The following is a 57,671-nucleotide window of genomic DNA, read 5'->3' as shown; positions in this document are numbered from 1 at the left end:
AGGGCAGGTCTGCCAAATCCCGCCAGGGCTTGTTGGGGAGTTAGGACACCTGTGGCCATCAGCAGTGCCATACTCAGCAGGCCAGTGAGTTCAGGGGCTAGGGCACCGCTGATGAAAAGCACCACCGCCAGCAACAACACCGCCAGGGTGATGAGGGCTTGGGGGTTTTGAATAGCGGTGCTCAGCACAGCCATAGTTAGTTGTTTGCAGAATGCAGAGGGGCCGATTCTGCTCTGCGACCCCAGAATTGGTCCTTCAGCCAGTGTTTGAGTCCTTGCAGCCCGGCACCTGAGGCAGCGGAGAGATAAATCACCTTCGGGTCGATGCTGCGGATTGTCTCAAGGGCACTGCTGTCACAGCGGTCAATTTGATTGGCTACCACCTGCCGGATTGATTCTGCGCCAAGGGAATTAAGCAACTGATGCACTGTGTCTAGTTGGGCTTGCCAGTCTGTGTCTGATAAGTCCACCACCACTAGGAGGAGATCGGCTTCAAGAGTTTCCTCCAAAGTGGCCCGAAAGGCTTCCACTAATGGCGCTGGCAGTTCACGGATGAAGCCCACAGTGTCTGTGATTAGAAGCTCAAGGGGTTTTCCACCTGTCTGAGGAATCAAGAATCGTCGGGTGGTTGGATCCAAGGTTGCAAACAGTTTGTTCTCTGCCAGCACTTTGCTGTGCTCGTTTCGACTGCAGAGAGCATTGAGTAGGGATGATTTCCCCGCATTGGTATAACCCACGAGTGCCACCCTTGGCAGACCTTCCCGGCGGTTGCGAAGTCGGGCGCGATGGTTTTGCAGTTGCCTTACCTCACATAACAAGTGTTCGATGCGTCTTGTAATGGCACGCCGGTCTTTCTCGAGCTGGGTCTCGCCGGGTCCGCGTGTGCCGATGCCACCTCCCTGACGGGATAGGCTGCGACCTCGCCCCATCAGCCTTGGCATGCGATAGCGAAGTTGGGCTAGTTCCACTTGAAGGCGGCCTGCTGCACTAGAGGCGCGCTGGGCAAAGATGTCTAGGATTAATTCACTGCGATCCATGACAGGGCAGTCGAGATATCGCTCCAGATTCCTGACTTGAACAGGACTTAGCTCACGGTCTGTGATCACTAGAGAAGCGTTATGTCGCCTAACTTCCAAGGCGGCCTCTTGTAGTTTCCCCTTGCCCCAGAGGGTCTGAGGGTTAGCAGCACCCTGCTTTTGTCGCACAACTGCTACAGGATGCCCCCCTGCACTGCGCACCAACCCCTCGAGCTCAGCAAGGTCGCGTTCGCTGCGGCTTTGCTCTGGTCCAGTAAGGGTAAGTAGTAGGACCCGTTCCTTACCGTCCTTTGATGGTCGGGGGTTTACTTCTGGCTTGGGGGTTGATCCTTGGCTGTATTGGCAGAGCTCGCTTAGTCCGTTGGCTTCGATCAAGCTCCATCCCGAGATCTCCTTGGGATCTGGTTGCCAGAGGGCAGCAATCCTGTGACCTCCTCGATCTGCTGTGGGGGCAAAACGTAGCCAGGAGTTCGGTGCTAGATCGAGTGCCACGATTGCATCATGTTGGTCTGGCCTGAGGTTGTTTCGCTGAAGCGTCAGAGAGCAGCTGATTAAGCGCCATCCGGCGGTCTTGCGACGGGGTGATTCAGGAAGATGGGCGAGAAGTTGGCCGGATCCATCGAGAGGACCGACCCAAAGAAGGCGGCACAATCCACGGCTATCCAGCACTAAATGGAGTGGTTGGCATAGCTCAAGCGCCTGTTCTGCTAGGCGTTCCAGGGTCAGCTGATCGGCGCCTTCCCTTTCGGGATGCCGGCGGTGGCTGAGGCGTTCTAATTGTCTTTGTTGTGAAGGGCGTAGTCCTTTGGTGCGACCAGCTAGGTGGGCTTGTTTCAATGTCCGAGCAGCCAGGCCCCGCCTGAGCGCAGGCCTAGAGACAATCCAGGTAGTTTTGTTAGATAGGCACCCCGACGAATTTGGAAAGCCAGAGGGCCTGCGAGTGTGAAACCCATGCCGGTGAGGGAGGCTTCTCCTACTCCCAGGCTGAGCATTTCGCCAAAATCCTTAAATTCAAAAGGCTGGAGAGGACTGCTGGTTCGTAGTGCGATCACGTTTCGAGCGGCGATCTCCCCTTGTTGAAGTGCCACCTGGGCTGTGGACGGCCAGGAGTGGTCTTTGTTGTAAGTGGCATCGCCAATGCCAAGCACATCACTGAGTCCGATCACTTGTAGGCACGAATCGATAGGCAGTCTTGCTTCGGTAAGGACAAAGTCGGGGCTGAGTGCTGGTATGACCGGTCTTGTGCCGGCTGTCCAAACAAGACCACTGTGCGTTATTGCTGAACTTATGGCAGGTTCCTTTTGTTTGCTTAGGAGTTCAACCTGATCTGTCGAGATTGCTCGAACTTGCGTGAGTAAATGAACGTGAACACCACGTTCGTTGAGTGCTCGCTCGGCTTGTTCTTGGTTGAAGGCTTTCGCACTGGGCAGAACCCTTTCGCCAAGCTCAATGAGGTGGAGTTCAGCAGCACCGTCAAGGAGATCTGCCAGCTTGCATGCCAGTTCCACGCCAGTTGGACCCGCTCCAACAATCACAAGGGCCTGACGAGGATTTTTACGTAATTGAAGTTCTTTAATTCGTTGTCGCAGCACTTCAACGTCGCTTAGACGGTGAAACATCAGGGCGTGTTTACGGACCCCTGGAATGGCGAAATCTGTTGGAGTTGAGCCAGTGCTGAGTACCAGTTGTGCGTAGTTGAGCTTGAGCCCTGAGCTGGTGGTGACCGTTTTTGCTTTGGTGTCGATGCTTTCAACCCTGTCTTCGAGAAGGGCAATACCGCGTTGACTGAGTAGAGAGTGATACGGAGGTGCGACTTCCCAAGCCTGAAGCTCTCCACTCAAGAGTTCGTAAAGTAAGGGGAGAAAGACGAACCGCTGGCGCGGTTCAATCAGCACGATGGGGGGGCGAGGTTGGCAGTGGCTGAGAGCGAGCGCGGTCGTTAGCCCTGCAAATCCGCCTCCGACAACAACCACGGCATTGGCGTTTGACGGGTTGGGGATCATGGGCGACAAGCCTGGGATGATTCTCGAACCTTAAACACTCTGTTGTGGAGGGCGACATTGGAGAATGGGGAGATGACTGATGGCTCCATTGAGACGGTTACCACTGCCACGTCTACTGCGGCAGGCCAATCTTCGAGTGTGCAGGTTGCCTCGATTCTCGAGATGCCTCTGGAGGATGCTCGGATACACCTTGCCAATCTTTCTCCCCAGAACCGTCTTGACTGGGCACTGAAGCAGTTTGGTCAAGGCTTTGTTCTGACAACGAGCTTTGGCATTCAATCAGCTGTTCTGTTGCACATGCTCCATGATCTTCATGGTGGTTCGGTGGTCCCTGTGGTCTGGGTGGATACGGGCTATCTACCAGCTGAGACCTATTTCTATGCCGATCAGCTCACGCGTCAGCTTGGGCTGGATTTAAAGGTGGTTCAAAGCTCAATGTCTCCCGCTCGGATGGAGGCTATCTATGGCCGGCTCTGGGAGACAGGCTCGGTGAAGGATCTGGAGACATATCACCGTATTCGCAAGGTGGAGCCCCTCGAGCAGGCTCTGGATGATCTCCATGTGCATTGCTGGGCAAGTGGAGTGCGCAGTGATCAGACCGACTATCGGCGCTCAATGGCTTTTTTGGACCTGATTCGTGATCGCCTTTCATTGAGGCCTTTACTCGACTGGACTCCCAAGGAGGTTTTCTATTACATGCAGGAGAATCAGTTGCCGCAGCATCCTCTTTTTGAAAAGGGTTACTCCACGGTCGGCGATTTGCATTCCAGTGCTCCCGATGGGGGGGAGGCGTCTGGACGGGAGACACGCTTTGGAGGTCTTAAGCAGGAATGCGGCCTGCACCTCCCAGGTGTGTTGGGCGAAGGCATCTAAAGGTGGAGGTTGTTAGGCATTGCTTGTTGATTGGCAACAGTCGCTGGCATTGGGCCGAGTATCAGGCTGATGCATGGCAGTTTTGCCATAGCGTTCCCAATCCGCTCAAGCTTCAAACGCTTGAGGCCCCTCTTGTGGCATGGGCTGCTGTTGGTCCGATCCCTGCGGGAGTTGTCTTGGATCCGAACCGGCGCTTGGGGTTGGGGGATGTGCCCTTAACCCGAATGCCTTTAGGGCTTGGCATTGATCGAGCTTTGGCGGCCTGGGGTGCGTTGAGAAGAGCGCACACCATCGGGATGTCTTCTTCAGGCCTGCTTGTGGCCGATGCCGGCACCGTGTTGAGCTTGACGCGAGTGACGGCCGCTGGTGATTTCGCTGGTGGACAGTTGGTGCCGGGTTTACGTCTGCAGCTACGTGCCATGGCGCAGGGGACCCAAGGTCTGATTGATCCAGGCATTGGGTCGGTTAGTGCTGAACCATTTCCTTTTGCCACGGCCGAGGCCATGCGTCGGGGCAGCCTCCAGGCACTGCTTGGCACTCTTCTAGAGGCTCAGCGTGAGGCGGCCCTACCGCTTTGGTTATGTGGAGGTGATGCCTCGGTTCTTAAGGAAGCACTCAGTCAGAGGGGGCTCGATGTGGTTCATCATCCGAATCTTGTCTTGGAGGGGATGGTTGACGTGCACGATCGGATTAGTCGAGCCCCAAGTCTTTGAGGATTTGATCGGCCATGGTTGCGGCTTTCACCTTTAGATAAATCAGTTCCAGATTGCCCTTTGGATCTACGACAAAGCTATGGCGCATCATGCCCATGTATTCGCGCCCCATGAATTTTTTGAGCCCATAGCTTTCGTAGGAGCTGGCCACTGGGCAGGGTTCCGTGTCGCTAAGAAGGGTGAAAGGAATCTGATACTTGTTGATGAATTTGGTGTGGGATGTAGCACCGTCTTTGCTGATACCAAGCACCTTGATGTCATTGGCCTCGAAGCGTTCCCATTGGTCTCGGAAATTGCAGGCTTCCTTCGTGCAGCCAGGGGTGTCGTCCTTCGGATAGAAATAGATCACAACCCTTTGACCTCTTAGTGATGCCAGCTGAACGAGGTTGCCGTCCTGATTGGGGAGATTGAAATCTGGTGCTGGATCACCAATCTGCAGGGTCATTGATGCCGCTTCAACTCAATAGCCGAAGCGTACTGGCGTTGTGGTTATTTCCGATGCAGGCTCCCTTGATGCCTATCAGTACGGAGGAGGAACAATGGGCTGGGCGATTGCCTACGCGGAGATCAAGGCAGTTCAGACAGTCTCGTGGCTATGTACGTCATGCCCTCGCTGACCTGTGGCAAGTGTCTGCACTTGAGATTCCATTGCAGGCCCCTCCAGGCAAACCTCCAGAGCTGGCAAATGGTTGGGGATACATCAGCTTCAGTCACTGTCAAGATGCACTGCTGGTGGGTTGGTCGCCGCAACGGGTCGGGGTGGATTTGGAGCGTAGTGACCGTCCTATTTCTGCTGAGTTGCTTGCACGTCGTTATTTCTGTGCTGACGATCAGGCAGCGCTCTGCCATTTGAGGGGTGCGGCTTTGCGGGATGCCGTGCTTGAGCAATGGCTAATTAAAGAAGCAGCGATTAAATGGCAGCGGGGCAGCCTGGCGGCGGATCTGATTCATTGGCGTTGTGGGGTCGACTCTGCGTTTGCTGTTCATGAGGTATTGGGGCATCAGGTCGATGTGCATCGAATGCATCACAACATTTGGAGCATGGCGGTGGTGAGTGATTTAAGTGCGATGTCTAATTCCCCAATGCTCTGCTTAGTTTGAGGGTCATTGTTGAGACGCTCATGCTCGGCATGCTGAGCTCACAGAAAGCCCCATCGCTTGTAGCCGCAGTCCTTTTGGCAGTGATGGGTTTGTTGGGGATGCATCAGGAGCAGGCGCTCATGGTTTCTGGAACTTGGTTGAGCGGGGAAGATGTGACGTCTCGCTTGGCGGAACGGGAGGCCACTCTCAACCTGCGCAGCGAGGCCGAAGCGTTGTTGTTGTCTTTCACCCGAGCTCAGATGACACGTTTCTATTGGGGTGAGTTTGCCTCGTCGTTGGATGAGCTGGGCCTGACTGTCGGAGAACCTCTCATCGCACATGTGCAACGATCAAAAAACCTCACCATGTTGTGGCTGGCTCCACAACATGGTGAGGAAGCCTATTTAGCCATTGTTCGTCGTGACAGCAGCGGCACTAGGCTCGAGAGGCTTCATTGCAGAGGCAATGTTTCCAGGTTGAAGAAACCCTTTTTGGGTAGTTGCCCAGATGGATGGAGTGCATTTTTGCCTTTAAAAAATATTTGAATATTGCGACATCAACTTGATTGGGCTTCTTGATTATTGGGGCACGAGGAGATTCGCGATCTTTCAGCCTTGGTGCAAGACCAGTTTGATTACGGCCTGAAGTGCTGCCAAAAGTGTGATTTTGGAACAGGGCAATCAGATGTGTTGGCGAATCTATCTTTTGCAGCTAGTTTAGTTTGGATACCTATTCTCAATCGTCCGTGTTCAATCGTCTTGCTGCCGGTTTGCTTGCCGGTGCCTCTTTGTCGGTCCTAGCCATCCCCGCGCAGGCAGGTACCAATTCACCCGTTCGCTGGAACTCCGGTGGTGCTGTTTGGACCACTACGTCTAGTGAGTTCTCAACATTCTTAGAAGATGGTGATATCACCGATCGTGCCCTTGACTCAGGGATTAGCGGCTCAGGTTGGTCTGCTGATGAAATTCAGCAGGGCATGACCAAAACCTATGACGTCGACGTGATCGACGTGACTCGCTTCCTCTATTCCGATGATGGGGTTGTCTTCCTTAAGAATCAGACGAAGAGCTACTTCCCTTACTGGAAGATGACCGCTACGGCTGTGCAGGGCCTTCGTGCAGCGATCATTGCTGATTCTGTTGATGGCAGCATCTCTTCGCAGGGCATTATGGCAAACCTGCCTGTTGCTTTCCGTCTTGCCGACACCTGTGGCACCTATGACGGCAGCCAGAATGTTTGTGCAGATGGCAAGTGCCAGGGCGACGCTCAGTGCACCTCCCTGTTGTCTTGGTACGTATTTCTTCCTGCTTGTGTGCAGGCCAATCAGCTTGCTCCTAGATGGATTTATGGCGGCAAGACAACAGGTCAGACGTCTTCTAACAACTTGTCGTCCTACAGCTCGTCCCCCATTCGTGGTCTTTGGTGATCCGTTTTTGATCACAACTCTCAAGCCCCGGCATCGCCGGGGCTTTTTTTATTGCTGTGTTGGTCTTCCCGATGGCTTGGCAGTGTTAGTGGAGTCTGCGGCTGCCGATGATGCGTTGATGGATCAGGCGTTGGGGTAGTTGTTGTCCTCGCGTGCGCTTGAGCATGAGCTTCAGGTTTTCCAGAACCTCTAACGATGCATTGTTCGCTACTAGGTCTCGGTAGGGTCGCCCTTCGCTGAGCCAGCGATGCTCAAGGCCCTCATCCACCTGCAACGTAAGGGGTTCTTCCCATCTCTCCCAGGTCAGATGCCAGCCGAGCTCCTTCAGGTTTTGTGCAAGGAGGGTATCGAGGCGCTGGCTTTCAAGCCAGATCTTTTCGCGAGCGATTAGTGGTGCTAGCAGGTTTCTCTCCACGGGATTGGCTTCTTTGCTCTCTAGTAATTGCAGTAGGGCCTCGGCCGGCCCGATGTCTGCATGGCTGATCAGGAGCCTTAGACCGGTTTCATCGGTGCATCGCTGGCTGATGAGGCTCCAAAGTTTCTTTTGTTCTGTGCCTGCAATGTCTTGGCTGGAGAGACGTCCCCCAATCCATTCGAACTGATGTTGTGCTGGTAATTCTTTGAGTGCATCGCTGCTTCCATCGATCAGTTCAGGGCGGATGATTGGGTCGAGCAGATCGAGCTGAGCGATGAGGCGCTCCTGATCCTGCGCTGTTGCGCAGAGGATTGTGACGCCGCCTTCAGGCACTGCTTGAAGCGGATCGAGTGCCCAGAGCAAGGAGCGTCCGCTCATCATCAGAACTCGATGGTTGCGTTGGCAAGTCACTCCAGACCAGAGGCGTTCGCGCAGGTGGTTTAGGCGTTCTCCATCTTGGCTGAGCTGGCGTTGCACCCATCTCTCTAGCTCAGGGGTTTCTGGACCACTGCTAACGAGCAATGGGTTCTCCTGGGCTGATTCGCTTGCTGCGGCCAGCTGTGCTGCTCTTCGTTCCAGCATGAGTAGGCGCCTGTGCCCTTCCCAGCCTTTTCGGCTCGGTTGCCAGAAGACTTCTCCTTGCAGGGAGGTGGGTAGGTATTGCTGTGAAACCCAGTGTTCCGCAAAAGCATGGGGATAGCGGTAGCCGACACCATCTCCAAATGCTGCTCCGTCACGATGGGCATCGCGGAGATGGCTGGGGACGTCCTGACGCTGGGCCTCCCGAACCGTGCGTAGGGCTTCGAAGAAACCCAGCACACTGTTGCTTTTTTCGGCGCAGGCCAAGTAAAGGGTGGCTTGTGCCAGGGGGTAGAGACCCTCCGGTAGGCCGATTCGCTCGAAGGCTGCAGCACAGGCTTCTACCACCACGATCGCCTGGGGATCAGCGAGGCCAATGTCCTCTCCAGCGGCAATGAGCATGCGTCTGAAGATGAAGCGTGGGTTTTCACCAGCCTCCACCATGCGCGCTAGCCAAAACAGAGCTGCGTCGGCATCTGAGCCTCGTAGGGATTTGATGAAGGCACTGATGGTGTCGAAATGGGCATCCCCATGCTTGTCGTAGAGAACTGCCCGCTCCTGAATTGATTCTTCAGCGATGGCAAGGTTGATATGGATTGAGCCCTGTTCATTTGGACGGCTGCTCTCCACAGCGAGTTCGAGCGCATTGAGCAGACTGCGAGCATCGCCGTTGGCGACATTGACGAGATGGTTTGCAGCTGCTGTGCTGAGCATCACCTGACGATCGCCATAGCCCCGCTCGCAATCTTGAAGAGCGTGTTTCAGGAGGCGATGAAGATCTTCATTCTCGAGGGCCTGTAGTCGGAACAGCCTGGAGCGGCTTACCAGCGCTTTGTTGACTTCGAAATAGGGGTTTTCCGTGGTGGCACCAATCAGTGTCACGGTGCCGTTCTCTACCCAGGGCAGCAGGGCATCTTGTTGGGCACTGTTAAAGCGGTGTACTTCGTCGATGAAGAGAATCGTGCGTAAGCCATGTCGCTCTAGCCGCTGCTTGGCTGCGTCTACTTCTTGGCGAAGTTCTTTGACCCCTGCCAGAACAGCATTGAGGCTGCTGAAGTTGGCACGGGTGTGGCCAGCGATAATCCTGGCCAGGGTGGTTTTACCAACACCTGGAGGACCATGTAGCAGCAAGTTGCCTACACGATCGGCAGCAATGGCTCGGCGTAGGAGACGTCCTTCCGCCAGGATCGAACCCTGGCCAACAAATTCCTCCAGGGTTCTAGGGCGCAGACGATCAGCTAGTGGTGCATGGCGCTTTAGCTCCTGATCTCCCTGGTATGTGAACAGATCTTGATCCAATGAGCTCTGGCACTGGTGGACAATTCTTGCGCTAGGGGGTGACTTGTTGTCGTGAGCTGGAAACTTTCCATAATCAGGCTGTTGAACAAGTCGTTAGTGCCGAATCAGCAACGCGCTCTAGTCGTTTTTACGGTGCTGTTGCTTTGCGCCTGTGGCAAGGCGCAAATAGCTTTCTCGCCGATTACCGTCAGCCAGACACCTGTGAAGACGGCTCAATTCACGGACGATATCGATACGGTGAGCACCTTGGAGGCGAAGGAGGAGGTTCATCTTGCTGCACAAGCTGCTGGTCGAATTATTGAGTTAAAGATTGATCAGGGTGATCAGGTTCAGCCTGGTCAGATGTTGGTTGTGCTGGATCAAGCTCAGATCCGTGCGGAATTGGCAGATTTCAAAGCTCAGGAGCAGAAGAACAAGCTCAATTGGCAGCGATATGAATTCTTGGTTCCTCAAGGAGCTGCCTCGGCATTGGATCGAGATGAATACAAGGCCCAGTACATCGCCTCTCGAGAAAAGGTAAAAGCCACAGAAGCAACGCTTGCATATAGCAATTTACGTTCTCCAATTTCAGGGATCGTGGCTGATGTTGATGTCAAGGTTGGAGATGTCATCCGTTCTGGTGATCCATTCACCAAATTGATCAGAAACAACTGGCTCTTGGCTCGAGTTGAGGTGCCTGCCACATTCTCTGATCGGATCAAGATTGGCTTGCCTGTTTTTCTCAGCAAGACTGGATCGTCAGATGTGATCGCGACTGGTGAAATTAATTCTGTGGACCCAACTGTTAATAGAAATACCCAGGGATTACTAGTGAAGGCAGCCTTTGAGAATGGTAATGGATCGTTGCGAAATGGCCAGCGCTTGCGAACGCGGGTTCAATTGGATGCCAGAGAGGAGTTGTCTGTTCCCTTTGCTGCGGTAACACAAACTTCGGGTCAGAGTTTTGTTTATCGTGTGGGAAGTTTCCAAGAGCTTGAGACTTTTTCTGGCAATGCGTCTCTTGAGAAACTTCGTAAGTTACCCCCCTCCACACGTTTTGCTTTGCAGACCCCTGTGACGTTGGGAAAATTACAGAAGCAGCGCTATGCAGTTACAAAGGGGCTGAAGTTTGGCCAGCAGGTGATCACAACAAACCTTTTGAAATTGAGACATGGTATGCCTATTTCTGTTAATAACTGAGGCGAGTAGATGTCTGCTTCAAATAACTTTATTACGCGACCTGTTTTAGCAACAGTTTGCAGTTTGTTGATCGTCATTGCGGGACTGATATCTATCCCTATTTTGCCAGTTGAAATGCTTCCGGATATTGCTCCGCCAACAGTAAAAGTAAATTCAATATACATCGGTGCAGATGCTGAATCGGTTGAACAGGGTGTGACCAGTGTGCTGGAGCAGCAGATTAATGGGGTGGAGAATATGGACTATTTGACTTCCTCAAGCTCGGCTGATGGGGTGAGCTCGATCGCTGTTGCGTTCGAAAGTGGTAGTAATAGCGATATTAATCAAGTTAATGTTCAGAACAGGGTTGCGCTTGCAGAGCCACAGTTACCGGAAGAAGTGCGCAAGGCAGGGGTGAGTGTTAATAAGGCTTCCAATTTTATCTTGCTTCTTTATAACTTCGTTAGCGAAGATCCAGGCTATATTGAATATAGTGTAGAAACGATTAGTGGGCTGCTAGATCTGAGCCTAACGGACGAGGTTAAGCGGGTTAAGGGAGTAGGTGAAGTGACCTACTTTGGTAACCGTAAGGTTGCTTTTAGGCTTTGGCTGGATAATGAAAAGCTGGAGGTCTTTGGCCTGACTTCAGCTGATGTAATGGGGGCTATTGAAAGCCAGAACCGTTTGGTTCCTGCTGGGAATATAGGAGGTGAACCATCTGCAGCAGGGCAGATATTTACTTTCCCTGTGCAATTAAATGGCCGCCTTGTGACCATTGGAGACTTTGAAAATATGGTCGTTAGGACCACAGAGGATGGCGGATTAGTGAGGTTCAGCGATGTCGGTCGTGTTGTGCTTGGTGGTGAAAGCTATTCCAACAGTGCTACGGATTTGCAGGGAGTCCCTTCTGTGAGTATGGCTGTTTACCAATTGAGTGGCAGCAATGCTCTTGAGGTTTCCAATGGAGTAAAAGATGTTCTCGAAGAATTTTCCGCCAAAATGCCTGTTGGTATGAAGATGGAGAAAATCTATGACAATACAGACTTTATTAATGCATCAATTAATGGAGTGACCAATTCGCTTAGAGATGCGATCATTTTGGTGGTTCTTATTCTGTTTGTATTTTTACAGAATTGGAAAGCTACTTTGGTGCCTGGTATTGCCATCCCTGTTGCGCTTATAGGAACATTCTCTCTGGTTTTAGGTTTTGGCTTCTCGCTCAACCAGCTCACCTTATTTGGATTAGTTCTTGCTACAGGATTAGTGGTTGATGATGCAATCACAGTGATTGAAGATACCTCAACCAAGAAAGCATCAGGGATGACTGCCTTGGAAGCTGCGAAGTCAACAATGGATGAGCTTTTCTCTGCAGTTATTGCTACATCCTTGGTTCTTTTTTCAGTGTTTTTGCCAGTGTTGTTTTTCCCTGGTGCTACGGGTGCGATATACAAGCAGTTTGCAGCAACGATTATTTTCGCTATCGCGATTTCTACCTTTAATGCTTTAACTTTTTCTCCCATGCTTTCTGCCTTGCTTTTGGGTCGGGAAGACACAGCTCCGGGACGCAATACATATGCAATTTCTGGGGCAGTTATTGGGTTTATCTACGGTTTATTAGTTGTTGGTGGTGGTGCGGCGCTTACCTTGATCCCTGCAGTAATGGCTGCAATTCTTGGCTTTGTGCTTTCTCGCTTCATTGGCCGTTCGTTGAGGCTGCCATTCTCTGTTGCAGGCGCTGTGATTGGCCTTTTCATCGCTGGAGTTTCAAATCCCTTGCCAGTCTTTTTATTCGCTGGTCTTGGCTTGGCTTTGGGTTGGTATACACCATGGATTTTTAGTCATTTCAATCGCATTTATTCCGTCTTTGAGCAGCGTTACGCCGATCTGCTCGAGTGGGTTCTTGGCCGCCGTTCTCTTGTGATGGGAATTCTTGCGGTAGGCGTTCTGCTTACCGGAGTTGCTTTTACCGCGATTCCAGGAGGATTTGTTCCTACTGAAGACCAGGGCTATGCCATCGGCGTGTTGCAGGCTCCAGAAGGTGTGTCGACTCAGGTCACCGAGAAGATTAATCAGCAAGTTGCTGAGACATTGCGCAGCGAACCTGATATCACTTCAGCAGCAATTTTTAGTGGAGCAAGTTTTGACGGCAATAGCCCTAATAAAGGATTGTTTTTTATTGGGATGCGTAATTGGGATGAGCGGAAAAATCGTGATCAATCTGCCGATGCAATTGTTGGACGGCTAAATCAGAAGTTCTTTGAGGCTATTGATGGCGCGAGGATTTTTGTTGTAGAGCCACCTGCTATTCCTGGATACGGTATTGGCAGTGGATTTGAGTTCCAATTACTTGACAAGAGTGGTGGTGCTTATGGCTTAAACAACTTCTTTGCCTCGGCTGGTCAAATTATTCAGCAGGCGAATGCAAATCCATTGTTGAGCAGTGTACGGACTTTATTCTCTCCTGAGTCTCCGCAGCTACGAGTTGAGGTCGATAGGGACATTATGGCCTCTCTTGATGTTGACTTTAGCTCTGCAATGCGTGTGTTTAGCGCTAATTTTGCAGGCGCCTATGTTAATGATACTTTCCAGGAAGGTAAGGTTCGTCGTGTTTATGTTCAGGCTGATGAATTGGGTCGGTCTGCTCCTGAAAAGCTGGCTTCGATTTACGTTAAGAATCGCGCGGGTGAGCAGATTCAGCTATCTGAATTTTTAACAGTTGAGCCTTCTGTTGGGCCAAGTGTGATCTCTCACTTTAACCTTTACAGATCGATAAAAATAGAAGGATCACCTGCTGCTGGTAAGAGTTCGGGGCAGGCAATTAATGGTATGAAAGAGATTTTTGCAGCTCAGAATCTTAACAGCCTTGGATTTGATTGGACAGGGATATCTCGAGAGGAAGTAAAAGCTGGTGCACTAGCTGTTGTGATTTTTGCATTGGGAATTTTGGTGGTTTATCTCGTGCTTGCAGCTCAATATGAGAGTTATGTAGACCCTCTGATTATTTTGATGACAGTTCCTACCGCAATGCTTGGAGCCTTGATGTTTCTTGCATTGCGTGGCGAGGTTCTCAACATTTATGCACAGGTTGGTCTTGTGATGTTGATTGGTCTTGCGGCTAAGAACGGGATCTTGATTGTTGATTTGGCTAATCAACGCATGGCTGAGGGAGTTACGGCCCTTGAAGCAGCAAGGCAGGCAGCCCAGTCGAGACTTAGGCCGATCATTATGACTGCTATTTCGTCTCTTTTTGGCTTTATGCCGTTGGTCTTGGCTAGTGGAGCAGGAGCCCGCAGCCAAGCTTCTCTTGGCACGGTTGTATTCGGTGGCCTTTTGGTTGCCACTTTCCTTTCACTGTTTGTTGTGCCTGTCTTTTACGTCGTTGTTAAAGCTCTTGTAGGCACCTTTAGTGATACAGAACAAGGCAACACCAATTTACTTAATTCGGGAGACCCCTCTGGACAGGGATAAACCAATGAACCGCTCTCGCTCAATAAGAAACAAGCCCATGAGCGGTACGAGGGTATTGATAGCGCTGCTGGTGGGGTTCTTGCTCGGAGGTCTTGTTGCCCTCTTTTTGCGTACGGTGATCTCAAACACTCCCGTAGACCTCCACAGTCAGAGGCTGAACCTTTTTTTCATCATGGTCACGCTATCTGGAGCTCTTGGAGCAGTGGTTATTGAAAGCATGCGCCAGCTGCAACAAAGCAGCACCGAGGCGGAGTATCACCGCCGTCAACGGTAGTGGTGGCTGCGCTGAGTTCAAGTGATCACCGTTGGCCGTTGCATCCCAGTGCGCTTTTGAATCTCGGCAAGCGCATCGATGCCATTGATGAGATCGGCCAGAGCATACTGGGGATCTTGATTTAAGTTGCCATGACTAGGTTCATAGCGTTCTAGATAAACGCGCAATGTGGCACCCTTGGTGCCGGTGCCCGAGAGTCGAACCACGACTCTGCTGCCGTCTTCCAGCAGGATGCGTAGCCCCTGAGCTTGTGTCTCTGAGCCATCCACAGGATCGCTATAACTAAAATTGTCCGCTTGGCTAACTTGGCGCCCGGCGAATGATTGACCGACGAGTCGAGGAAGCATGCTCTCCAACCGGTCGTAAAGACCATGAGCATTCTCACTGGCGATTGCCTCGTAGTCGTGACGGGAGTAGTAATGGCGTCCAAAACGACTCCAATGCTGTGTCATCACATCAGCGACGCTGCACCGTCGCTCTGCCAGGATCTGTAGCCAGAAGAGCACTGCCCATAGTCCATCCTTCTCACGCACGTGGTTGCTGCCAGTGCCGAAGCTTTCTTCACCACAGAGGGTGATTCGACCTGCATCAAGCAGGTTGCCGAAAAACTTCCACCCGGTGGGAGTTTCAAAACAGTCGATATTGAGTTCTTTGGCCACAACATCCACTGCGGCGCTCGTGGGCATGGAGCGGGCTACACCAGCAAGCCCATCGGCATAGGCCGGTGCAACGTTGGCATTGGCAGCCAGGATTGCAAGGCTGTCACTTGGGTTGACGAAGCAACCTCTGCCCAGAATCATGTTGCGGTCGCCATCACCATCGCAGGCGGCACCGAAGCTGTAGGACTTGCCATTGAGGAGGAGGTCTGCCAGTTCAGCGGCGTAGGTGAGGTTGGGATCTGGGTGGCCTCCACCAAAATCCTCAAGAGGAACTCCGTTGCGCACAGTGCCAGTTGGGGCACCGAGAAGTCCTTCCAGTAGCCGTTGTGCATAGGGACCAGTGACGGCATGCATTGCATCAAACACGACTGGGAAGTCGGTTTTGATGAAGTCTTTGATGCGCTCGAAGTCGAACAACTTCTGCATTAGCTCTACATAGTCTTCAACGCCGTCGATTACGTCTACAGCCATGGCACCGATGGCATGGCGGCCGGGGGCTTCAAGTGGGATTACGTCTGCATCGACAAGGCTGTATCTCTCTAAAGCCTGGCTACATGCGTAGATCGCGTTTGTGAGTGATTCGGCTGCTGGGCCGCCATTGGCACCGTTGACTTTGACGCCGAAGTCGCCATCTGGCCCTCCTTGGTTGTGGCTCGCGGAAAGGATGATTCCTCCGATGGCCTTGTTGGCACGGATGAGATGGGATGCTGCCGGCGTGGAGAGAATGCCATTTGTGGTGGTGATCACTCGGCTTAGGCCATGAGCAGCACCCATACGCAGGATCACATCAATGGCGCGGTGATTGCCATAGCGACCATCTCCCCCCAAGATCAGAGTCCCCCCCTCAACGCCAGGCAGGGTTTGGAAGATTGCCTCAATGAAGCTCTCCAGGTAATTGGGTTGTTCGAATTGCTTGCTGCTTTTACGTAGGCCGGAGGTCCCTGGTTTTTGGTCGTTGAAGGGTGTGTTCAGATGTACCTGGCGCTGTGTGGGTCCCTTCTGGGCCGAGCTGGTCATCAGAGACGAAGGCAGTTCTTCATCGAACCTAATCAAACGCAATCATCAATCCTGTTTTGGCCCCATCCAGTTCTCGCGGCTAGTGTTCGCAAAGATCATTGAGAGGAGCTGAGATGCAGCTCAGTTGTTGGAGAATCGGCCTCCAAGCCTATGGGCTGGCTTTCGCTAGTGCCATGCTTTTTTTAACAACTCCTTCGATGGCGTTTAAAGGAATTCGTCAGATTCCTTATCCGCAGGCCGAACAGGTGACGCGTACAGCTGCTGAGGCTGTGATTGTGAGCTCCGGCAGTGAAAGCTGCCTGCGCGGCAAGCTGACAAATGCCCTGCTCGATCTCACGATGAGCTGCAGCGCAACAGGTCGATCGTCCTCATTGTGCAAATTGGCTGCTCAAATTGCCTCTCAAGAAGGAGAGTTCAGCCTTGCTCAGATGACGGCGACAGCAGAGACCTTATTGGATTTACTCGACACTGATTCTGTCGAACCTTGATTGTTGAGCCTAGGGATTACTTCAGGTTCATGACTTGGAGCCATCACCTGGATATTCAGGATTTGAGGTTGCTCTTACACAGGCTGAAACAGGCCAGCAGATCAGCATTTCATTGAGGAACTAGGTGATCAAGATGATCTAAGCATCAATTGCTTGCTGCATGCTTGCTGGTTCAGCTTTGTTGGGGGACTAGACCACCTTGTTGGGAAGGCTTAGGTGCTGTTTGTTTTGCTGGATTGATGCAAATGATGGAGAGTCGTTTGGCGGGCTGATCGATGGCATCCCTGCGCTGGAAGCTGTTTTTAGGGACTTTGTTGGCCACCTGAAGCAAATCCCAGACGACATCCTTGCAAGAGGATGGCAAACGGGGGTGGTCTAGTAAAGGATCGATCAATTCTCGGGTGTTGCTGCAGGCTTCCGCATCATTGTCTCGGGAGCAGGCGTAGGCCTGAAGCTGGATGCTGCGCAGCTCCTCTTTGCTTGGGAACGGAATGTATTCCACATCGCTGGGTGCAGCAGGTGCAGAAATGGCAAACAGGCCGAGTAGGGCCAAGGCCGGATGGATTTTGAGCGGGCTCATGGGCGCATTCTGCCCTGGATGAGTTGATTGTGGCTCAGGCTTTGCGATCGGTGAACGGATCTTGCTATGTGATTTTTTCCATCAGCTGCTGGTCAGACGAAAAAAGAAATGATGCTTGAACCTTTTTGCGTTTTGCTAGGAAGCGATTGAGGAGTCGATTCGTCAGGCATAAAAAATCAATATCCCAAGCATCTCACCTGATCTTAAGAAGGCTTATAAGCCCAGAATTGGTACATGCCCTTAAAAGTAGATGGATTTTGCTTTTCAAATTCTCCCCAATTGGAAAGAGATGTCATGTCAGTGTCGGAGGGAAACTGTTGTTGGTAAGTTTTTCTGATTGTTTCTGGCAGCATAAATCCGGAAAATGTTAGTCTCTGATTGTCTAAAAGCTTTTGTAGTAGCCCTGCTGTGAACCGATGTTCTTGCTCGTGAAACCAGAGGACGCGACATGTAGAGAGTGAGTAAAAGTTGCTTCCTGATTGAGACAGCTCCGATAACTCTTCTATATCACCATTTAGAAAGCTTTTGCGGAAATCTCTAATACTTTAGGCCTGCTTTTAATGGCTAATTACTTTATATGATTGCGTGATCGTGCGTGGCTTGTCTCTGCTTGGGTCCCGAGGCTCTGAACGGGTTCGCCACGTCGGTTGTGGTTTGAAGTGATGGGTGGTTGTGAACACTAACCTAGTATCGACATCTGAAAACTGACGAGAGCTTTAAGCCCTAAATTCTTGCCGAGCATACTCCAATCGCTTCAATAATATTATAGAATAAAGACAATGTAGCTCCTGAGTGCTTATTGTAATCCAATGCTTGGCTTTAAAATATTAATTCATTGTCATTTTCTGTAGAAGACGTCTTACCTCGTGTAATCCTTGAACGAAGTCATGCTGTATTAGTAAATAAGCGAACACTAAAACAAAAGCGGTTTGGCACTTATGCAAGCCTTCTTGGATAGCTTATTGGCATTCCTTGAATTTGTCTTTACCCTTGGGAATAGTAGGTGTGGCAATTTTGAGTTGAAAATATTTCTCATAAATAAGATTTTTACTGGAGAATTCTTGTCATTTGATGCGCTCGTCAAAGTCTAGAGACCTGTAAGTCTTACTGCTACTGTATAGCGATGTTCTTGAACATGGAAACATAGGTCTCGGCATTCCGATAGTGAATAAAAATCTCTGACAAATTTTGGAAGATCCAGGAGCGCAGGAATCTTTCCTGTCATAATTAAACAAATTATCTATTTGAGTACATTTAGCTATCCAGCCCACAATGTTGGAACCACAGCATGTCTTTTTCTACCAAGGCATTTATTTTGATACTCTGACCTTGTTTAACTGAGATCGGATTTTGGAAAAGATAAATATTGCTGCTCCAGTGAGATGAGATTTCACCTGGAATGTTTTCGTATACGATGTCGCCAAAAAGAATAGTCTTGAGCCATTGTATTATTCCTATGCACTGCCCGCCTTTTGCGACGGTAACGTTGATTCTTTTTTCTGATTTAAATGCAAATGGCTTGCGAAAGTCAAAATGAAATGCAGCCTCTGCTTCGCTGAGAAGATTTGGTCTTTCTGTTAATTTCGCAGGAATTTTTCGGGGACATATTTCACTAAAGTCTTCTAAGCAATAGCAGCTGTCAGCTCCTGGATTTGTGAGGCGACTTACTTCAGGACTTGCTCCTATTAGGGCGAATTTTATTTCAGCCTGTTCTGGAATCATGAGTCCTCCTTCTTTTAGTAGTCTTTCTCGTGAGTCCTGAAGTGTTGGAAGTATCCCCTCTCCAACCATTCCCGATGAAAATACTTCAGAGATAATTACGTCTGCTTTTTGAGGCATTTCTTTGCCAATTTTGACATTAGTTGACTTCATGCCGAAGAGCCTTATTTTATCCTCAAATCCATTCTTTCTCACAATAGCCTGTGCTTTGTTTGCGATTGGAATTACCATTTCACATGCGATAACTTCTGATGCGCCTGCTTCTGCTGCCATCATTGATAGCAGTCCAGCGCCAGCTCCAATATCAAGAACCAAATCGTTAGGCTTTACTGCTTTATTGATCGCTTCTGCATAGCATCTGTTTCGGTCCGCATCATTCATCATTGCGATGTGCCAAAGAGGTGTTATCTGGCTTAGCGCTTCGCTCAGATTGTTTTGTAGGCGGATATTTTTGCTACTAATCCTTAAACCTTGCTCGCAAACCTCCTTTGCTTGTGTTGGGTTATTTGCTTTTTGGTACACAGAAGACAAAAGTACATAACAATTTGGATTAAGTGCGTCTAGTTCCATGCTTTTTTTTGCTGCTATGAGCGCTTGATCGAGCTGTCCGAGATCTATGTAGATGCCGCCCAGGTTCATGAGGGCAGTGTGGTTATCAGGTTTGAGCTCTAGGGACTTAAGAGTGGAGGCAAGAGTTTGATCAAGGTTGCCGAGGTCTTTGTAGATGCCGCCCAGGTTCAGGTGATAAGGGGCGAAGAATTGATCCAGATCTCTAGCCTTTTTGACTAACTGCTCTGCGGCGGTGAGATTGCCTTGTAGTTTAGCGATTAAGCCAAGATTGTTGATTGCTGGTGCGTAATTTTGGTCGATGGCTAGAGCAGCCTTATAAAGTCTTATCGCTTCCGCATCATTTTGGAGAGCGTTGAAAATATTTCATATGTCTTTGATGATCTCAGGGTCTTTATTGTCGAGTTGATGAGCTTTTGTTAGGCACTGTTTAGCCTTTTTAAATTGCCCTAGGGCGAGAAGTGATTTACCTGCGTACTTCCAGGCAGATGAGTTTTCAGGTTCGCTTTGGAGAAGTTGTTGGCATGCCTTTAGGCACTCCTGATGACGTCCAGTGGATGAGAGATCCTGGAATGTCTTTTGATCCACTGGATGTTTGCGCTTTATCTGAAGAGCAATTTACGTCGTTGGAGCCATTCTCCTAATGCCTTAAGCCACCTCTCAAGCCACTTCGTAAGTCACTCTCATCCCCTCTCTTGACCACTCCCGCACCTGGCACGCTGACGATCCAGCTTGCGTTGCATTCTCGCAGTGATCCCCAGCTCAGCGCCTCGCCACATCCGATTCATTTCACGGGTGAAGTGTTTGGCAAGTTGGGGTGAATGAATCAACAGCAGTGTTTCGTCGTTGGTGTGAGCTGCAGCAGGACTCCAATTGAATGAGCCTGTGATTACTTTTTTGTTGTCGATCACCGCGAACTTGTGGTGCAGCTTGTCTCCGCTCGCCAGCCTCGGTGTACCTACACCCTTAAGAGGTGAATCAAATGGGTTATTACCTGCTTCTATTTTGCAACGATGATCTGGAAGTGCAAGGCCTAATAAGTCCAGTACTTCTGAATAGGAACGGCTGGCAAAGCCAGGGTCAGCGATTAATCGTACCTTCACACCGCTTTGCACCTGCTCCCGTAGCTTGTTAACTAAACCTTGTGCAGAAAAGATGAACAAGGCCATATCGATGTTTTGTTTTGATGTTTCTATTTGCTTGGTAATAAATTTTAGGCCGTTCATCTTTTGTCGTTTTGCATGTGGAGCGAAGAACACTTCAATTCTGGTGTCACCAACCTTTGCAGTTTGAATACCAGGCTCGTTTTTAGCTAACCCAAACAGGCTGTCTTTTGCACCCCCCGCACCATCGCCCCACATCAAAAGGAACTCCTTTTTGAATAGTTCAGCTAGTTCTGTACTGTTGAAGCTCAGCAAGTGGTTGACATTGCCGCGCGTTTGCATTGCTGCGGGATCTCCATGCATGCCTGAATTGCTGAAGTTTGCACTTCCAGTAATCACCGTTTGATTATCGATAACCAAGAATTTGTGATGCATAAGCCCGCTGCCTTTGCTGCCGTCTTCTCTGTCATCAATCAAAGGGATTTGATGACGCCTGAGGATTTGCATCGCATCGCCGCGATAGCGTTCTGTGGGGCTTAGCTTCCCGTCGTTATTACGATCTGCCAACATCTTCAGATTGGCCACTCGACGGCGTTCATGAAGGGACAGATCTGCTTCATGTAGATCACCCCAGGGCTGGCTAAAGCTGTTTTCGATCACCATTTGCACGGTCACACCCCGTTGCTTGGCAGTGACGAGTGCTTCTGCTACTCCAGGCAAGCTGAGTTCTTGCACGGCTACAAGAATCTCTTGCTGCGCTTGTTCTATGGCAGTGATGACGAACTTCTCAAGGTTGTCGCCGTTGCGCCACTGATCACTAAGGGGACTGCGGTATCGCGCACCATCGCGATGGTTGAAAACCACCTGGATCCTTTCAGGTAAGGGCAGTTCCGTAGGGGCATTGCCCTGTACAGATCCAACCTTGCTGCAACTTGCACACCCTAGAAGTATGGGGAGCATCCACTTCCAGCCTTGCTTGCACACCTCTTGACCTCAACCACCCGCTAATAGGGTTCCACCTTGATTTGGCCCCTTGTGTTAGTGGGGCATTTCTGCGGTGCGCAGCATGGCTACGAACCAGATAGTGGACACCATCAGCGTCATGAGGACTCCTGCACCGACACCAAGACGGGCCATGCTGAGGGGTACAACGAGAGGGAAGATGATCGCCCCAGCGAGGGGAGTGATGGCGACAAACTTACGCAACATCGTCATGATCTAGGGGGCTGATTTAAAACCATTCTGCGACTGCCTGGTTTTCGGGGTTTGTGTTATCGGTGGGTGTCATCCGTTGGAAGTTCAAGGTGATATTGCGCTTCTGCTCACCGTCTGCTGCAGTCGCCTCAATCGCATAGATCTGTTCTCCGTCGCGGAAGGGAACTTGGATACGGAAGGTTCCATCATTGGAGAGAGGAATGTCTTCGCCGCCGATGGTTAGGCGGGCAGAAGGATCTGTTGCGCCGTAGATCATCAGCTCAGCGTCGGCAATAAGCCAGAAGGTTTTTTGGCGTGGTGGTACTCCACCCACTCCGGACTCATTACGACCACTGGCCCAAAGGCCGACACCTGAATCGTTCAGACCGCGTTGATCGCTATTCAAGCTGTTGTGTTCTTGGAAGACTTCCGAACCGACCCTGCTGCTGCGGAAGTGTTGTGTGGCGCTCTGATAGAGCCGCTCGTGTAGCCCGCTATCAATCGTTTCGCCAACGGGATCATTGTCGAGCTGTGGTGCTTGTGTAGCAGTAGGTGAAGGACTGCTCGTGATGCCCTCAAGGCTGAAGGGAACAAATTGATCGAGGATTTGCTCGCTGGGGTGCAGTGTTGGGACCTTGGCTATAGAGGAAAAGGCCAGGGACATCCAGAGAGTACCGACGCGATAACCGAGTTCAACTCGATAGTCCCGATCACCCATTGGAACAGGTAGATACCATTCGCTGCTGTGGCTGTCTACAGAGACTTCCTGGAGTGTGTGGGGATGTGCTTTGTTGTCATCGATGCCGGTTACGTCGGTTAAACGTAGGCAGAGCCGGTTGGCCCCTTTCGATAGTGCTCGCTTGCGATCACTTTCGGAGATTTCCCAGAAGACATAAGCCCATTGAGGATCTCGGGGTAGGAAAACCACTCGAGTATCGGATTTGAGTCTGGATGGGGAGTTGAGCTCAGCTTCTAGCCCTTGTCGGTTCCTTTCTTCCTTTTCCTGACGAACAGTAATAGCGCTGAGCAATTGTTCCTTGGTCTTTCGGCTGTAAAGGGTTACACCCAAATCGCTGGCCACTTGGCGGAGCTGACGGATGGTGAGACGTGCCATAGAAGATAAGGCTTGGGTCACGTCTAAAAACACTCCGTTTTTGTTTGGGATCACATTCTGTGGGCAATTGGTCGTTTACGGGTGGTTAGAGCTCTGGTGGTCAGCATCTACTGACAGCACTGGGATCTGCAGGTGACGCTCAATTGAGCGCACCTACAAATAAAAAATTCAGCTTTGCTCTTCGCCGTGAATGGGACCTTCTGTTGATCTGTTCCCGAGCAGGGATGGTTCAGAGCTCAATGCTGTGACATGCACCTTGGCCATGCAGATCATTGCGGGGCTGTTCCCTCCCCCTTTAATGAGATGCATAGGTGCCTTTGCTTGTGACTGCATCCAGGGCAAGGACTCCGCTGGTCTGCCTCCACGGGATTGCTAGAAGATATGGCCTGGGGCACTGCCGATGGCAGTGGTCTAAATCACGATCGGAAAGGCAAAGGTGCAGCTTGCAGGTTTGGCTGTTGCGGTGTTGGTGACCTTTTGCTCATCCATGCAGCGATTGCGCTGGCTTGGGAGGGTGTCTGTCTAGCCGCAAGGATGGAATTGTTTTCGCTGTCGCGGATTGGATTGAGCCTGGCTTGGATCTGGCTAAGGCCTTCCAGGCTGAGAGGATTCCCCTACTACGTTTCCTACTCAGTCATGACCTTGAGTTGGCTTGATTTGGAAGCCGCAGCAATTGCCGTATTCCAGACGCCAGTTCACTCGATCAATCAAGCAGTCGGGGAATGTTTGTCTCATGAGCAGTAATTCCTGCTCGCAAACCGATGGATACTCCTCTGCAATTCTTTGCAGGGAACAGTGAAAGTCTTTGATGAACCAGCCAATACCATCTGGGGCGGGCTGCCATTCCGTTTCATATCCCTCTTGGCGACGTAATTCCACCAGCTTCTCAAGGCGATCCTGGATTGAACCTGAGCCGAGCTGATGGCGGTAGAGGTTGGCTTTTTTGAGTGCTTGTTGACTTAGTAGTGACGTAAATGTCTCGGGAGACAGGGCGGCTGTCATGGACTCCATCAAGCCGAGGGCGAAATGCTCACTGCCATCAGGGAAGTGATGGTGTCCCTGCGTTGTCAATTGCCAGAGGTTCGAGGGTCGCCCTGGGCCTGAGGGAGTTGGGCTGGCCTCTACCAGACCATCGTCTTCGAGGCTGCGTAGATGGCGACGCATTGCTTGGACTGAGATGCCCAACGATGCAGCCAGGTTTGCCGCACTACTCTCACCCTGCCGCAATAGCAGAGTGAGGGTTGCTTCGCGGGTAGGTGCCTGCGCCTCTGTGGTCATGGATAGTTAGTGCTCCTATAACCATGCCACGCAGAAACAGAAGGTGGCGGGAGAGGTTGCGTTAGATCAGGTTTAAGGCAGGGTTCAATCCGCAATCCTATGGACACAATCTGGTTGAGTCTTGAACAGTGCTTCACCAAGCGGCCAGTCACCTCAAGGCCTTTTGCCCTAGGCTGCTTGAATCGAAACCTATTGGTTTCGTTTCTCCTGAGAGCCTTCAACGGCTTCTTGTTTATTCATGTCGTCGTGCCTAAGTTGATTGGCCCATCCTTTTTCTCGATGCCATGCCAGATGGGGCCCTCCATATTTCACAAGCAAAGGCCTTTGTCTAGAGGGTGTCAAAACCCTCACTCCCTTCTGATCGGCTATCAATTATGACCAGCCAAAGCCACGTTGGGCAGCTTGTTTCACAGCCTTATAAGTATGGGTTTGTTACTGAGATCGAAACTGAAAAGATCCCTAAGGGTCTTGATGAAGACGTTGTTCGCTTGATTTCGGAAAAGAAAAATGAGCCGCAGTTCCTGCTTGATTTTCGGATCAGGGCCTATCGGCACTGGCTTAAATTGCAGGCACCTGATTGGGCAGGCCTTGGTTATCCACCGATAGATTATCAAGATATTGTTTATTACGCGGCACCTAAACAGAAGGAGAAAAAAAATAGCCTTGATGAGGTTGATCCGACTTTGTTGGAAACTTTTGATAAGCTTGGTATTCCACTTAGTGAACAAAAGCGCTTATCAAATGTGGCTGTTGATGCAGTATTTGACAGCGTTTCGATTGCAACCACCTATAAAGAAAAGCTTGCTGAGCATGGAGTGGTCTTTTGTTCCATTACTGATGCTGTGAATGAGTATCCAGAATTGGTTCGCAGATATCTTGGCACAGTTGTGCCTTCGAATGATAATTATTTTGCAGCGTTGAACTCAGCTGTTTTCAGCGATGGCTCTTTTGTTTTTATCCCTAGGGGTGTGGAATGCCCGATGGAATTATCTTCTTATTTTCGTATTAATTCGGGCGATATTGGACAATTTGAGCGGACTTTGATTGTTGCAGAAGAGGGGGCATCAGTGAGTTATCTCGAGGGTTGTACAGCTCCGATGTTTGATACCAATACACTCCATGCTGCTGTTGTGGAGTTGGTGGCACTTGATGATGCTTCGATCAAGTATTCCACGGTGCAAAACTGGTATGCCGGTGATGAGAATGGCGTTGGAGGTATTTACAACTTTGTCACCAAGCGAGGGCATTGCTGTGGTGAGCGCAGTAAAATTAGTTGGTCACAAGTAGAAACAGGCTCAGCGATTACCTGGAAGTATCCAAGTTGCATCTTGCAAGGTGCTGATTCCGTAGGTGAATTTTATTCCGTTGCTCTCACAAATCATCGTCAGCAGGCAGATACGGGTACAAAAATGATCCATCTAGGGCCTCGTACTCGCTCTACGATTGTGAGCAAGGGCATCAGCGCAGGCCATTCTGCGAACAGCTATCGCGGTTTGGTACAGATGGGTCCAAAGGCTGTCAATGCCAAGAATTACAGCCAGTGTGATTCCATGCTGATTGGTGACCAGGCAGGAGCCAACACCTATCCCTATATACGCAGTCAGCAGCCTGATGCCAGTATTGAGCATGAGGCCAGTACCTGCAGAATCTCAGAAGATCAGCTTTTTTATCTTCAGAGCCGGGGCATAGATTTTGAAGCTGCAATTTCGATGATTGTTAGTGGATTTTGTCGAGATGTTTTTAGTCAGTTGCCAATGGAGTTTGCTGCTGAGGCTGATAAGCTATTGGCTCTGAAATTGGAGGGTTCGGTTGGATAATGAATTGCTGCGTTGGCTTAACCTCTCCTAATTCTTTTCGTTTCTCATAGTGATTTCTCTCGATGCTCCAGTACTGATAGAGATACGCGACTTGTGTGCCTGCGTTGATGATCAGCCTATTCTTAATGGAGTAAATCTCACCATCCGTGCAGGCGAGATTCATGCCTTGATGGGTCGTAATGGCAGCGGCAAAAGCACTTTGTCTAAGGTCTTGGCAGGGCATCCTGCTTACAAAGTCACGGAGGGCAGTGTTCTTTATCGCGGTGAGGATTTACTTCCTCTTGAGCCAGATGAGCGCTCTCGAATTGGGCTCTTTCTCGGCTTTCAGTACCCGGTTGAGATTCCTGGTGTGAGTAATCTTGAGTTCCTGCGGGTATCTACGAATGCCCGTCGCCTAGAACAAGGCCTGGAGGAATTGGACACCTTTGCGTTCGAAGACTTTGTGCGTGAGCGTCTCGGCTTGGTGCAGATGGACCCAGCTTTTCTAGACCGTTCGGTGAATGAGGGCTTCAGTGGTGGAGAGAAGAAGCGCAATGAGATTTTGCAAATGGCTTTACTAGAACCTCTTGTAGCGATTCTCGATGAAACCGATTCCGGTTTGGATATCGATGCTTTGCGCATCGTTTCTGGGGGTGTCAATCAACTCGCAAATGTTGATAATGCCACCCTGTTGATTACTCATTACCAGCGTCTACTTGATCTAATCAAACCCGACTACGTGCATGTGATGGCCGCGGGGAGGATTGTGCGCTCCGGTGATAAGGCGCTGGCTCTTGAGTTGGAGCAACGAGGTTATGAATGGGTGGATCGTGAATTGGATGCACTGGAGATGACTTGATGGTGGAATCCCCCATCAAGAACTCCTCAGCTCTCGATGACTGGTGTGAGCGGCTCTTGCACAGTCTGGAAGCCCCATCAGGTCCGATGGCTGCCTGCCAGGCTCAGTCGCGTAATCAGCTTGAAACCCTCTCTGCTCCTCATCGTCGACAGGAGGCATGGCGTTTTTGTGATCTTGCACCCATCGCTGAACTTGAGCCTCGACAGATTCGCTCTCTAGGTGAGCCATCGGCTCCTAGTGTTTCTGATCAGGTGACACGTCTGGTCTTAGGGACGGGGCAGGATCCTTTCGCTGGAGTGACTCTCCCGAAGGGCCTGTCGCCGCTTAGTGATGCGGAACTCAAGCATTCCCTTGGGCAAACTTTCAACCTGGCGACATCCAAAGGCCAATGGCCGGTGGCGCTTAATCAGGCCATCGCTTCACAAGTCATTGGCTTGCGGGTTCGCGGGACAGTTGATAACCCTCTTGAATTGGTGTGTGATGCCGGCGCCGATCGGGGTGTTTTTGCCGTGCGGGTGCTCTTGCTGCTTGAGGAAAAGGCCAAGCTTGAGCTGCTACAAGTTCAGCTGAGTTCAGGTGCCAATCTCACCAGTGTTTTGGTGGAAGCCCACTTGCAAAGTGAGGCCAAGTTGCGTCATGGCCTTCTAGCTTTCGGCCATCCTCAAGCTGCATTGTTGGCTCATCTTGATGTTGAGCAGGAACCAAGCAGTGATGTTTCCCTGGTGAGTGTCTGTCAAGGTTGGGGTGTGATTCGTCATGAGCCCCAATTGATTCAGTTGAATGGTGGTGCTAAGAGTCAATTGCGGGCCCTTCAACTGGTGCAGGCTAATCAGCTTGCTGATACTCATTCCTGCGTGCGTTTTAATGGCCCAGAAGGAACTTTGGATCAACTTCACAAGGCAGTTGCGGCAGGTCATGGCCGCAGTGTTTTTAATGGGGTGGTGCAGGTGCCTCGTGAGGCGCAGCGTACTGATGCCGCTCAGCTAAGTCGTAGCTTGCTGCTCTCAGATCGGGCCCGAATTGATACCAAGCCTGAGTTGGAAATTGTTGCTGACGATGTGAAATGCGCCCATGGGGCCACTGTGAGTCGGCTGCAGCCGGAGGCACTTTTTTATCTTCAAAGTCGCGGAATTTCTCCTGATCAAGCCGCACAGCTTTTACTGCGCGCGTTTTGTGATGAGGTGATTTGCATGCTCCCATCGACTGCAGGGGCCTGGCGGCCATTAGCTCGATTGTTGGATGGGGTTTGAGCCGATCATGACCTCTTCCGTTAGTTCAGAGCAGAGCATGCCGTTGGCTATGGCTGCTGTAGAAGCTTCAGCCAACCTGGCAGAGCTCACGCGAGCGGATTTCCCGCTACTGGCGCAGACCGCCTGCTTAGGCCAGCCCTTGATTTACATGGACCATGCCGCGACAAGTCAGAAGCCGCGGCAGGTGCTGGAAGCATTGCAGCACTACTACGACCATGACAACGCCAATGTGCACCGTGGTGCCCATCAGTTGAGTGTTCGGGCTACAGAGGATTTTGAACGAGCACGTCAGAAGGTGGCTGATTTCATTGCTGCCTCAAGCGCGCGGGAAATCGTTTTCACCAGGAATGCGAGTGAGGCTATCAACCTGGTGGCTCGCAGTTGGGGAGATGCCAACCTCCATGAGGGTGACGAGGTGCTGCTCACCTTGATGGAGCACCACAGCAACATTGTCCCTTGGCAGATGCTTGCCAAGCGAACAGGTTGTGTGCTGCGCTTTGTCGACCTCACCGATTGCGGGGAGCTTGATTTAAATGATCTACGGCACAAGCTCTCAGAGCGCACCCGTTTAGTCAGCCTGGCTCACTTGAGCAATGTGCTGGGTTGTTTTAACCCTATCTCTGAGGTCACTGCAGAGGCTCATCGCTTCGGTGCTCTGGTGTTGCTGGATGCTTGCCAGAGCTTGCCACATATGCCTGTGGATGTGTCCCGGCTTGGATGTGACTTTCTCGTGGGTTCTTCCCACAAATTGTGTGGTCCTACCGGGATGGGTTTTCTTTGGGCTCGAGAGGAGTTGCTTGATGCCATGCCGCCTTTCCTCGGCGGTGGCGAAATGATTCAGGATGTTTATCTCGACCACAGCAGCTGGGCTGATCTGCCCTACAAGTTTGAAGCAGGTACCCCTGCTATCGGGGAAGCTATTGGTATGGGCGTTGCGCTCGACTACCTGAAGCAGGTTGGCCTTGATCGTATCCACGCTTGGGAGCAGCAGCTCACGCTGCAATTGTTTGATCGCCTTCAAGACATCGATGGGTTGACGATTCTGGGCCCAACTCCTCAGCAGGAGCCTGATCGAGCCGTCCTGGCGGCTTTCACGGTTGATGGCTTGCATCCCAATGATATTGGCGCCTTGCTTGATTCAGCAGGCATTTGTATTCGTAGCGGCCACCATTGCACCCAGCCTTTGCATCGTCACTATGGGATACCTGGATCAGCTCGTGCCAGCCTGAGCTTCACCAACACACCAGAAGAAGTCGATCGCTTTGCTGAGGAATTGGTTGCGACGATTGGCTTCCTAAGACAGCACAGCTAGAGCTTTAGGTGACGGCGGAAGAATTGCTCAGTTGTTTCTAAGACTTTGATCTTGACAGCACTGTCGCGAAAGCCGTGGCCTTCCTGCTCAAAAATGTGGAGTTCAACTGGTATGCCGTTTTCTCGTAGGGCATTGGCCATCTGTTCTGTTTGCTCTGGGGGAACCACCTTGTCTTGAAGTCCCTGAAAGAAGATCACTGGGCATTGGATCTTGTTGGCATGTAGGAGAGGTGAGCGGTTTTCGTAAAGTTGTCTTTGCTCGGGCCAACGGCCTATCAGGTGATCGAGGTATCGAGATTCAAATCGATGGGTGTCCTCGGCCATGGCGGTGAGATCAGTCACTGCATAACGGCAGGCAGCAGCGCGAAATACATCGGTGAAGCAAAGGCAGGCCAGGGTGGTAAACCCACCGGCACTACCTCCTTCAATGGCGATTTGTGTTGGATCTGCCTTCTTGCATTTCACTAATGCACGTGCTGCTTCGGCGCAATCCGTGACGTCTTCTTCTCCCCAGCCTCCCCGCAGGCGTTCGCGGTATGCACGGCCAAATCCAGTGGAGCCGCCATAGTTCACATCCACCACTCCCCAGCCTCTAGACGTCCAGAACTGAATGCTGAGGCTTAGACCGCGGCTGGCCATGCTGGTAGGGCCGCTATGGCTTTTGACAAGCAGTGGAGCAGGGCCTTTGCTGCCATTGATTGGCGGGTAATACCAGGCATGGGTTGCCTGCCCAAGGCAGCCTTCAAACCAGATAGGCTCCGCAACGCTGATCGCATCAGCATTCAGTAAAGGTTCACTGGCAGGTGTGTGCTTCCAGCTGCCACAGTTGAGGTTGAGCTCCAGTAGCCCAGGACCCGTGGTGGCATTGCTGGCGATGGCTACGGCTCGACCTTCCTGCGCCTGTAGACCAGTTAGATCATCAAAAGGTTGGTTGACGTTACTGATTTGTCCATCATCGGCCAGGCGGCTCAGCCTCCAAGAACCCTGGTCACAGATGGCGGTCAGAATTTGCTCTCCATCCCAGGCGCTGGTGCTCATGCCATAAACCCACTGCGGCATGCCGGTTTCGGCTGAAATCGGCCAGGGGCGTCGCCAAGTGGGTGGAACAGTGGGGTCTGTCGTCAGATTTGCCACCATCAGATTCCACCAGCCGCTGCTGTCTTCGCTGACAACCAGCTCTCCATTGGGTAGCCAAAGGGGCTGGAAAACGGATGTTTGTTTGTGATCAAGTGGACTGCTACCAGCTAGACAGGCCGAGCTTTTGATCAAACCAGCAGGGTCGAGGCTGGCCCACCAGAGTTGGCTTGCCTCCCAGGGCATGGCCGGTTGTTGCCATTCCACCCAGGCCAGCTGATCTCCATTGGGGCTGAGGATCGCGTAACCAGCAAAATCAGCAGGGCGATGCAACACCTTGGCAGGTTGGTTCTCATGGTTGAGGGAGAAGGTCACCAGCCAGTCCCGCTTGTCTGCTTCCATGATTCCGAGCCAGCGCTGCCGTGGTAGGTCAATCAGGCCATCAGCAAGTTGGGCATCGTTAGGTTTTGAGAGGCGAAGCGGAGGCTTGAGCGGAGATAATGCCTTCTTACTTTTTGTGGCCTGGTTGAGGCCCTGCCAGCGCTGGAACCAGAGGCAGCCATCGGCATCATCGATCCAGGCCATCAGTAGCTGGTTGTCTTGGCAGGCTGTTGCTAGGGCCCCTCCTCCGTAATCGTGAATACGACTACGCAGGTTGGCTGGGGCCGGTGTCAGCTCTTGGGGGGGGTGGTCAGATTCACCCCAGGGACGGATAAGGGCAGTGGTGCGACCATGCTCCTGAGGACGTTGCTCCAGCCAAAGCACCCAGTCATCAATCAGGCGCGGTTCTTTGAGGGTGGGTGTTCGTCCAAGAGCGCGGCTGGCAGAAAGAGGTTGAGTGGTTTGGTTCTGGTTTTGCTGGGCATGGCTTGTGCTTTCCATGGCGGTTTGGGGTCTGATGTGCGGTGGAGTTGCCTAAACTCAATCAACTGATGCTGAGACTTTTCTTTGGCTCGAAGCTTCGCTCAGCTGGCACGTACGGCCGAAAAAAATACGGGCTCTGTTGCTGTCCCGAAGGAGCCGCTTGATCATCCGCCCCTTCAAATTCACACTTTGGGCAATGGGGTTTTGCGGCAATCCACCCGTCGGATTGGCAAGGTTGATGAATCTGTGAGGGACTTGGTGAGGGACATGCTTCGCAGCATGTATGCAGCTAAGGGGATTGGTTTGGCTGCCCCGCAGGTGGGAATTCATAAACAGCTCTTGGTTCTTGACCTAGATCTGGAAACCCCTACAACCCCGCCAGTGGTTTTGATCAATCCCGAGATCATTAGCTCCAGTGCAACTGTCGAAACCTATGAGGAAGGCTGCCTGAGCATCCCAGGCGTTTATCTCAATGTGGTGCGGCCTAGTGAGATCGTGCTCAGTTTTCGCGATGAGATGGGACGACCACGCAAAATGAAGGCCGACGGCCTGATGGCTCGCTGCATCCAGCACGAGATGGATCACCTTGAAGGTGTCCTTTTTGTCGACAGGGTCACCGATGAGAATGAGCTCAGCCTTGAGTTAAAGGAGCATGGCTTCAAGCGGGCTGATGTTCGTCCACTGGTTTGAATGCGTTGGCTGAAGCCTTTGAGGATGCTTTCCTTGACTGTTTCTTGTCTGTTTGGCGTCGCGTTTTGATTGTTTCTTTCTTTGCCTTGCTTTGAAGCGCTTGTGAGATCCATCTCTTGGGGCTTTAGCGACTGGCAAGCTTCTGCTGGTTGCAGCTTCAGGCATGGTGGATTCACTGTTGGTCATGATTCGACTCAACAAACCGGCCTTAGGGGGCAGCCGATTGCTCGGCAGACTTTTACGATTCGATCAGAATCTTGCAGGCCTTGATGGCTCGTTATTTCCCCTCTGCAGTTGCTCTGGTCCTGGTAGGTGCGACGGGCCTGACTGGATGGTCGTCATCTGTCCAGGCTCAGGGATCTCTCTTTACAGCAGCCCCTGTTGAGCAGAGCAGATTCATTTTGGTGGGTGCCCCGATTGGCAAGGGTGAGAGGTCGCAGTTGAATATCTACGAACAACGCAGTAGCAAAAGAGCCTGTTTTGCAGTAGATGGAAGCTTGCCGGCTGTTGTTGATCCTCTGCTTGCGAGGTTTGATTTCACCGGGATTTGCAATCGATACATTGACGGCAATGGGTATTCGTTGCGGATAGGGGGCGATGACCTAGGAACTCACTATCGCTTGAGTGTGGTGAGGACTGATGGGGATATGCATTTGCTAGCCATCCCCACTAGGGACACCTCTAATCCAACCCTGATCGTGGCGAGGGCTGGTGGTTCTGGGGTCTCTAGCAGTGATTTCCTTAAGTTGGACTTCGAGCCTGGTTGGCAATTGATGCGTCGCCAATATGGGCAACGTACGCTTGGCCATCTGTATGTGTTCAGCGACACTTGGCCTGGGAGTTCAGATGAAAACGTCACCGCTGAGGAAGTTGTTGAGGAGGAAGTAGTAGTTGAGGAAGTGGCTGAGGAGGAAACTGTTGAGGAATTAGTAGTTGAGGAAGTAGTAGCTGAGGAGGAAGTTGTTGAAGACATAACTCCTGAGGCATCAACTGTTGAATCTGCTGATTGATAAGCAGATTCAGACTGCTACTCTGCAGTGCTCAAAATGGTTACTTGCTCAATGAACCAAGTCATGGTTCGAGAAAATGAGCGAAGTTAATTTGTCAGCACCGTTTTAGTGGCAAGTATCTAAGACTATGATTTTTACTGGTCTAAAGAGTACCCTCTGTCACGAGACTCCCCTGTAGAGAATAATATGCGCAAGAATCAGAAGTATAGTAGCCACAGTGCATTCCATTGGCGTGAGTTTTGCTAGTTTAAATAATTTTTTCTTAGAGCTGATTGGGAAGTGTGGCTGCCTGTTGATATTATTCGTAGCCTGATTGGGCGTTAGGGCGTAACTAAAATCAGTTCAACAGTATCTTTGCTATGGCACATATTCCTAATGGCCTGTGCAAATAAATGGTTTGCCTATGGGCTGGAATACAGCTTGAATTACCTTGGCGAAGATTAATAATCAACTCCATTTGATTCGATTTTAGCCTCGTTGGAATAAGCCTGATACGGATGATTGCTGAACTCGAAGGAAATTAGCTGGCGAGTTGCTTGGCAATGATGGCGAAATCTTCTTTGGCATCGCCACAATCAAAACTACGGAAACACATTGTTTCCGCTATCGCATTTTTATTGACTTTATCTTGATCATGAAGATCTGCCAAAGACCTAGCGACTCTAAGAATCCTTAGACCGCTGCGGGCACTGAGTCTGCGGTGATTGACAACTTGCTCCCAGAGTTCTAGAGCCTCTTCATCCAGCTGGCCGATTTTTCCTAAATCCTGGGCCGAGAGGTCACGATTGAGCTTCCCATCAGGATTGCGAACAAGCATCCGCGCGCGTGCGCGCAAGATCTGCTCGATGCCGATTAACTCTTGATCATTGAGATCAGTGGGAGTTATGCCGGTAACCGATTTGCGCAGCTGAGCTGCGGGTAGGTGCTTGAGCCGCAGTTGTAGATCCAGGCGATCCAATAAGGGGCCAGAGAGGCGGCTCCAATACCGCTGGCGTTGGGATTGGCTACAGCGGCAAGGATGCTCTTCATCTCCAAACCACCCGCATGGGCAGGGATTGGTTGCTGCTACAAGGGTGATTTGAGCAGGGAAGGCAGATGTCTGCCGGGCTCGACTCAGACGAATGACTCCTTCCTCGAGTGGTTGTCGAAGTTGGTCGAGAACTTTGCGTGGAAATTCAGCTAGTTCATCGAGAAACAACACACCACCATGGGCAAGGCTCAGTTCTCCTGGCCTGGGGTTTGCACCGCCTCCAACGAGGGCAGCAATCGTGCAACTGTGATGGGGAGCCCGGAAGGGTCGCTGTTGCATCAACTGGGGAGTGCTCTTCAGCATTCCCGCCACAGAGTGAATACTGGTGATTTCCAAGGCCTCTTGGCGCGTGAGCGGCGGCAGCAGCTGCGCTAAATGTTGAGCCAAAAGTGTTTTTCCACAGCCAGGTGGCCCCACCATCAGGAGGTGATGGCCTCCGGCAGCAGCCAAGGCAAGGGCTTTATGGCCCAAGGTGCAACCAAGCAGTGGATGACGTTGATCGTTTGGTTTGCGCGTGATGTTTGCTGTGACGGCCGCGTTGGAGATGTGTGTAGGTGCTAGTGGTTGGGGTTGGTGCAATAGATCCACAACCTCGCTGAGGGAATGAGCAGCTCGTACTGTTAATCCAGGTACAAGGCTTGCTTCTGCTGCATTGGCTGATGGCACCACTAGCGCTCTTACGTTTTGCGCAGCGGCCAGGTTGGCAATGGCAAGGATTCCTCTGCAGGGCCGCAAGCTGCCATCGAGTCCGAGTTCTCCAGCGCAGCAGAGATTCGCAAGCAACGGACCATCCAGCTGCCCACTGGCTACCAATAGGGCCAGGGCGATAGGTAGATCAAAGGCAGGTCCCTCTTTACGAAGATCGGCAGGAGCCAGGTTCACCACGACTCGCACGAGTGGCCCGCGAAAGCCACTGTTGCGCAGTGCTGATCGCACTCGCTCACGAGACTCCTGTATGGCGGCGTCGGGTAGCCCTACCAGTTGCAGCCCTGGCAGCCCAGGCACTAGATCCACTTCCACGGTGACGGCTAGGGCCTCAATGCCATGCAGAGAACCACTCAGGCAACGTGCCAGCATTTGTAATCAGACGGTGCATGGATTTCATGCCCCAGCCGTCCCATCCTCAGACTGTGACTCAATGGCTGGTGACACCATTTTTGGCCAGATGCTTCGCGGTGAGATTCCTTGTGATGAGGTTTATAGCGATGAGAGATGTCTGGCCTTTCGCGATATTCAGCCTCAGGCCCCGGTTCATGTGCTGGTGATCCCCCGTAAACCGCTGGAAAGTCTGCGGGCCGCTGATTCCACGGACTCGGAGTTGCTGGGGCATTTGCTGCTGGTGGCAGCCAGGGTGGCCAAGCAGGAGGGCCTTGATGACTTTCGCACCGTGATCAATAGTGGTCTTGAGGCAGGACAAACCGTTTTTCATCTTCATGTTCATGTGATAGGTGGCCGTCCGCTGGCCTGGCCTCCCGGTTGAGGATTGAACTGGCAAGAATGACGCGATGACAACCACTATCAGGAGGGGGGCTCTGAAGGGCCTGCCTAATCAGCTCGGCAAGTTCCGGAGGCTTGCTCAGCCTTTCTTTCTGCCGCTCGACCAAGCCAACGGATGGCAATTTATTGGGCTGCTGGTCGCGCTGATTTTTTGTGTTGGTGGACTTGTCCTCGTTGCCCTTACGGGGCTGATTGCAGTTCTTGAACGACTTCAGCCAGTTCTAACGGAGAACTATTTCGGAGGCGTTGCTGGCACGATCAAGACGATCTGGTCGAGCTGGTGGGGCTGGGCATTCTCTGGCCTGTTCGTGATTGGAGCAGGCAGTTTCTTTGGCATGCGTCAGCAGTTGCGTCACAAACGCTGGCTGCATTGGTTGATGCTTGCTGTCATCGTTCTGATGCTATTGGCTGTGAATGGCATTAATGCGGGTATTGGATTTATTGCTAGGGATCTCACCAATGCTCTCGTGGAAAGAGAGGAAAGCGGTTTTTACCGGATTTTAATTATTTATGCCTGTTGCTTTGTTGTTGCACTACCAATAAGAGTTTCGCAGATCTTTTTCACATTGAAGCTCGGGATCATTTGGAGGGATTGGCTTTCGCGCAGCCTGATTTCTGACTTCATGAGCAATCGTGCGTATTACGTTTTAGACCCCAATGACGAGCAGGCTACGGACGTTGATAACCCCGATCAGCGCATTACAGATGACACTCGCTCGTTTACGGCACAGAGTCTTCAATTTACCCTTGGTGTATTTGATGCGATTCTTACATTTTCTCTGAATATACTTATCCTTTGGGGTATTAGCAGGACACTGACATTTTCTTTATTTGGATATGCTTCCTTCGCCACTGCTGTTTTGATTGTGGCTGGGAGAAAACTGGTCAAAATTAATTTTGACCAGTTGCGATTTGAAGCTGATTTTAGGTATGGACTGGTTCATATCCGTAATAATGCAGAGTCAATTGCCTTTTATTCAGGGGAAGAGCCTGAGCAGGAAGAGACGCAAAGAAGGCTTGGATCTGTGGTGAAAAACTTTAACCTGCTGATTGTTTGGCAAGTGATTATTAGCGCTATGCAGCGTTCGTCGACTTATGCTGGAGTTTTCTTCCCGTATGTGATTATGGCGGTCCCGTACTTTGCGGGCGAAATTGATTATGGAAGTTTCGTTCAAGCAGGTTTCGCATTTAATATGGTTGAGGGCTCGTTATTTTTTGTTGTCAATAGAATTGATGAGCTTGCACAATTTACGGCCGGGGTTACTCGTTTGGAAGGCTTTCAAGCGAAGGTTGAGAAGATTAGTCGGCAGACTGCTGTTGTTGATTCGCCGACTTTCTCTAGTGGAAATTCTATCTTGATTCAGCACGCTGATTTATATCCCCCTAATGGAGGTCAACAGATTATTAATGACCTGAGCCTGAATGTTGAGGAGTCAGAGAAACTTCTTGTTGTTGGTCCATCAGGCTGTGGCAAGACCTCTTTGCTACGTATGATTAGTGGTCTTTGGAATCCACGTCAGGGGAGTGTTCAACGACCTGCCTCGGGTGACTTGTTATTCATCCCTCAGAAGCCTTATATGATTTTGGGCTCACTTCGTGAGCAGCTTTGTTATCCAGCTGATGAAGATCGTTTCAGCGACGATCAATTGAAAGCAGTTTTGGAGGAGGTTAGGCTTCTTCAGATCGTTGAGCGCTATCCAGATCTTGATGTCAAGCAAGATTGGCCGCGGATCCTTTCGCTGGGAGAGCAGCAGCGTTTGGCTTTTGGACGTTTGCTGTTGAATGCGCCTCGTTTTGTTGTTCTTGATGAAGCGACGAGTGCTTTGGATGTCAAGATCGAGAAGCATCTCTACAAGCTTCTAGAGGATCGTGATTTGGCTGTCATCAGTGTCGGCCATCGCTCGACCCTTATCGACTTCCACGATTCCGTGCTTGAACTTTTAGGGAATGGCAAATGGCGTTTGATCCCGACCGCCACCTATCTATTGTCTCAAGATCCTGACCTGGTTTGATGACCTCAACAAAGCAAAACCTTCCAGGCGATCAGGACCTTCCAAGCGAACAGGCTGTCTTCGAGGGATCCGAGCAGGGTTCTGAAAGTTCAGAGGTACAGCCACCCGTCAATAGTGCGACTACGGGAGATCCTCCCGCTTTTGGTTGGAGTGCCTATGCAGAACGGGTCAATGGGCGTTTCGCGATGATTGGATTGGCCGCTGTGCTGCTCATCGAAGTGGTGAGTCGCGACACCTTCTTGCATTGGGCCGGTTTGCTGTCCTGAGTGGTTGGGTTGTCGAATCAGCTTGGTAAACGGATCAGGTCCACATCCCAACGACCATCTCGGCTGACTTGAACTGCTAGAAGTCGACCCTCGCCATCCAGAATCACATCGCGAGGGATCCCTTTGGCGCTGAGCTCAAGCCGATGAACAGTACCCATACTGCGGTGATAGAGCAACAGTTCCGTTTGGTCGTCACGCTGTCTTACCAGTGCCAGGCGTTCGCCATTGGCACTCACGCTCACACTGATTGGCTGAGCATCAGCTCGATTCAGGCCAGGAAGTAGTACCGGTCTGCGGCTACGTAGATCGATCAATTCAATTCTTTCTTTTCCTTGATGGTTGGCCAGAGTGGCCAACCAACGCTCGCCAAGGGCCGGTTGGCGACGACTGCTAGCGGATTGGAGCAGTGAGCGATTGATGCCTTGGAGTGGCCTCAATGCTTCTCTTCCGCAAGCAACCAGCCCAAAGCAAATAAGCAGAGTTACAAGCCAACTCGGCAGATCTCGTAAGAACCCATATTTCACGGCCTACCCTCTTTAGTCGGCGTTGAGCGCTTCAGTCCTCTGATTTGATCTGGTTCAAGTATTTGAGATAGATCGAAGAGCTCTACGCGCCAATGGCCCTGATCGGCCACTTGCAGAGCTAACTGGCGTGCATCTGGTGCAAGGCTGAGGCTCACAGGATCTCTCCCCCCCGGTAGGGGGAGCGGGTGGATCCTTCCGGTTAGACGGTCTTCAATGATCGTTAGGCGTCGATTGCCTTTTTGTGTGATGACTGCCAGATAGCGTCCACTCCAGCTCAGGGAGGGAGAACTGTGAGGTTGGTGACGGGAGAAATGGCGTAGTGGCAGGATCTTTCCGTCTCTAAGATCGCGGAGCTGAACGGTTGGCCTGCCTCGCTGATCGACGATCACTGCCAGCATTTCGCCATTGCCGCTGAGGGCCGGGTCTTGCTGGCTGCGCTGAAGCAGGCCACCGGGTGCTCTCTCAATCGAATTGATGCAGCTCCCAAGGCTGAGGCAGCCAAAAAGCAGGATCAGTTGCCGCAGATTGTTGGCAATGGTCTTCAGTCGTCAAAACGGGAACTGTTGTCGCGAGGTCTTGAACTTCGCGGAGCTGAGCGTCCTGGCTCAGGCATTGATGATGAAGGAGGAGCAGTTTCTGTTCTGGTGGCTGAGGGATTGCCTTGGGTTCGGGAGGGTTTTGATGCTGTGGGCCTGGATCCCGTCGACCTGGACTTTGCAGGAGAGTAGGCCGCATCTTCAGCCTCTGGACGAATCTGAGACCCTTGAGGGACACCAGGTTTTCTTGATGAGGCGTAGCCCCCTCTGGTCGTAGGTCTTGGCTCGTTGCTTAATTGGGTTCGATTGCTGGTTTGTTGATTGGCTGAGGGACGGCTGCCCCGGCGTTGATCTTGGCGAACATTGCGGCGTTCTCCAAAGTCAGGACGATTGTTCTGTTCATCATCCTGGCGGCCGAAGCGGGCCATGCGCCGAGAGCGTTCTGAGTCTTCGCCCCAGGACTCTTCCTCCTTGTTGCGGCGGCGGCTTGCTGCTTGTTCTGGTATTGCAGCTCTTGTGGTTTTGCGGGGCCGGTATAAGTCTTCCTGAGGGCGGTCAGCATCGTCGTTATCTCGACTGGAGAAGCGTCTTCGAACCGGTTGGGGTTCCTCAAAGCGGTCATAGGGTTCATCCCAGCCACCCCTTAGGCCACCCTCTCTCCCCTGGTTGATAGGCGGGGCTGGTTCATCATCGAAATAAGAGGAACGCCGAGCCCCCTCGACAGCTACGCCTCTCAATCTGACACTTTCGTAGGCGAAAAAAATGGTGGTGCCTGCTAGCAGGAAGACGCCGAACTGCAGGATCGGATCCAGGCGCCACCCCTGAAAAAAGAAAACCCCACCACAAAGCAGGCCAATGGCTGCGAAAAAGACGTCGTAGTCGCGTGCTAAGGCAGGCTTGAACGATCGCATGAAATACAGCAGAGCACCGCCTACTGCAAGCACGATTCCACAAATGCTGCCCCAGTTAAGACTGGCATTGACCACAATTGCGCCCCCTGAAAACGCCTGAACAGGAGGTTGAAAACCAACCTCGTTGAGCTCAGTCTACGAAGTGCGCCAAGGGTGCTTTGAAGTTTCGGTCAACCTGATCACTTGCGATACATCTGGTCGTTTTGACTGATCAACACAAGGGCAACGGCAGCTGGTATTACCACGATTACTGCGGCCCAAACGAGGCTGCTTAGATAATTGGCGAGAGAAGCGGTCATAGCAGTGGTTCTGACTTGGGCAAGGCCATCATGATCTTAATGATCAGGGGTGACTTTCTACGATGGAACTGCTGATGCTTTGAGCTTTGTGACACCAGTTCTGATTCAAGCGCTGCCAACACTGCATCTGGTTCTGGCCTTTTCGCTTGCGTTTTGGACGCTGACATTTATCTTCCGGATCGTGCTCTCTTGGTATCCCCAGGTGAAGCTCAGCGAGGGGTTTTGGCCTTTGGTGAGTTGGCCTACGGAGCCTCTTTTGGCGATAACCCGCCGTGTGGTGGCTCCCATTGGTGGAGTGGATGTCACTCCCGTGATATGGGCTGGATTGATCAGTTTGTTGAGGGAGTTGTTGGTTGGCCAGCAAGGACTGCTTTCTCAGATGCTTCTTAAGAGCCAGGCCATTGCGTGAGATTGAGCGAAGCAATTTCAGTCGAGCATGTCCTGCTCGACGAATTTGGTGTGAACATCTCCTCTAAGAAATTCTTCTCGATTGAGCAGTTCGAGATGGAACTCAACTGTGGTGGGGATGCCTGTGACAGCACATTCATTGAGTGCTCTTTTCATTCGTTTGAGGGCCGCGTCTCGGTTATGCCCCCAGGCGATCACCTTGCCAATCAATGAATCGTAGAAAGGCGGTATGTCGTAGCCGGTATAGACGTGGCTGTCGATGCGTACCCCTGGTCCTCCTGGTGGTAACCAACCTGTGATTTGCCCTGGTGAGGGGCGGAAGTTGTGGGTGGAGTCTTCAGCATTGATTCGACACTCGATGGCATGGCCTCTTAGTTGGATGTCCTCTTGTTTGATGCTGATGGGATCGCCGCCGGCGATGTGCAGTTGTTCTGCGATCAAATCGATGCCTGTCACCATTTCTGTGACGGGATGCTCAACCTGAATACGGGTGTTCATTTCCATGAAGTAAAAGTCACCCTTGCGATCAAGTAGGAATTCCACGGTTCCAGCGCCTTCGTAGTTGATGCTCCTTGCGGCGGCCACCGCAGCCTCACCCATGCGGAGGCGTAATTCGGGGGTGAGGGCTGGGCTGGGGGATTCTTCCAACAGTTTTTGATGACGTCGCTGAATGGAACAGTCACGCTCGCCGAGGTGTATGACGTTGCCGTGTCGATCTGACAGGATCTGCACTTCGACGTGCCGGGGCCGGTCGATGAATTTCTCCATGTAGAGCCCAGGGTTGCCGAAGGCCGCTTCGGCCTCTCCTTGGGCGGCCTTGAAGAGGTTTTCCAGTTGGTCTGGCGTGGTTACCAGGCGCATGCCGCGGCCACCCCCGCCTGCAGTGGCTTTGATCATCACTGGGTAGCCCATTTCCTTCGCTAGCTCAGCTGCTTCTTCTGGATTGGCTAGCAAGCCCTCGCTGCCTGGCACAGTCGGAACACCGACTTGTTGCATGGTCGCCTTAGCGGTCGACTTGTCTCCCATGGAGCGGATTGCATGGGGGGAAGGACCTACAAAGGTGATGCCATGGTCACGACAGATTTCGGCGAATCTGTCGTTTTCGGCCAGAAATCCATAGCCCGGATGAATTGCATCGACCCCGCGGGAGGTGGCAGCCGCAAGGATATTGGGGATGTTTAGATAGCTCTTGCTGCTAGGGGCCTCGCCAACGCAGACGGCTTCATCAGCAAGTTGAACATGCAGCGCATTGCGATCCACGGTGCTGTAAACAGCCACTGTGGGGATATCCAGCTCTCTGCAGGTACGCAGAATTCTGAGGGCAATTTCGCCGCGGTTGGCGATCAGCACCTTGCCGATGGTCATCCCGCAGTAATCAGGCTTTGGGCGGATCGTATCAGCGCTCCTTGCCAGGCAACTTTGCAAAACGTTGGACCATTGGCCGGTATGATCCTCGATCGACGAAGCTCGCGAGGTTGAGTCGGCCACGCGGATGTGGTGGAATTGGTAGACACGCACGTTTGAGGGGCGTGTGGCTTCGGCCTTGCGAGTTCAAGTCTCGCCATCCGCATTCTTTCCTTACAACTTGACCTCACTCCCTCCAGCTGTCATGCCGGACGCTTCGCTGGCGGTGGTGCTGGTTTCCAATGGTCCAGGCGAACTAGCGACTTGGGTTAGACCCATTGCTGAGAGCCTGCATCGCAGCATTTTGATGCGTCCTCGCGCTGCAAGCTCGCCTATTGACCTGAGGCTGGTGTTGGTGCCTTGCCCGAATGCCACAGGACAGGAGGCTGATGCGGCTAGGCGATGGATTCAGTTTGAGCAGATCACGCCAGCACAGCAGTTTTGGAATTTGTTGTTCTTTCCCCGCCGCTATGGGCCATGGCCTCGCCAAGGAGTGGTGGTTTTCCTTGGTGGAGATCAGTTCTGGAGCGTGCTTCTTTCAGCCCGCTTGGGCTACCGCCATCTCACCTACGCCGAGTGGGTGGCCCGCTGGCCTCGTTGGAATGACTGCATTGCTGCGATGTCTCCGAAAGTGCGGGATCAGCTGCCACGTCGTTTCCGGGAACGTTGCACTGTGGTGGGGGACCTGATGGCGGATTTGTCTTGTCTTGCACGAGCTGAAGCTCCGCTGCCACAAGGCGACTGGGTGGCTTTATTGCCGGGGTCTAAACGGGCCAAGCTCTGCGTGGGGGTTCCTTTCCTGTTGGAGGCGGCTGATCGATTGGCTCGGCTGCGACCTGGATGTCGGTTTTTGCTGCCTGTTGCACCCACCACAAGCGTGAAGGAGTTGGAAAGCTTTATGAGTTCGAGCAATCCGATTGCTGCTGCCTATCGCTCAGCCATTGCCATGATCAGGCCAGCTGAGCTTGATCAGCCTTGGCGAAGATTGATCACCAGGGCCGGCACGGTCATCTATCTCCAAGAGGACCATCCTGCGCATGGTCCCTTGAGCCAATGTGATTTAGCTCTTACCACTGTGGGGGCAAATACGGCCGAATTGGGGGCGCTCGGTTTGCCAATGATTGTGATCGTGCCCACCCAGCATTTGGCTGTGATGCAGGCATGGGATGGCTGGATGGGTTTGTTGGCTCGGCTCCCTGGATTGCGTTGGTGCATTGGTGTCTTGCTCAGTGCATGGCGGCTGCGTCGCCATGGATTCCTGGCTTGGCCCAATATTTCTGCTGGACGCATGGTGGTTCCGGAACGAGTGGGCTCAATTTCGCCACAGGACATTGCTAATGAGGCGTCAGCTTGGCTGGAATCTCCTGAACGGCTCAGGGGGCTGCGCGAGGATCTGCGCAGCTTGCGTGGGCAACCTGGGGCTGTGTCTGCACTGGTTCAGCAGGTGCGTCGTTTGCTGCCCAAAGCTCTCGGTGCTTTTTAGATTTGAATGCTGTTTAGGGTCTTGCAGGTCCTTTCTCTGTTCCCTTCCATGTCCAGGTCTGATTCCTCCGCTTCCGATTCAGTGGATTGGATCAAGCTCAGCCCTGAGGAATGGCAGGCCAGGTTGACTCGTGAGCAGTATCAGGTTGCCCGTAAGGGAGGCACGGAGCGAGCATTTACAGGTGCTTATTGGAACCACAAGGCAGCAGGGATGTATTGCTGTGTCTGTTGTGGAGCCCCACTATTCAGCTCAGCGACAAAATTCGATTCAGGCACTGGTTGGCCGAGCTTTTCGGATGGAGTAAATGCAGGTGCTATTACCACCCATCAGGACACGAGTCATGGAATGGAGCGTACTGAGATCAACTGTTCTCGCTGTGCGGCTCATCTGGGCCATGTCTTTAACGACGGACCAGTTCCTACAGGTCAGAGGTACTGCGTGAACAGCGCTTCGCTTGATTTTTCCGAGCAGTCAGAGGTTTGATTTGAATCGAACGTCACCAAGGGTCGTCTAGTTCGGTGCCATTACGGCGCGGTGGCGGCTCCTCCACCTCTGCATCTCGGTCTCGGCCAGCTTGATCACGTACTGAAAAGTCGAGGGGCTCCACATCAAGGGGATCACCAAGGCTCTGAACAGGTCGACGTGAGGCTGGCCTTGGTCTTTGCGGTTGTTGATCTTCAAAGGTTCGTCTTTGTTCATAGGCAGCTGATTCTTCGAAGACTGGCCTTTGTTCATAGGCAGGAGGTTCTTCGAAGGTCATTCTTTCTTCTCTGTCATTGCGGTAGCGCGTTGGGGAGCTTGAGGGTGTTTCGTCGAGATAGCGCTGTTGGGGGATGACTTCCTGCTGACGCTCTTCAATTTCAACGTATTCAAGTTCCTCTTCCGGCTCAAAGGTTTGAGTGGTGGAAGGTTGGAGCCGGCGCTGCTCCTGTTCTGTGGGCTGTCCTGAATTGAGCTGGTTTTCCACTGGTACAAGATTCATCCTGTAGCGCTCTCGCTCCTGTTCTTCCCAGCTGGGGCCGCCAACTCCGAGTTTTTCGAGGAAGCCGCTATTCAGTTGCTTGAGCTTCTCTTCTGCGCCTTCATACACAATGATCCTGTCTGCGCCGTTGCTGACCACCTCGTCTACCGGCATCTCCCAGGTACTCAAGACCCCTTCACCCAATATGGGGACACCTATTGCTCCAATCACCAGGGTTGTGAGTTCCCCTGTTTCGATGTCGAAGGAGAACCCCAGGACTCTGCCTAGTTGCTGGCCAGATTCTGTGATCACTTGGCAGTTGATCACTCGGCTGTAGCGATCTGGGGTGAAACCCTCTTTGAGAGAGTCAGAGGAATCCACGAGGATGACGTCCCCCACCTGACGGATCCGATCAAGTGGCATCCAGCGTGGAAGGCCGGGTAGATAACGGGTGAGGGGGTTGTCTCGCAGGCCTAGGGCCACCACTTCACGGCGATCAATATCAACCACGATTTCTCCCACTACGCCGAGACGACGTCCGGTATCACGGGTGATCACGTCGGTGCCCATGAGCTCTGAGCGCAGCCAGAGGCGGTCGCTAGGAACCTTGTCCAGTGGATCGTTCGGGGATGGGTTTGTCGTCAAACGCAGGCCCTCAACAGGGGGCGAATCGAGTCATTTTGACTCAAGGGCTTGAGGAAACAGCTCACGCCGCATTGGGTAATCCCACGACTTGAGTGTGAGCTCCACGGGCCTGGGTTACCCCGATGGTGCGGTTGGAGGCGCCGATCATTGGTCGGCGGTGGCTCACAACCATGAACTGGGCTTGTTCTGCTTGGCGGGCGATCAGAGCAGCAAGGCGTTCCACATTCACCCCATCGAGGAAACTGTCCACTTCATCGAGGGCATAGAAGGGAGATGGGCGGAAGCGCTGAAGAGCAAATAGAAAGCTGAGTGCCGTAAGCGATTTTTCTCCACCAGACATAGCCGCAAGGCGTCTCACTGCTTTGCCTTTGGGATGAGCTACCAGGGTGAGGCCGCCTTCGAGGGGGTCGTCAGGGTTGTCGAGTTGTAGGTGGCCATCGCCCTCAGAGAGGCTGGCGAAGATGTCACGGAAATGACCATCAACTGCTTCAAAAGCTTCCATGAAGGCTTCCTGACGAAGGGTGGCGACGGTCTCGATGCGCAGTAGGAGTTCTTCTCGCTCCTGGGAGAGAACCTCAAGCCTTTCGACCAGATCTCCGAGTCGTTGTTCGAGTTGTTCGAGTTCTTCAAGCGCCAGCATGTTCACTGGTTCCAGGGCTTCCATACGGCTTTGAAGCTGCTGCAGATCGGTTTGAAGGGCCTCAAGTCCTGCGCTGCGAAGCTCTGCGGGGATCTCCGGGGGAGGGTCTGGCAAGGCTTGTTGGAGTTCTTTGAGTCGGAGGCCGCCGCTGCGAAGCTCTTCGGCCAGGGCTTGGCGATCCTGTCGGAGGCGTTCCAGGTTCCACTGGGCCTCTTGTAGGCCTTGGCGCTGGTTTGCTACTTCTGCTTCAGCCGCATCGCGGGCGCGCCGTTGTTCGCCAAAGCGAGTCTGTAGGTCTTGTTGTTGGCTCTCTAGTGTTTGTTTTCGCGCTTGCAGTTCTTGCTGCTGGTCACGCCATTGAGCATGGGCAGTTGCCAGCGCCTGGACGGCTTCCTGCAGTCTTTTTTCCTCAGCCTCCAGGCCCTTTTGTTGATCGCCTAGGCGTTCGAGGGCGAGGTGGCGATGCTGCTGAGCAGTCAGCAACTGATCCCGATTCGTTTTGGCTGTCCCAAGTGCTTCATCGGCGGCTTCAAGATCCGCTTGTAATCGTTGCCATGTCTCTGCATCGCCATCCGCCTGGGCTTCCTGCTCATGTTGTTCCAGTTGCTGCAGTTCAAGGGTGAGGGGAGACAGCTTTTCGATGAGAGCGTTCAGTCGCTGCTGCTGTTGTTTTTGATGCGCTTGTAGCCCCTCCACTTTTTGAGAGCGTTGATGACGTCTCTCCATCAAGGGGCCATGGGAGCGGCGGGCTGCGCTGCGTTCGGCTTCCAGAGCGGCTTGGCGCTGTTCAAGATTTCTTAGGCAGGGGCGAGCTTCCTCGAGGAGTTGGCTGAGGAGAGCTTCCTCTCTGCGGCAAGCCACCAAGGTTTCTCCAAGTTCAAGAAGCCTGCGGCGTAGGGGTTCGGCCTCATCTCCATCGTTGCTGCTACCAAAGCTAAGGCTGTTGCTACGACCGGAAAAACTGCCGCCTGTCATGGCACCGCTCTTCTCTAGCAGTTCTCCATCAAGAGTTACGGCTCGAGTTCGTCCCAACTGCAGCCGGGCAGATTTCAGGTTGCTAAAGACCAAAGTTTCGCCGAAGACGTAGGCAAAGACCTCGGCATAAATGGGCTCAAAGCGAACCAGCTCAAAGGCTTTGCCGATCAGCCCAGTGCTGCTATCAACGTTGTCTGGCTTTCGGCCTCGAGTTAGGGCGCTATTGCTGCTAGCTGCAGGTGCTTTGATGCGATTGAGAGGCAAGAAGGTGAGCCGGCCTGCTCGCCTGCTTTTGAGCAGTTCGATGGCTTTGGCGGCAATGCGATCGTCGTCTACGACGACTTGAGCGAGTCGTGCACCCGCAGCGACTTCCAAAGCAAGTCGGTGGCGATCGTCTACCTCCCCAAGCTGGGCAACGGGGCCGTGGATACCTTCCAGACCGGCTTCAAGCAGCAGCCTTAGAGCTCCAGTGCCACGACTCTCCTGCAGGGTCTCGCGACGACTCTCTAGCCGGGCGATTTCTTTTTCCAAGCGGGTTTGTTCTTGCTCTAGTCGACTGCGGGTACGTTGCTGCACTGCAAGGGCTTCAGCGGCTTGCTGAACCTGTTCTTTCTTGTCGCTGATGTTCTGGAGGAGTGTCTGCCATTCCTGTTCGAGTTGATCCAGCTGTTTCTGTACCTGCTGGTCTTCGGTGCCGTCACGCTGCTGCTCTGCTTCGAGTTCCACTCGCCGCGCTCCGTCTTGTCGCAGGCGTTCTTGAAGTTGTTGTTGCTCCTGCTGCAGTGGTGTAAGGGTGGATTGAAGCTCCTGACGGCGAGAGCTGCGCTGCCGTTGTTCCTCAAGCCAAGCACCAGAGCGACCGGCGGCGTCTCCAAGGCGGCGACGGGAGACCTCTACAGCGGCTTCGGCCTCTCTGCAGGTTTTCTCAGCATCTTCTAAGGCCGCGCGATGGGGATCTTCGGTTTGACTGTGAGCCTCCTGTTGCAGTTGTTTGCGGCGGTTACTTAGGTCTTGGCGAACGCCTTGGAGGCGCTGACCTTCATTTTGGTGTTGCTCCGCTTGGCGCTCGAGTTCACGAGCCTGGGTTTCCAATCCCGCCAGTTCGGCTTGCACCGCTAGCAACTGGTCTTCGCCGAGGGCCTTCACGTTCTCTTGCAGCGTCTTCAGGTTGGCGGCGGCCTTCGCCAGCTTTTCTTCGGCCTCTTTGAGGTTTGCAGCGTCGTGTACCTCTTGCTCGCCAAGCTGTTGGTGTCGTGCTTGAAGATCACGCAAACCTTGCTTGGCTGCTTCAAAGGCCAGCATCAGTTCCTGTTGCCGACCCAATTGAAGTTGCTGGCGGAGTTCCTGGTAGGTGCGGGCTTTAGCGCAGTCTCGTTCCAGGCGTTGCCGTGTGCTCAGCAGTTCCTGTTCCACGATCCGGCAGCGTTCCTGCCGCTCTTGAACATCATCGAGCTTGGAGCGAGTCTGTTCGATGCGGCTGTCGAAGAGTGCTACACCAGCCAGTTCGTCGATCAGGCCGCGGCGATCGCGGTTACTCATTGAGACGATGCGGGTCACATCGCCTTGCATCACAACATTGCTGCCTTCTGGGTCGATCCTCAGTCGGCGCAGCTGGGTTTGAAGTTGCTGCAGGTTGCAGGGTTCGCCATCGGCGCTGTAGTTCGTGCTGTAGGAGCCGCCAGGCATGACCCGCAGGCGGCGGGTAACGGTCCACTCTTTTTGATCAGCTTTGATCCAAGGACCTTCCTCTGGTGGCTCCAGACCTGCCTCGGCTGGATCGGGCTGCCAGTCGCTGAGGTCGAAGCGCACACTCACCACGGTTTCAGCTGCCTTGCCTGCTCGAAGGATGCGGCTGTTGACAAGGTCAGGCAGTCGATCTGCTCGCATACCCCTGCTTGTGGCAAGACCAAGGCAGAAGAGAACGCCGTCGAGGATGTTGCTCTTGCCAGAACCGTTGGGGCCTGTGACGACTGTGAAGCCCTCTTCGAGGGGGATGGTCATCGACCCCCCAAAGGACTTGAACTGCGTAAGCCCAACCTGATTGATGTGAACCAACAGGTTGCACGGGCTCTCAGCAAGGCAACTTTACCGAATTTTTTTTGAAGCTCAAGGGTTCGCCCTCGGTTCGGATCTGATCCAGCAGAGTCTGTGTTTGATCTCCAAGTGCCCCTCCAGATCAGTGCTTTGTAGGCGCACACTCAAGCGATCTTCACAGTCGATAGGCAGGGAGCCGCTGAACAGTCCGCCGATGATGCGTCTAGCCCAACCGCGTCCCCCTGAGACGGCGGCGTCATGATGATCCAGCCAAGCCAGCCTATGGACTGTTAGAGGAATGGCTTCTACCGCTGGACCATCTAATCGTGGGATCTGCGGCAATCGCCAGGTTCGACATGCGGGGCCGTCTTCTAGGAGCAAATCAAAATGACACCCGAGCGGATCATTCGGCGCTCCACGATGTTCCAATAGGACGAATCTATTCAGAGAGAAAAACCTAATTGCATTAGCTTAGTTGAATCAGTAATAGATCCAGTATTGATCGGCCTTGTATTGATGTTTGCGATCTTTAATAGCTCGCATCCCTCTGTTCATCGTGAAAGCGGAAGTGCAATTGATCAGTACTAATGATTGATGTAGTAGATGAGGCTGCGCATATACGGTCTCTTCTGTAGGTTTCTTCTTGACCAGCGACTGCGTTTTAGTGCCTTTGCTTTGGTGTCGGATTTGGGCAGCCTTAAGGTATGTCTCTTTGCAAAGGGATGGTCAAGCTATCTTGCCTTGTAAAACTTGATCTTTTTAGCATCGCAGGATGGTTTTGAATATCATTGTCTGAAGCCTTTGTTCTCTAAATTTTGTCCCTCGAGCAACTCCGAGCCTTTCTTATCAAAATGCAGGATGATTCTGACCTGCGCCAGCAGGTCTTAAGTGCTTCCACGGCTGATGAGGTGGCAAACCTTGCTGTCGGCCTTGGTTATGAATTCTCAGGTGATGAGCTGCTGCGGATCTCAGGACAAAAGGTGGACCGAGTGACCGTCAGGAAACAGGATGTACCTGGAGAATATAGCTAATGTTTTCTTGGAAGACTTGTTGATTTTAGCTGAGTCCTAATTCTTGCCAAGCAGAGTAAAAATTTAGGGGTAAACTGCACTGGTATAAGGCTCTAAAATTGTTATTTATAGATGGAATTTTTAGCATTCCCTTGCTTGGTAAAATCTCGCTTTATGTTCTTTACTATCTTTTGCATCACCTTCGCTTCCGCTAAGCCTTGATAAGGCTCCAGAAGGATCTCTGCCGATAGCGCCAGCTACACGGATGGATCTAAAGGAGATCATCATCTGTCGCCAGAGGCCAGCACAAGAGCTTGAGCGAAAGGGTGTATTTGCTAGACATTTTTTGAACACGATTAAGCAAGGATGCCTCAGCGTGCTTGTTGTGGGCAGTAAAAGATCTGGGACTATCGATCAGCTTGATTCAGTGGTTATAGGCAGCAAGCAAATGTTGGAGTTGATTCCAGTCAAGTCATGCTCATCGATGCAAACAAGATTGTCGTGCTGGTGGAGTAGCTGTTTCAGCTCGCGATTACTTCGGTTAGCTCATTAGAGGTTGGTGAGGTGAGGCCAAGGCGAGCCAGGCTTAGTTCAAGTTCTTGGATACTGATTTGCTCCCGGATGCGCTCTAGACGAGGAGGAACAATGGGTTGCAAAGTCCCTAAATGTTCAGCTACGGAATCGCTCATAAACTCCATCAATGGAGAATTTTGTTCATGTAGGAGTTGTAACGCACTAGATCTGGAGAAGGTAGTAGCAACAACTACACCATATCTGGCAAGTTGAGCGAAAGCCTTGTGAGAGGAGTCGTTCCGTCAGGGGCGATTCGTTTCAAGGGGTAGTGCTCAGGATCCTTTGAGTTCTGAGATACCCAAGGATTGTTGATCAACTTTTGAGCAGGTCAGATCCTCTGCAAATCAATGACGCTTATGAATGCACTGCGAAGAGCTGGGTGATGGTTGCGGTTGCAGTGGCAGTGGCATTCAGGCAGCAGGCTTCGATGCATTCCAGCTACAGGGGGGTTTCGCTCCTGCACAGGTCTAACTAGGCTGAGATCAACCGTCTGGAATTCATGGAATCAGAGAATTCCGCATCCGGCGATCAACAGACCCAAGTCAATACTGAGCCTTCGCGTACTGCAGATCCCTCTGAACAGAGGTTCCGTGAACGATTTGAGAGCTTGTTGCCCACGATCCAAGAGTATTGGCCAGATTTGGCTTGGGACACACTGGAAGCAACACGAGGCAGCCTTGATGAAATGGTTCGTGTGATTTCACAGCATTCGGGATTAACGAGCCATGGTGTGCGTGATCAGCTGGAGGACCTATTTCAGGTTGCTGGTGACCGCACCAGGGATCTGGCCGACAGTCTGGAGCCATTGGAGAAGCAGCTCGAGCAGCTTCTCGATGAGCTGAACAGCACACTGCGGCCGCGGATTGAACGTCCTGTGCGGCAGCGACCGTTGCTTGCTGTTGCAATGGCTGCTGGAATCGGTGTACTGATTGGAGTTATTTTCGCCGGAGGTCGGCGGTCCTGATGAGCGACGAACAACGTTCAAGCGGATCAGGAGCGGGCGCGCGTGTGACTGCGATTGCTGCTTCAGTCATGGATCTGCATGTGCGTATTGCTTTGCAGGAGGTGGATCGAGAGAAACGCCGTTTGATTAGTGGAGGCGTTTTCCTGGCCATGGGAGGCACGTTGATGCTTCTGGCGCTGTTGGCTGTGGAAGTGGCTTTGGTGCTTTGGATGCAGGAGGTTTGGGGTTGGAGTCTGATGAAGGGTTTGCTTGCTATCGCAGTTCTTGATGTTGTCTTGGCAGGAGTGAGCCTGCGCCTTGGTGGTCAGCTCGCCAAAGGGCCGTATTTGCCACAGACGTTGGAGGGTTTGTCGAAAACCACTCGGGCGGTGCTCGGGCGCCATTGATTCAGCGAATGGCGTAGTTTTCATTCAAGACATCTGAATGGCAACGGACTCTCTTGCTTTGAATGGTGTGCTTGGCATGAGAGTCGACAATCAGAAAAAATGGCATCAAATATACACATCATGAATTGATCTAATCAGTCTTCAATGAGTCATCGTTCCGACTCTTAAGATTGTTCAATAAAGATTAATAAGCGCAGTAATATTTGATGTATTACGTCAATTGCAAAAGGTAAGTTATCGTCTTCTTAGCCTAGGGCTTTATTTTTAAGATCACCTTGCACTATCACTCCTAATAGCAGCCAAGTCATCATGCAATCCTTTTGCGTACTTTCAAGATAATGTAGCCAGCAACAAGGAGTTTGATTGTAAATGCAACAGCAAAAATAACTAGGTTGGTAGGCGTTAAAAGGTGGCTAAGCATCTTTCCAAGTGAGCTTGCCTTTTATTTTAGGGCAAGAGCTTGGCAGATTGCAGGCTGATGTTTTCTTTGATACCTCTGGGACCTTATTGGATGATTAGGGCCTCTAAAAAGTGCCGTGAATCTGAAGATTGCTGCTGATAGATCAAGTTGCCCTGCGGTTCAGCGAATGGCGTAGTTCAGCCAACGGCATTCGATGCCGCCATTGCTGACTGGAATCCGCCGACTCGCTTTCATTTGCAGTGATCGGCTGAGGCTGGGATTGCCGTTCAGCAGCCACAGCTGCCAACCTGAGGCATGTTTTTTCGCGTATTGACCGAAGCTTTCATAGAGAGCGGTTAGGTCTTCATCCTGGCCAACTCGGATGCCATAGGGAGGGTTGCAGACCATTACTCCTGGCTGTTTTGGCAGTTCTAGGTCGCGAAAATCACAGGTTTGAATGCCTACAACATGGCCGAGGCCTGCCTCGGCCACATTGGTTTTTGTTTGTGTTGTGATGCTGGGGTCTCGGTCGCAACCAATGATCACTGGCAGCGATTGATCTTTGCGTTCTCGTTGCTTGGCTCGTGCTTGTTCCTCGCTCCAGAGTTGAGGATCGAAATCTGCCCAACCTTCTAGGAGAAAAGAACGCTTTAACCCTGGTGCAAGGCCAAGCTTCATACTGGCTGCCTCGATCAGCAGGGTGCCCGATCCGCACAGGGGGTCAACTAAGGGCACGCAGCCATCCCAGCCGCTGAGTCTGATCAGTCCGGCGGCAAGGTTTTCTTTGAGAGGCGCAGCGCCGACTGCAGCTCGGTAGCCCCTGCGGTGCAGGCTGCCAGCTGAACCGTCCAAGCTCAGGACGGCACAATCTCGATTGAGATGGAGATGCAAACAGAGCGCAGGGTCTTGCAGATCGATATCAGATCGCTCACCCCATAGCTGCCGTTGTAGATCGATGATCGCATTTTTTACCTGCAGGGCTGTGAAGTGGCTGTGAGTGAGGCCAGGGCCGCTGCCGGTGACATCGACACGAAAGCTCATCGAGGGATGCAGCCAACGTTCCCAGTCGAAGGCTGATTGCACACCTGAGTAGAGCTCTTTTGGCCCTCGGCAAGGGAATTGGGCAATTTCCCTGAGCAGGCGAAATGGCAGGCGCGCTTGTAGATGCAGCCGATAGAAGCAGGCCATGTTGGCTTCAAAAGCCGCAGCGCGTCTGAGCGGGCGCACGGCTTTGGCCCCAAGAGTGGTGAGCTCTTTAGCGCCTTCTTCTTCTAATCCTTGGGGGAGTACGGCGATCGCTTGCATTGAGCTTTTACACCCCACGGGTTGTTGAGCGACAGAACAGCATTCCTGTCAGAATGATCGTGTCCACCTTTTGGCGGACTAGGTGATCCACACCAGTGTCTCGGACAGCGGTTCGATTCCGCTCAGCTCCATTCCTCTTTCAGGTTTCTTGGGGCTGCAATGGTTTCGACGGGGTATGAGGAGGGTGACTGAAGCCTGCTCGGTAAGAGCAAATCCGTAACTGCGAACAACATCGTTCGTTTCTCCCGTCAGCCTGCCCTCGTGGCTGCCTGACCCTAATAAGGGAGATGGGGTGAGGTCAGCCTTATCACCCAAATGACTCATGGGGCCTGGAAGGGCCCCTCTTTTATTGCTATAAGAGGGGTTTTAAGGGACACGTGTTTCGGTCTGAAACACCTTCGGGATAAAACTCGGGATAAAACTCGGGATAAAATACGCTTCTTCTGGTGCTCATGGGATTATCTGTACGCTACCAGTAGTGCAGTGCCGTTTTTAAGAGTTATAATTAAGGAGATCAACCGAACCGGCCAAACACACCTCAGTAAGCCCAAATTTTTCGTGCTGCTGCTCTACGAAGCAGTGCAACCTCCGGCAGTTTCAGTCTCTGACTGTTGGCTCAAGCAATGGCTGAACGGGTTCCGGCGACAGGTCAATACAAACCGCATAACTCTCATGAATGATCATTCTTTGATCCCTAGTGGCTTGCTCTCGTCTGAATTGATGGCGCAATGGCTTGGGATTCACGTGAAGTCGCTATTAGCGATGCGACGAAGTGCGATTACTCCTTTTAAAGAGGGCCGTGATTATCGCTGGTCCGGTTTAGTCCAAGGAGGCCGTCTGCAATGGAAGCCTGATGCCACCGAGAAGGCGTTTGAAGTATTCCAGCGTCTACCAGCTGAGGAGATTGAAACATTTGGCGCTTGCTCGAAATTGGCAGCCAGGGCTTGAGCAATAAATAACCCCGGAGGGTTGCATTCCCGGGGCTTCTTTGATGTCCAAAATCAAGAAACTTCTGAACAATGACTCAACACAATTCTATCTCAAAAAATTCAACGTAAGCCAACTTTGTGACCTTGCTGAAGCTGGTGACGAGAGTGCTCTAAAGATGTTTGATGACGCTCGTTTGGCACTAGAGCGTTGCTTTCAGGAGGACCCCTCTGATCAGATTAAGCGCTTTCTGGAGCTGTTGAGGAAGGATCCAAGTTCCACCCGAATCCGTGGGATTCTGCCGAAAGGCAATCACAACGATCGTGGCCGCAAAGGAAAACTTTCCCAGCACCTAATCAAGCAATGGCAATCAGAGGGGCGCAGCATCTATGCCGTCATTGGAAACAACGGCGACAACGACAAGAGTATTACTTCATGCCCAGCTGTTTTTATTGAGCACGATGATTGCAGTCGGCTATGGCAGCTGGACTGCTGGCGTGATCTGGGCTTGCCAGAGCCGACGGTTCAGATTGATACCGGCCATAAGAGCATTCATAGCTATTGGGTGCTCGATCAGCCGCTAGCTCCAGAGCAATGGCGCGATCTGCAGAAGCGCTTGCTGAATTTTGCAGATGCTGATCGCAGCATCAATAATCCCTCCCGGGTAATGCGATTGCCCGGCACCATTCACCCGAAGACAGGCAAGCCATGCCAGATAGCCAATGCTGCTGGGGCTAGGTATTCCGTTGAAGAGATCAGCAAAGCGATTGCTAAGCCAAAGGAGTTGCCTGATCTGTCGAATTTGTTGAGTCGAGATCAGGAACAGTTAGTGGAGAAAGGTGCTCAGGAGGGTGATCGCAACAGCCAGTGTTTCCGGTTGGCCGTTGGAACGATGGCAGTGGAGAATGCCGCCAGGGCAGCTGGAATCAAGTTCAGCGGTTGTTCAGAAGAGATAGTCCGTGAATTCGCTGCTCGATGCGAACCGCCGCTTGAGGAAGACGAGCTGATCAAGGTTTTGCGATCTGCAGAGAGTCGATCGTCAGAACCGGATCCCGGCTGGCCAGGGCGCGAGCGCTTCTGGTTGCGACAACAGCAGGGGCAGGAGTCTGCACCACGATCGTCCTCAATACCGGAGGGCTCACGTGACGCAAGGTTTTTTCCAGGACTCCGTCATCGTCTTAAGGCCGATCAGGTCCTTAGCAACTTGCCTTGGGTATTAGGCGGGAAGCCAAGACTGAACATCCGTACAGGTGATGTGTATGTAGCGGATCAGGTTCTGGGAGCCAATGACATCGGCAGGCTGTACGTGAGGCTTTCGACGTCAGCAGCGACTTGGCCAAAAGAGGCAACCTCTGATGCTTTGCAGCTCATCGCAAAGCAGAACCAGTTTGACCCTGTTCAGGATTATCTCGAGACGATGCTGCGAGTAGACCCTTTGCCGATGAAGCAGTGGCAGCGACTGGATAGGTTCTTGCTGGGAATTGATGATCCGATCGCAGCTGCGTTTCTGTCGCGATATTTAGTTTCTGGTGTTGCTCGTATTTTTGAGCCTGGTGCCAGCATTAGACAGACGCCGGTTCTGGTTGGTCCGCAATGGCGGGGCAAGTCAGCTCTTGGTCGAATTCTTTTTGGAGTTGATTACTGGACTGAAGGTCTTGAGGACTTAGGTCGTGATGCGTTGATGAAATGCCGAACCGCATGGGGGGTTGAGCTGGCAGAGCTGGATGGCGTTACTCGTCGAGCGGATCAGGAAAAGCTCAAGGCGTTTTTGACTGAGCGGATAGACACCTACCGCGCTCCCTATGAACGTGCTCCTGAACGTCATCCGCGCCGATTCGTATTTTGGGCGACAAGCAACGGGTCTCCTCTAAGAGACGCCACCGGGTCGACTCGATTTGTTTGCATTCGGATTTCTGATCGGATGTTGCCTTTGGCATGGGCGAAGGAGCATCGAGATGCAATCTGGGCTCGTGCCGTCGAGCAGTACCAAGTGGGCGTTCAATGGGACGTTTGCGATGAATCAGAGCGGGATGCGATTGCAGGGCGTAATTGTGACTTCACTGAGATTGATCCGTGGACTGATCAGGTTCTCGACTACTTAAAGCTCCACACACCTGGTCCTGTGAAAAGCCCTGATTTACTGGAGTTTCTCGGTGTCCCTGTTGAGCGTCGTAATAACCAACTCAGTGCAAGGGTGCGGCAAATTGCAGAGCAAGCCGGCTGGGAGTGGGGCCGACGTCGTGTCTCTGGGGGACAAAGACTTGCAGGCCTTTGGGCTCCTCAGTCTGGCCAGAGCGGTCACACCGATGGCCATGCCACTGGCCATAGCGAAGATCCAAGTAACAGCAAAGGATCTGCGGTTGTGGTCACACCGGACATATCAAAAACAAAAGAGTTGACTCAGAGGTGGGAGTTAAAGCCTGATGGGGTGGTGTGCGCAGGTACAAATCGAGCGCGAGAAGGTTCTGGCCTAGTTGGTGTGGCCGGGGTGCCGAGGTCGGAGGTCAACAGCATTGCAATGGATCTTGTGACCACACCACAGAGTTCTCAGCGGTATGTCCAAGGCAGCAGTTGGGATATCGACGCCGGTGATGATCCGCATTGGGGGCCACGAAAAGGGATCTCTTAATGAGCAGTTCTGATTGCCAAGTGGTGAGCCTTAGAGCAGCTGCTCGCCACATTGGGCTACCACTCACCAGTTTTCGACGGATTGCGCAGGCCGAACCAAGATTGCAGGCCTGCATTCAACCTGGACGTCCAGCAAAAGTAGATCTAGAGCGTTTGCTGATCGTCTGGCATCAATTAGAGCAAGCCGATAAAAGTTCACTCAGTCCCCGGCAGGCGTTGGCATTAGAACGTCGTAAAAGACTCTGGTGGCAAGGCCGTTCTTTATTGCTACAGCTGCAGGAAGAGGAAAGAAAGTTTTGTAATACCGCGCAGATTCAGATTCCAGAGAAGGAAGTATTCGCTCTGCTTGAGAAACTAATGAAGAGTTGGGCACAATCGATTGCACCACAGCTGCTTGAGAGTAGTAATGCATATGGCTTAATGCTTTCAAGCATTAACAGCACCTTGCAGGCGGCAAGTGATCAAGCACAGAGAAATGCACATGAAGAAAAAGAAACAGAGCCGCCCGTGCAATTAGCTATGCCATCTGAGCTTCCATCGCTGGAGGTGTTACAAGCCGATATTGAACGAGCACGCGGTGGACTTCATCGCCTCAGAGCACAACAGGCGGCAGCTGAAGTGGTGTTAGTTACAGATGTAACTAGCAAACAATTTGATCGCAGTCGCAGGGTGCGAGATCAATTTCTAGCTTTAGCGCCAAGGCTCAGCGGTGTAGCAATCGGCTGGCGAACTAGCTCAGAAGCAAAAACGGAATTAATCACAGGAGTATCAAAAGTGTTGGCGGCCTGGTGAACCACGAACAACGGCCTGCCGCTAATGATTTTGAGGGCTGGGAGGCCACCTTGATTAATTCACTTAAGAAGAACCTAAAAGGAGGGGGCGTCGATTGAAAAATCACGCAGCCCTACGCAAGGGCATAACGCAATCAATGCTGACGATCCAGCTTGCGTTGCATT

At 52.1% G+C, this 57,671-nt stretch carries 52 protein-coding genes, 1 tRNA gene and 2 pseudogenes (1 of these 55 running past the window's edge); 30 read left to right on the top strand and 25 right to left on the bottom strand.

Features of this window, described 5'->3' with window-relative positions; translation table 11 throughout:
* The 3 genes in view from EV12_RS02870 to EV12_RS02860 are tightly spaced (at most 2 nt apart) and all read right to left on the bottom strand, a layout consistent with a single transcriptional unit that may run on beyond the window.
* On the bottom strand, window positions 1-194 hold the beginning of the coding sequence (locus tag EV12_RS02870; RefSeq protein ID WP_036911679.1) for an SLC13 family permease. It extends 1,627 nt beyond the left edge of the window; only the first 194 of its 1,821 coding nucleotides appear in the window; its start codon is at window positions 192-194; its stop codon lies off the left edge, out of view.
* Window positions 195-196: 2 nt separating this feature from the next.
* Window positions 197-1,873 (bottom strand): GTPase HflX, encoded by a 1,677-nt coding sequence (gene hflX, locus EV12_RS02865; RefSeq protein ID WP_036911678.1) that lies wholly within the window; start codon window positions 1,871-1,873, stop codon window positions 197-199.
* Window positions 1,870-3,039, bottom strand: a complete 1,170-nt coding sequence (locus EV12_RS02860) for an NAD(P)/FAD-dependent oxidoreductase (RefSeq protein WP_036911677.1) — start codon at window positions 3,037-3,039, stop codon at window positions 1,870-1,872. Before EV12_RS02860 ends, hflX begins: the two co-directional genes overlap by 4 nt.
* A gap of 72 nt (window positions 3,040-3,111) precedes the next feature.
* Here EV12_RS02860 and EV12_RS02855 point away from each other — a divergent pair, with 72 nt between their 5' ends.
* Together EV12_RS02855 and EV12_RS02850 are read left to right on the top strand one after the other, a co-directional pair.
* Complete coding sequence (locus EV12_RS02855; protein ID WP_036911674.1) at window positions 3,112-3,912, top strand: phosphoadenylyl-sulfate reductase; 801 nt, start codon at window positions 3,112-3,114, stop codon at window positions 3,910-3,912.
* A complete protein-coding gene (locus EV12_RS02850) occupies window positions 3,870-4,625 on the top strand; it encodes a type III pantothenate kinase (RefSeq protein WP_036911669.1) in 756 nt (251 codons plus the stop codon). The genes EV12_RS02855 and EV12_RS02850 overlap by 43 nt, the downstream gene beginning before the upstream one ends.
* On the opposite strand, the gene bcp is transcribed toward EV12_RS02850, so the two are convergent.
* Entirely contained in the window at window positions 4,603-5,070 is a 468-nt protein-coding gene (gene bcp / locus EV12_RS02845) for a thioredoxin-dependent thiol peroxidase (RefSeq protein WP_036911667.1), read from the bottom strand. The two genes, EV12_RS02850 and bcp, sit on opposite strands and share 23 nt — an antisense overlap.
* A 2-nt stretch (window positions 5,071-5,072) precedes the next feature.
* Between bcp and EV12_RS02840 the strand changes: the two genes are divergently transcribed.
* From EV12_RS02840 to EV12_RS02830, 3 genes are all read left to right on the top strand, one after another.
* On the top strand, window positions 5,073-5,726 hold the full coding sequence (locus tag EV12_RS02840; protein ID WP_036911659.1) for a 4'-phosphopantetheinyl transferase family protein: 654 nt from the start codon (window positions 5,073-5,075) through the stop codon (window positions 5,724-5,726).
* Window positions 5,727-5,755: 29 nt separating this feature from the next.
* Window positions 5,756-6,250, top strand: a complete 495-nt coding sequence (locus EV12_RS02835; RefSeq protein ID WP_241466977.1) for a thymidylate synthase — start codon at window positions 5,756-5,758, stop codon at window positions 6,248-6,250.
* A gap of 200 nt (window positions 6,251-6,450) precedes the next feature.
* On the top strand, window positions 6,451-7,131 hold the full coding sequence (locus tag EV12_RS02830; protein ID WP_241466496.1) for a protein phosphatase: 681 nt from the start codon (window positions 6,451-6,453) through the stop codon (window positions 7,129-7,131).
* Between the two features lie 85 nt (window positions 7,132-7,216).
* Here EV12_RS02830 and EV12_RS02825 read toward each other — a convergent pair whose 3' ends face one another.
* Window positions 7,217-9,424: an AAA family ATPase gene (locus tag EV12_RS02825; RefSeq protein WP_036911648.1), complete on the bottom strand. Its 2,208-nt coding sequence runs from the start codon at window positions 9,422-9,424 to the stop codon at window positions 7,217-7,219.
* A gap of 51 nt (window positions 9,425-9,475) precedes the next feature.
* Here EV12_RS02825 and EV12_RS02820 point away from each other — a divergent pair, with 51 nt between their 5' ends.
* From EV12_RS02820 to EV12_RS02810, 3 genes are read left to right on the top strand one after another with little or no spacing between them, the layout of a single operon-like run.
* The gene (locus tag EV12_RS02820; protein WP_036911643.1) at window positions 9,476-10,603 is read left to right on the top strand and encodes an efflux RND transporter periplasmic adaptor subunit; all 1,128 of its coding nucleotides are present in this window, start codon (window positions 9,476-9,478) and stop codon (window positions 10,601-10,603) included.
* A 9-nt stretch (window positions 10,604-10,612) separates the two neighbouring features.
* A complete protein-coding gene (locus tag EV12_RS02815) occupies window positions 10,613-14,050 on the top strand; it encodes an efflux RND transporter permease subunit (RefSeq protein WP_036911641.1) in 3,438 nt (1,145 codons plus the stop codon).
* Window positions 14,051-14,087: 37 nt separating this feature from the next.
* A complete protein-coding gene (locus tag EV12_RS02810) occupies window positions 14,088-14,324 on the top strand; it encodes a hypothetical protein (RefSeq protein WP_241466497.1) in 237 nt (78 codons plus the stop codon).
* Window positions 14,325-14,341: 17 nt separating this feature from the next.
* Here the strand turns inward: EV12_RS02810 and EV12_RS02805 are convergent, their stop codons facing one another.
* A complete protein-coding gene (locus tag EV12_RS02805; protein ID WP_036911760.1) occupies window positions 14,342-16,000 on the bottom strand; it encodes an alpha-D-glucose phosphate-specific phosphoglucomutase in 1,659 nt (552 codons plus the stop codon).
* 113 nt (window positions 16,001-16,113) lie between these two features.
* Here EV12_RS02805 and EV12_RS02800 point away from each other — a divergent pair, with 113 nt between their 5' ends.
* Entirely contained in the window at window positions 16,114-16,488 is a 375-nt protein-coding gene (locus tag EV12_RS02800) for a hypothetical protein (protein ID WP_036911636.1), read from the top strand.
* A gap of 172 nt (window positions 16,489-16,660) precedes the next feature.
* Here EV12_RS02800 and EV12_RS02795 read toward each other — a convergent pair whose 3' ends face one another.
* The 4 genes from EV12_RS02795 to EV12_RS02780 all read right to left on the bottom strand — a co-directional run bounded on the left by EV12_RS02795 (window position 16,661) and on the right by EV12_RS02780 (window position 21,417).
* Window positions 16,661-17,068, bottom strand: coding sequence for a hypothetical protein (locus EV12_RS02795; RefSeq protein WP_036911634.1), 408 nt, complete (start codon window positions 17,066-17,068; stop codon window positions 16,661-16,663).
* A gap of 1,254 nt (window positions 17,069-18,322) precedes the next feature.
* Entirely contained in the window at window positions 18,323-19,426 is a 1,104-nt protein-coding gene (locus tag EV12_RS12865) for a 50S ribosomal protein L11 methyltransferase (RefSeq protein ID WP_052039461.1), read from the bottom strand.
* A 294-nt stretch (window positions 19,427-19,720) separates the two neighbouring features.
* Complete coding sequence (locus tag EV12_RS14930; protein WP_036911631.1) at window positions 19,721-19,942, bottom strand: tetratricopeptide repeat protein; 222 nt, start codon at window positions 19,940-19,942, stop codon at window positions 19,721-19,723.
* 95 nt (window positions 19,943-20,037) lie between these two features.
* Complete coding sequence (locus tag EV12_RS02780) at window positions 20,038-21,417, bottom strand: phospholipase D-like domain-containing protein (protein ID WP_036911754.1); 1,380 nt, start codon at window positions 21,415-21,417, stop codon at window positions 20,038-20,040.
* A gap of 60 nt (window positions 21,418-21,477) precedes the next feature.
* Between EV12_RS02780 and EV12_RS14430 the strand changes: the two genes are divergently transcribed.
* Entirely contained in the window at window positions 21,478-21,687 is a 210-nt protein-coding gene (locus EV12_RS14430; RefSeq protein ID WP_206537831.1) for a hypothetical protein, read from the top strand.
* 1 nt (window position 21,688) lies between these two features.
* Here the strand turns inward: EV12_RS14430 and EV12_RS02770 are convergent, their stop codons facing one another.
* Window positions 21,689-22,786 carry a DUF4912 domain-containing protein gene (locus EV12_RS02770; RefSeq protein WP_036911623.1) on the bottom strand — a complete coding sequence of 366 codons (1,098 nt, stop codon included), beginning with the start codon at window positions 22,784-22,786 and terminating at the stop codon, window positions 21,689-21,691.
* A gap of 485 nt (window positions 22,787-23,271) precedes the next feature.
* Between EV12_RS02770 and EV12_RS13955 the strand changes: the two genes are divergently transcribed.
* The gene (locus EV12_RS13955; RefSeq protein WP_193742126.1) at window positions 23,272-23,421 is read left to right on the top strand and encodes a hypothetical protein; all 150 of its coding nucleotides are present in this window, start codon (window positions 23,272-23,274) and stop codon (window positions 23,419-23,421) included.
* Here the strand turns inward: EV12_RS13955 and sufR are convergent.
* Window positions 23,396-24,043: an iron-sulfur cluster biosynthesis transcriptional regulator SufR gene (gene sufR / locus EV12_RS02765; RefSeq protein WP_036911619.1), complete on the bottom strand. Its 648-nt coding sequence runs from the start codon at window positions 24,041-24,043 to the stop codon at window positions 23,396-23,398. The genes EV12_RS13955 and sufR overlap by 26 nt on opposite strands.
* A 374-nt stretch (window positions 24,044-24,417) precedes the next feature.
* On the opposite strand from sufR, the gene sufB reads away from it, so the two are divergent.
* Genes sufB through EV12_RS02740 form a run of 4 tightly spaced genes read left to right on the top strand, consistent with a single transcriptional unit; the run spans window position 24,418 to window position 29,260 of the window.
* Window positions 24,418-25,860, top strand: a complete 1,443-nt coding sequence (gene sufB, locus EV12_RS02755) for a Fe-S cluster assembly protein SufB (protein WP_036911608.1) — start codon at window positions 24,418-24,420, stop codon at window positions 25,858-25,860.
* Window positions 25,861-25,909: 49 nt separating this feature from the next.
* Window positions 25,910-26,698 carry a Fe-S cluster assembly ATPase SufC gene (sufC, locus tag EV12_RS02750; RefSeq protein WP_036911607.1) on the top strand — a complete coding sequence of 263 codons (789 nt, stop codon included), beginning with the start codon at window positions 25,910-25,912 and terminating at the stop codon, window positions 26,696-26,698.
* Window positions 26,698-27,948 (top strand): SufB/SufD family protein, encoded by a 1,251-nt coding sequence (locus EV12_RS02745; RefSeq protein ID WP_036911606.1) that lies wholly within the window; start codon window positions 26,698-26,700, stop codon window positions 27,946-27,948. Before sufC ends, EV12_RS02745 begins: the two co-directional genes overlap by 1 nt.
* A 7-nt stretch (window positions 27,949-27,955) precedes the next feature.
* A complete protein-coding gene (locus EV12_RS02740; RefSeq protein ID WP_036911751.1) occupies window positions 27,956-29,260 on the top strand; it encodes a SufS family cysteine desulfurase in 1,305 nt (434 codons plus the stop codon).
* Here the strand turns inward: EV12_RS02740 and EV12_RS02735 are convergent.
* Window positions 29,257-31,215 (bottom strand): alpha/beta hydrolase family protein, encoded by a 1,959-nt coding sequence (locus tag EV12_RS02735; RefSeq protein ID WP_036911605.1) that lies wholly within the window; start codon window positions 31,213-31,215, stop codon window positions 29,257-29,259. The genes EV12_RS02740 and EV12_RS02735 overlap by 4 nt on opposite strands.
* A gap of 66 nt (window positions 31,216-31,281) precedes the next feature.
* On the opposite strand from EV12_RS02735, the gene def reads away from it, so the two are divergent.
* Together def and EV12_RS02725 are read left to right on the top strand one after the other, a co-directional pair.
* Entirely contained in the window at window positions 31,282-31,887 is a 606-nt protein-coding gene (gene def, locus EV12_RS02730; RefSeq protein ID WP_036911604.1) for a peptide deformylase, read from the top strand.
* A 269-nt stretch (window positions 31,888-32,156) separates the two neighbouring features.
* Window positions 32,157-32,735: pseudogene (locus EV12_RS02725) on the top strand (DUF3747 domain-containing protein); the annotation flags it as partial.
* Window positions 32,736-33,417: 682 nt separating this feature from the next.
* Here the strand turns inward: EV12_RS02725 and EV12_RS02720 are convergent.
* A complete protein-coding gene (locus EV12_RS02720) occupies window positions 33,418-35,004 on the bottom strand; it encodes a YifB family Mg chelatase-like AAA ATPase (protein WP_036911602.1) in 1,587 nt (528 codons plus the stop codon).
* A 61-nt stretch (window positions 35,005-35,065) separates the two neighbouring features.
* On the opposite strand from EV12_RS02720, the gene EV12_RS02715 reads away from it, so the two are divergent.
* From EV12_RS02715 to EV12_RS14520, 3 genes and pseudogenes are all read left to right on the top strand, one after another.
* Window positions 35,066-35,407, top strand: a complete 342-nt coding sequence (locus EV12_RS02715; protein ID WP_036911600.1) for a histidine triad nucleotide-binding protein — start codon at window positions 35,066-35,068, stop codon at window positions 35,405-35,407.
* A gap of 25 nt (window positions 35,408-35,432) precedes the next feature.
* On the top strand, window positions 35,433-37,436 hold the full coding sequence (locus EV12_RS02710; protein ID WP_036911598.1) for an ABC transporter ATP-binding protein/permease: 2,004 nt from the start codon (window positions 35,433-35,435) through the stop codon (window positions 37,434-37,436).
* 104 nt (window positions 37,437-37,540) lie between these two features.
* Window positions 37,541-37,702 (top strand): annotated as a pseudogene (locus EV12_RS14520) (chlorophyll a/b-binding protein); the annotation flags it as partial.
* Between the two features lie 17 nt (window positions 37,703-37,719).
* Here EV12_RS14520 and EV12_RS02700 read toward each other — a convergent pair.
* From EV12_RS02700 to psbX, 4 genes are all read right to left on the bottom strand, one after another.
* On the bottom strand, window positions 37,720-38,226 hold the full coding sequence (locus EV12_RS02700; protein WP_036911594.1) for a hypothetical protein: 507 nt from the start codon (window positions 38,224-38,226) through the stop codon (window positions 37,720-37,722).
* Window positions 38,223-38,738, bottom strand: a complete 516-nt coding sequence (locus EV12_RS02695; RefSeq protein ID WP_413314962.1) for a hypothetical protein — start codon at window positions 38,736-38,738, stop codon at window positions 38,223-38,225. The genes EV12_RS02700 and EV12_RS02695 overlap by 4 nt, the downstream gene beginning before the upstream one ends.
* A gap of 29 nt (window positions 38,739-38,767) precedes the next feature.
* On the bottom strand, window positions 38,768-39,748 hold the full coding sequence (locus EV12_RS13080) for a Ycf66 family protein (RefSeq protein ID WP_072014267.1): 981 nt from the start codon (window positions 39,746-39,748) through the stop codon (window positions 38,768-38,770).
* Window positions 39,749-39,852: 104 nt separating this feature from the next.
* Window positions 39,853-39,972: a photosystem II reaction center X protein gene (gene psbX, locus EV12_RS02680; protein ID WP_011130957.1), complete on the bottom strand. Its 120-nt coding sequence runs from the start codon at window positions 39,970-39,972 to the stop codon at window positions 39,853-39,855.
* Window positions 39,973-40,060: 88 nt separating this feature from the next.
* Here psbX and EV12_RS02675 point away from each other — a divergent pair, with 88 nt between their 5' ends.
* Complete coding sequence (locus tag EV12_RS02675) at window positions 40,061-40,381, top strand: YggT family protein (protein WP_036911744.1); 321 nt, start codon at window positions 40,061-40,063, stop codon at window positions 40,379-40,381.
* Window positions 40,382-40,398: 17 nt separating this feature from the next.
* Here EV12_RS02675 and accC read toward each other — a convergent pair whose 3' ends face one another.
* A complete protein-coding gene (gene accC, locus EV12_RS02670) occupies window positions 40,399-41,745 on the bottom strand; it encodes an acetyl-CoA carboxylase biotin carboxylase subunit (RefSeq protein WP_036911587.1) in 1,347 nt (448 codons plus the stop codon).
* Between the two features lie 123 nt (window positions 41,746-41,868).
* Here accC and EV12_RS02665 point away from each other — a divergent pair.
* The 3 genes from EV12_RS02665 (at window position 41,869) to msrB (ending at window position 43,750) form a co-directional block, all read left to right on the top strand.
* Window positions 41,869-41,950: transfer RNA gene (locus EV12_RS02665), tRNA-Leu, on the top strand.
* 39 nt (window positions 41,951-41,989) lie between these two features.
* Complete coding sequence (locus EV12_RS02660; RefSeq protein ID WP_152562311.1) at window positions 41,990-43,267, top strand: glycosyl transferase; 1,278 nt, start codon at window positions 41,990-41,992, stop codon at window positions 43,265-43,267.
* Between the two features lie 48 nt (window positions 43,268-43,315).
* Entirely contained in the window at window positions 43,316-43,750 is a 435-nt protein-coding gene (gene msrB / locus EV12_RS02655) for a peptide-methionine (R)-S-oxide reductase MsrB (RefSeq protein ID WP_036911739.1), read from the top strand.
* A gap of 13 nt (window positions 43,751-43,763) precedes the next feature.
* Here the strand turns inward: msrB and EV12_RS02650 are convergent, their stop codons facing one another.
* The 3 genes from EV12_RS02650 to EV12_RS02640 form a co-directional block, all read right to left on the bottom strand.
* Entirely contained in the window at window positions 43,764-44,873 is a 1,110-nt protein-coding gene (locus EV12_RS02650; protein WP_036911583.1) for a PRC-barrel domain-containing protein, read from the bottom strand.
* A gap of 61 nt (window positions 44,874-44,934) precedes the next feature.
* Entirely contained in the window at window positions 44,935-48,543 is a 3,609-nt protein-coding gene (gene smc, locus EV12_RS02645) for a chromosome segregation protein SMC (RefSeq protein WP_036911581.1), read from the bottom strand.
* Window positions 48,544-48,594: 51 nt separating this feature from the next.
* A complete protein-coding gene (locus EV12_RS02640; RefSeq protein WP_036911579.1) occupies window positions 48,595-48,951 on the bottom strand; it encodes a hypothetical protein in 357 nt (118 codons plus the stop codon).
* Between the two features lie 386 nt (window positions 48,952-49,337).
* Between EV12_RS02640 and EV12_RS02635 the strand changes: the two genes are divergently transcribed.
* Entirely contained in the window at window positions 49,338-49,553 is a 216-nt protein-coding gene (locus tag EV12_RS02635) for a Nif11-like leader peptide family natural product precursor (RefSeq protein WP_036911577.1), read from the top strand.
* 500 nt (window positions 49,554-50,053) lie between these two features.
* Here EV12_RS02635 and EV12_RS13950 read toward each other — a convergent pair whose 3' ends face one another.
* On the bottom strand, window positions 50,054-50,221 hold the full coding sequence (locus tag EV12_RS13950) for a hypothetical protein (protein WP_193742125.1): 168 nt from the start codon (window positions 50,219-50,221) through the stop codon (window positions 50,054-50,056).
* Window positions 50,222-50,604: 383 nt separating this feature from the next.
* Here EV12_RS13950 and EV12_RS02630 point away from each other — a divergent pair, with 383 nt between their 5' ends.
* Window positions 50,605-51,069, top strand: coding sequence for a DUF883 family protein (locus tag EV12_RS02630; protein ID WP_036911575.1), 465 nt, complete (start codon window positions 50,605-50,607; stop codon window positions 51,067-51,069).
* The gene (locus tag EV12_RS02625) at window positions 51,069-51,455 is read left to right on the top strand and encodes a phage holin family protein (protein ID WP_036911573.1); all 387 of its coding nucleotides are present in this window, start codon (window positions 51,069-51,071) and stop codon (window positions 51,453-51,455) included. The genes EV12_RS02630 and EV12_RS02625 overlap by 1 nt, the downstream gene beginning before the upstream one ends.
* Window positions 51,456-52,035: 580 nt before the next feature.
* Here EV12_RS02625 and EV12_RS02620 read toward each other — a convergent pair.
* Together EV12_RS02620 and EV12_RS14755 are read right to left on the bottom strand one after the other, a co-directional pair.
* The gene (locus tag EV12_RS02620) at window positions 52,036-53,160 is read right to left on the bottom strand and encodes a THUMP domain-containing class I SAM-dependent RNA methyltransferase (protein ID WP_036911571.1); all 1,125 of its coding nucleotides are present in this window, start codon (window positions 53,158-53,160) and stop codon (window positions 52,036-52,038) included.
* Between the two features lie 78 nt (window positions 53,161-53,238).
* On the bottom strand, window positions 53,239-53,484 hold the full coding sequence (locus EV12_RS14755) for a hypothetical protein (protein ID WP_036911570.1): 246 nt from the start codon (window positions 53,482-53,484) through the stop codon (window positions 53,239-53,241).
* Window positions 53,485-53,718: 234 nt separating this feature from the next.
* Between EV12_RS14755 and EV12_RS13070 the strand changes: the two genes are divergently transcribed.
* From EV12_RS13070 to EV12_RS02600, 3 genes are read left to right on the top strand one after another with little or no spacing between them, the layout of a single operon-like run.
* Complete coding sequence (locus EV12_RS13070) at window positions 53,719-54,108, top strand: hypothetical protein (RefSeq protein WP_072014266.1); 390 nt, start codon at window positions 53,719-53,721, stop codon at window positions 54,106-54,108.
* Window positions 54,109-54,151: 43 nt separating this feature from the next.
* The gene (locus EV12_RS12860; protein ID WP_052043456.1) at window positions 54,152-56,716 is read left to right on the top strand and encodes a VapE domain-containing protein; all 2,565 of its coding nucleotides are present in this window, start codon (window positions 54,152-54,154) and stop codon (window positions 56,714-56,716) included.
* Window positions 56,716-57,507: a hypothetical protein gene (locus EV12_RS02600; protein ID WP_036911568.1), complete on the top strand. Its 792-nt coding sequence runs from the start codon at window positions 56,716-56,718 to the stop codon at window positions 57,505-57,507. The genes EV12_RS12860 and EV12_RS02600 overlap by 1 nt, the downstream gene beginning before the upstream one ends.
* Window positions 57,508-57,671: the final 164 nt, after the last annotated feature.

Source organism: Prochlorococcus sp. MIT 0701, from assembly GCF_000760295.1.
GTDB lineage: Bacteria > Cyanobacteriota > Cyanobacteriia > PCC-6307 > Cyanobiaceae > Prochlorococcus.
This window is presented reverse-complemented; position numbering and strand designations above follow the sequence as displayed.

Bases quoted from the DNA above. Each gene is read 5' to 3' on its own strand.
- EV12_RS02855 (WP_036911674.1), top strand. From the start codon at position 3,112: ATGACTGATGGCTCCATTGAGACGGTTACCACTGCCACGTCTACTGCG.
- sufR (WP_036911619.1), bottom strand. From the start codon at position 24,043: ATGACCACAGAGGCGCAGGCACCTACCCGCGAAGCAACCCTCACTCTG.
- msrB (WP_036911739.1), top strand. From the start codon at position 43,316: ATGTCCAGGTCTGATTCCTCCGCTTCCGATTCAGTGGATTGGATCAAG.
- EV12_RS12860 (WP_052043456.1), top strand. From the start codon at position 54,152: ATGTCCAAAATCAAGAAACTTCTGAACAATGACTCAACACAATTCTAT.
- EV12_RS02745 (WP_036911606.1), top strand. From the start codon at position 26,698: ATGGTGGAATCCCCCATCAAGAACTCCTCAGCTCTCGATGACTGGTGT.
- EV12_RS12865 (WP_052039461.1), bottom strand. From the start codon at position 19,426: ATGAACCTGGGCGGCATCTACATAGATCTCGGACAGCTCGATCAAGCG.
- EV12_RS02805 (WP_036911760.1), bottom strand. From the start codon at position 16,000: ATGACCAGCTCGGCCCAGAAGGGACCCACACAGCGCCAGGTACATCTG.
- EV12_RS02810 (WP_241466497.1), top strand. From the start codon at position 14,088: ATGAGCGGTACGAGGGTATTGATAGCGCTGCTGGTGGGGTTCTTGCTC.
- EV12_RS02815 (WP_036911641.1), top strand. From the start codon at position 10,613: ATGTCTGCTTCAAATAACTTTATTACGCGACCTGTTTTAGCAACAGTT.
- sufB (WP_036911608.1), top strand. From the start codon at position 24,418: ATGACCAGCCAAAGCCACGTTGGGCAGCTTGTTTCACAGCCTTATAAG.
- EV12_RS02710 (WP_036911598.1), top strand. From the start codon at position 35,433: ATGACAACCACTATCAGGAGGGGGGCTCTGAAGGGCCTGCCTAATCAG.
- bcp (WP_036911667.1), bottom strand. From the start codon at position 5,070: ATGACCCTGCAGATTGGTGATCCAGCACCAGATTTCAATCTCCCCAAT.
- EV12_RS02780 (WP_036911754.1), bottom strand. From the start codon at position 21,417: ATGCTCCCCATACTTCTAGGGTGTGCAAGTTGCAGCAAGGTTGGATCT.
- EV12_RS02840 (WP_036911659.1), top strand. From the start codon at position 5,073: ATGCCGCTTCAACTCAATAGCCGAAGCGTACTGGCGTTGTGGTTATTT.
- EV12_RS14755 (WP_036911570.1), bottom strand. From the start codon at position 53,484: ATGAGTCATTTGGGTGATAAGGCTGACCTCACCCCATCTCCCTTATTA.
- EV12_RS02625 (WP_036911573.1), top strand. From the start codon at position 51,069: ATGAGCGACGAACAACGTTCAAGCGGATCAGGAGCGGGCGCGCGTGTG.
- EV12_RS02660 (WP_152562311.1), top strand. From the start codon at position 41,990: ATGCCGGACGCTTCGCTGGCGGTGGTGCTGGTTTCCAATGGTCCAGGC.
- EV12_RS02850 (WP_036911669.1), top strand. From the start codon at position 3,870: ATGCGGCCTGCACCTCCCAGGTGTGTTGGGCGAAGGCATCTAAAGGTG.
- accC (WP_036911587.1), bottom strand. From the start codon at position 41,745: ATGACCATCGGCAAGGTGCTGATCGCCAACCGCGGCGAAATTGCCCTC.
- EV12_RS02860 (WP_036911677.1), bottom strand. From the start codon at position 3,039: ATGATCCCCAACCCGTCAAACGCCAATGCCGTGGTTGTTGTCGGAGGC.
- EV12_RS02735 (WP_036911605.1), bottom strand. From the start codon at position 31,215: ATGGAAAGCACAAGCCATGCCCAGCAAAACCAGAACCAAACCACTCAA.
- EV12_RS02800 (WP_036911636.1), top strand. From the start codon at position 16,114: ATGCAGCTCAGTTGTTGGAGAATCGGCCTCCAAGCCTATGGGCTGGCT.
- EV12_RS02795 (WP_036911634.1), bottom strand. From the start codon at position 17,068: ATGAGCCCGCTCAAAATCCATCCGGCCTTGGCCCTACTCGGCCTGTTT.
- EV12_RS02620 (WP_036911571.1), bottom strand. From the start codon at position 53,160: ATGCAAGCGATCGCCGTACTCCCCCAAGGATTAGAAGAAGAAGGCGCT.
- EV12_RS13950 (WP_193742125.1), bottom strand. From the start codon at position 50,221: ATGAGCGATTCCGTAGCTGAACATTTAGGGACTTTGCAACCCATTGTT.
- EV12_RS02835 (WP_241466977.1), top strand. From the start codon at position 5,756: ATGCTGAGCTCACAGAAAGCCCCATCGCTTGTAGCCGCAGTCCTTTTG.
- EV12_RS02740 (WP_036911751.1), top strand. From the start codon at position 27,956: ATGACCTCTTCCGTTAGTTCAGAGCAGAGCATGCCGTTGGCTATGGCT.
- EV12_RS02600 (WP_036911568.1), top strand. From the start codon at position 56,716: ATGAGCAGTTCTGATTGCCAAGTGGTGAGCCTTAGAGCAGCTGCTCGC.
- EV12_RS02715 (WP_036911600.1), top strand. From the start codon at position 35,066: ATGGCTGGTGACACCATTTTTGGCCAGATGCTTCGCGGTGAGATTCCT.
- psbX (WP_011130957.1), bottom strand. From the start codon at position 39,972: ATGACCGCTTCTCTCGCCAATTATCTAAGCAGCCTCGTTTGGGCCGCA.
- EV12_RS02630 (WP_036911575.1), top strand. From the start codon at position 50,605: ATGGAATCAGAGAATTCCGCATCCGGCGATCAACAGACCCAAGTCAAT.
- EV12_RS02720 (WP_036911602.1), bottom strand. From the start codon at position 35,004: ATGCTGGCACGTTGCCTGAGTGGTTCTCTGCATGGCATTGAGGCCCTA.